The sequence below is a fragment of the Micromonospora sp. CPCC 205554 genome (assembly GCF_036902745.1).
Taxonomy (GTDB): Bacteria; Actinomycetota; Actinomycetes; order Mycobacteriales; family Micromonosporaceae; genus Micromonospora; species Micromonospora tulbaghiae.
Genome location: NZ_JBAKHP010000029.1, coordinates 1 through 56,227, shown reverse-complemented (window position 1 = coordinate 56,227; position 56,227 = coordinate 1). Strand labels below are relative to the sequence as shown.

Sequence of the window (56,227 nt, the reverse complement as noted above, 5' to 3'; positions counted from 1 at the left end):
CACGATCCGGCTGATCCGATGGAACAGGGAGCCACCGGTCAGGGTGTAGGTGAGCTGAAGGTTCGTGCCACGACCTCCGTCGCAGGGAACGAGCCGATACTCGGTCACGCTGTGCCCGCCCGCGAAGCACTCGACAACGTAGCGGAACGGAGGCCGGCACTCGGTCACGCGGAGATCCACGGTGACGGGCCAGCCGTACGGCCTGCGGGTCTCCCGCCAGCTCGTGCCCGGTCCGAACGTCTGGTGGTGGAGCAGCTCGGTCGCGTCGACCTTGGTCAGCAGCGCCGGATACCTCGCGACGTCGGTGAGGCGCCGCCACACCTTCTCCGGCGGTGCGGAGATCGTGCGGCTGAATGTCATCGGCTGCATGCTGGTCCTCTGCTGGGCGGCGATCCGGCAGCCTAACCGAGTCTCACCGCCCGACGACCGACTCCTCATGCCTCGGTCACGGCCTCCAGGTCACGCTGGACCGGATCAGGCTGGTCGGGTGTTCGCGGTCGAGCGTGCCGACCAGCAGGGGTACGGGAGGACGACTCCGCGCCACCTCCCGGAACAGCGCCGCACCGGCGGCGGCGCCGAGCAGGGTGCCGGTGATCGTGGCGGCGCGGAACCCGCCGGGCGCGGACTGCGTGACGCTCAGTCTCGACCCGTACGCCGGATGGGTGAGCGTGACCACCATCCCGTCCCGCTCGGCCCGAATGGGATCACGGTTCTACCACTGCCAGATCTCGGTCAGGGCGTCGCCCTGCAGCAGCGGTGGCCACCACACGGCCATGTCGAGACGTAGGGCGACGACGTTCAGCAGCCAGCCGCCTGCCCACCCGATCAGCAACCCCAGGCTCAGCCGCCGCCGGAAGAAGGCCAGGCTCAGGGAGGCCACCAGAATCGTGAGCCCGAGAGCGGCGTGGGCGAGCACGAACGTGCGTACCGCCTCGAAGTTGACGGCGAACCTGCCCCCGGCTTCCAGGTCCACGTCGCTGTAGCCGCCCATCCACCAGATGACGATGGGGACAGCGGCCGCGACGACCGCATGACCGAGCAGGGCCGCGCCGACGCCGACGGGCATCAGACCCCTCGATCGGGTGCTCCGCTGTGGAACCTCCACCGATGCCTCTGACACGACCATCTCCACCCGTGCTCGCCCCCCGCGGCCGGCGCCAGGGGCCGGGCAGTGAGTGTCGGTATCCGGCGGAACGCTGTCAACCGATCGGTGCCGACGGCCTAGTAGTGGTCCTCGATCGGCCGGCGTGCCTCGTCGAACAGCGCCGGCCCGTCGTACCGCACCGGGCGCGGCGCGGGCGTGGCCGGCTTGACCTGTTCGAACTGCTCGGTGGACAGCGCGTACACGACCCGGCCGAGGCCGGACGCGTTGATCGCAACGGTGCACATCGGGCAGGGCTGGCAACTGGTGTACATGGTGGTGGCGACCGCCGCCTCGGGGGCGAGCTGCCGGGCGGCCCAGCGGGCCAGCTTCAGCTCCGGGTGCGCGGTGACGTCCTTGTCGGAGACCACCGTGTTGTGGTCCTCGACCAGGACGGTGCCGTCCGCGCCGACGAGCAGCGACGCGAACGGTCGCTCGCCGGACGCGCCGGCCCGGTCGGCGAGTTCCACGGCGCGGCGCAGGAACGCCTCGTCGTCGGGTGTCATCAGCCCTCCACGTGTTCAGTCGGCGGCGATCTGCTCGACGGATCGGGCGGCCACGGCGAGCAGGGCCGGGTCGCCGCTGCGGGCGTACGCGTCGCTCAGGGTGTCGATGAATTTGATCGCGTGCGCGTCCCCGGTGTCCAGCGCCCGCGCCATGACCTCGTCGGGTTCCGGCGCGGCGGCCGGCGGGAGGGCACGGGCCTCGGCCGGGGCGTAGGCCGCGGTGACGGCGGCGGTCGCCGCCCAGGCGGCGGCCAGGCCCGGGTGCCACAGCGACGTCGGCAGGGCCGGCAGGGTACGCAGGACGGCGTTCGGCGCGGTGGCGGCGTGCACGAGCATCACGGGGCTGGCGTACCCGTGGGTGCCGTGCCGGATCACCGCGGCGTCGACGACCGCGCCGAGCCGGGTGGCCACGTCGTCTGCGGCGTCGCCGGGCACGGCCGCCGCGGCGGCCGGCCACCGGTCCAGGTCGGCCAGCTGCGCCAGGCGGGACCGGATGCCGAACCGCTGATCGGGTACGCGCGGCACCGCGTCGAGCGCGGACCGGGCGTCGGTTCCGGGGTACGGTCCGGCGCCGGGCGGGGCGAGCGGCTGCCAGCGGGCGGCCCAGTAGGCGAGCCCCTGGCCGAGTTCGGTCACGCGCGGTGCGGTCTCGGCGTCGAGCAGCGCGCGCACGGCGTGCCCGACGCGGATGACGCCGTGGGTGGCCCCGGCGGCGATGCCCGGCAGCAGGCGCGGCCACCAGCGGGCCAGCACGTCGCGCCACGGCTCGCCGGCCAGCTCGCGGTCGAAGAAGTCGAGCCAGTCGCCGGTACGCACCGGGTCGCCGAGCGGGTCACGCCACTCGTCGGCGGCGATGCGCCGGATGCCGCGCGGGCGTTCCTCCAGCCGGTCGGAGTACGCGTCGATCCAGCGGTGCACGGCCCGCCCGTGGCCGTGGCGCACCAGCGCCTCGGCCGCCATCGGCACGTGGTTGGACAGCCACCCGTCGCGCTCGGGACCGGTGTGGCGTACGCGCTCGTACGCCTCGTCGAGTACGGAGTTCAGCACAACGGGAAGCGTCCGACCTGAAGTGCGGTTCAGGTCAAGCGGCGGCGGATCCGCGCCATGTCCTCCTCGGGGAGCGCGTCGGCGACCAGCAGCCGGGGCAGCAGCTCCGTCTCCAGTGTCGTGGCCCGGAACACCAGCGCCACCGTCACGTCGTGGTCCGGCCGGTGCACGACCTCGACCGGGTCTCCGGCGCCGACGCTGCCCGGCGTGACCACCCGCAGGTACGCGCCGGGCCGTACCTCCTCGGTGAACCGCTTGATCCAGCCGCGTTCGCCCAGCCAACCCTGGAACGTGCCGCACGGGATGCGCGGGCAGGAGACCTCCAGCACCAGTTCCGGCCCGATCCGCCACCGCTCGCCGATCAGCGCGCCGTTGACGTCCAGCCCGGTGGTGGTCAGGTTCTCGCCGAAGCTGCCGTCGGCGAGCGGGCGGCCCAGCTCGGCCTCCCAGTGGTCGAGGTCCTCCCGCGCGTACGCGTAGACCGCCTGGTCGGTGCCGCCGTGGTGGGCCACGTCGTAGACCCGGTCACCGGCGAGCCCGACGTCGCCGGTGCCCTTGGGGCCGGGCGCGGTGACGGCGACGCGACCGTCCACGGGCCGCTTGTCGATGCCGGTGGCCCCGATCCCCTTCCACGGGTTCGGTTGCGGTCGGCCCACGTTGACGGAGATCACCTCATGACGGCGACGGTATGCGGCCGGGGGCCGTACCGGCCAGTCCATTCCCGGGCCGGGTGGGCGGCGCGGCGGCGCGGGCTGCGTACGATGCGGGCCGGACATCCTCGTCGGGTGGTGGAGGTAGCCGCGGATGGCAGGCCAGCAGGACGGTTTCGCCCTCGGCGTGGACCTCGGCACCTCGAACACCGTGGCGGTGCTTCGCTGGCCCGACGGGCGGACCCGGCCGGTCCTCGTCGACGGCCACCCGATCCTGCCGTCCGGCGTCCACGCCGACGCGGACGGTCACCTGCACGTCGGGCGGGACGCGCAGCGCCTGGCCCAGGCCGACCCGGCCGGCTACGAGCCGAACCCGAAGCGCCGGGTCGACGAGGAGACGGTGGAGCTGGGCGGGCGGGCGTACCGGCCGGCGGAGCTGCTGGCCGCGACGCTGCGCGCGGTCGCGGACGCGGCGGTGGCGGCGGTCGGGATGCTGCCCCCGGCGGTGGTCACCCACCCGGCGGCATGGACGCCGGCCCGCCGTCAGGTGCTGCACGACGCGCTGGAACTCGCCGGCTGGCCGGCCGCGGCCGAGCACACGATGGCCGGGCCGATCGCGCCCGGCACCCGCCTGCTGCGCGAGCCGGTGGCCGCCGCGCGCTACTTCACGCAGGTGCTGCGCCGGCCGGTGCCGGTGGGCGGTGCGGTGGCGGTGTTCGACTTCGGCGGCGGCACGCTCGACGTGGCGGTGCTGCGCAACGAGGGCGCCGACCCGTGGGGCGACTCCGGCTTCCAGCTGGTCGCCACCGGCGGGATCCCGGACCTCGGCGGGCTCGACCTGGACGCGGCCCTGCTCGGGCGGCTCGGCGAGCTGGTCGGCCCGGCCCATCCGCGCGAGTGGGCGCGGCTGACCGACCCGGCGACCACCGCCGAGCGGCGGGACCGCCAGCAGCTCTGGGACAACGTGCGCGGCGCCAAGGAGATGCTGTCCCGGGCCATGGTGGCGCCGGTGGCCGTGCCGGGGGTGGAGGCGGCGGTCCCGCTGTCCCGGGAGGACTTCGAACGCCTGGCCGCACCGCTGCTGGCCCGGGCGGTGACGGAGACCCGGGAGGTGACCGCCGCCGCCGGGCTGCGCCCCGAGCAGCTCTCCGGCCTGTTCCTGGTCGGCGGGTCGACGCGGGTGCCGCTCGTGGCCCGGCTGCTGCACGCCGAGCTGGGCATCGCGCCGACGGTGCTGGAACAGCCGGAGATGCCGGTCGCCGAGGGCGCGCTCACCGACCTGCCGCTGCCCCGGCGGTCCGGCCGTCCCGCCGTGCCCGCCCACCCGGCGTCGGCACCGCCCGCGCCGACCTGGCCCGAGTCGACCGGACCCGCGCCCACCCGGCCCGCGCCGGCTGCGGACGCCGGCGCGGCAACGGTCCCCGCGGCGATGCCGAACCCGACCGCACCGCTCGGCGGAGCGGACGCGGCGCCCGCCGGTCCGCACGGCACGCTGGTCGCCGACGGGCCCGTCCCACCGACGTCCCCCACGAGGTACGACAGCACGCCGCTCGCCGGAGGCCCGGTTCCGCACCCGAGGTACGACGGCACTCCGGCCGCCCCCGGTTTCGTGCCGCCGGGGGCAGTGCCCGCCGCGCACCACGCCGGACCCGGCGTACCCGGGATGCCGCCGCCCTCGCCCGGCGGCGGCTGGCAGCCCGGCGTACCCGGGGCGCCCTTCTCCCCCGCGCCGGGCGGTGCCCGGCCCGGCGGCGGCGGGCCACGGCGCGGCCGGTGGGTCGCGCTCGGCGCGGGTCTCGTGGTCGTCGCCGTGGCGGCGGCGGTGCTGCTCTGGGTGTTCCGGGACCGGCACCCGGCGCTGGACTTCCACACCGCCGAGCTGGTGACGACGGTGGCCGCCGGTGACACGCGGCCGGATCAGATGTTCACCGCGACGCTCGGGGAACGCGCCTACCTGGTCCGTTCGCTGCCCGACGACCATCTCCACGTGACGGCCGTCGAGGCGGCCACCGGGAAGACGGTCTGGGAGCAGCGGACCGACGCGAGCGCGCAGCGGTGGGCGGGGATCCGGGCGCTGCCCGACGGGCTGCTCGTCCTCGGCGACGCCACCGGCAGCGACACCCCGCGCGTGCTCGCGGTGCTCGACGGCGACTCCGGCGAGCAGCGCTGGCGGACCGACGTCGGCCGCGACGACACCCTGTACCTCGGACCCGACACGGTGGTCCGGCTGGACCGCACCGGCGAGCGCCTGGTCGGGCTGCGGCTGGACGACGGCAGGCAGCGGTGGGAGCAGCGCAATCCGCGCACCGAGTACGGCGACGCGCGCACGAAGGTGGTGCCGGTCGGCACCGGCGCGGCGCTGGACGGGCCCGGGAACGCCGAGGGCTCGCCGCTCGCCCCGTGGGCGGGGAAGGCGGACCGGCTCGTGCAGGTCGGCGCGGACCGGTCGGTCCGGGTCCTGGACATGCGCAGCGGCAAGGTCCTCAAGGAGCGGGGCAACATGGCCGGCCTCGACGATCCGATGGCCGCCCGCGACGACCGGCTGTACGTGGCGGAGAACGATCGTGGCCTGCGGCTGCTCGCGTACGACCTGGGTAGCCTCGGCACGCCGAGCGTGCTGTACGAGGCGCCGGAGCAGGGCGGCCGGGTGAAGGATCTCGTCACCTGCGGGGAACGCCGCGTGTGTCTGCTGGAGACGCCCGGCGGCGGCGCCGACGACACCCGGGTGGTGGCGGCGACCGAGGGTGAGGGCACCCGGCAGTGGGCGGCGCCGCGCGCCGAGTCGCTCGTGCCGGTCGGTGAGCACGTGCTGGCCGGGCGGGACTCGCCGGACGCGGTGACGCTGTTCGCGCCGGACGGCACGGCGGTGCTGCGCGACCGGGACGGAGTGGCGGTCCGGCTGGACGCCGGCAACCTGCTGATCTTCTCCGAGGCGCCGAGCGCGTACGAGGACGACCGCGTCCTCGCCGGGACGGCGGTGGACGGCAAGCCGGTCGAGATGGGGCAGCTCAAGCAGATCCGCAGCGAGTCGTGCTCGTGGAACACCGAGATGCTGGTCTGCGGCGCGGACAAGGAGTTCCGGCTGTACCGGTTCGCCGGCTGACCGGAAGTGAGCTTGACAGCGATCGATGCCTCGGCTGGTGTGAACGGCAGAGAGATCGACGTTCGTCAGGAGGCCCCGTGTTCGTCCGACGACGGTGGACCGCACTCGCCACCACCAGCATCCTGATCGCCGCGGCGCTGGCCCATCCCGGGCCGGGCGCCGCCGCACCGCCCTCCCCCGCGATCACGCTCGCCCCCACCGAGACCGCTCTGGTCCGCGTGCAACTCGCCGACCGGGCGCAGCTCGACCGCCTGGTCGCCGGTGGCGCCGACCTGGCCAACCGTCCCCGCTCCCGCGACGGCGCGTTGATCGCCGACCTGGTCCTCACCGGACGGCAGCTCGCCGACCTCACCCGGCAGGGGGCCACCGCCGTACAGGTGGTGCAGCGCGCCGACGACGGGGCCCGGCACCTGGCCGAGAGCCGCCGCGCCGCACAGGACCGCACCCGCGCCGGGCTGCGTACGAGCGGCGCCGCCGCTGTCGACACGCTCCAGTTCCTCCAGGCGTACTGGTGGACCACCGGCGGCCGGACGTTCCTCCAGGCCCAGGTCGCCACCACCGCCACCGACGACCCGGACGTCGAGATCACTGTCACCTGGCGGACCGCCGACGGCGCCACCGGATCCTTCCCGCTGTACCGCTTCGAGGACTCGGGCGAGTACCAGTACCACTACGCGCTGCCGCAGCCGGTGCCGAGCCGGCCGGTGCAGCTCACCGCCACCTCCACGCTGGGCGGCACGAGCCGTCCGGTGACGCCGTCGCTCTGGCCGAACGCGACCCCGCCGCCGCAGCCGGCCGGCTACCAGAAGGACTTCATCGACGCGTACCTGACGCCCGTGGACATCGAGGCGCGCATCGCCCGGCTCGGCCGCCAGTACCGCGACCTGGTCGACGTGATCGACCTGCCGAACAAGACCCAGGGCTACCGCCGCAACGCCGCCGCCTACCTGGGCGACCCGGCGGCCGCCGCCGTCGTGGTCGAGTCGGTCCGCTTCGGTGACCAGGGCATGAACGGCGTACAGGTGCGCACCGTCGACCCGGGCCGGCCGAACCGGCCGCTGAGCATGCGCTACCGGGACCGGGTGCTCACCGTCTCGCTGGCCACCGACCGCGCGGGCAAGGTCACGAGCACCACCGACGACGTCGCCGCCCTGATCAACGCCCCGCGGGGCGCCCGCTTCCGGGCCACAGTGGAGGACGGCTCGGCCGGCCTGCCGATGCCGGTCACCGGGCCGGTACGCCTCGACGACGGGTTGCAGGGCACCGAGGTGCCGGCCCGGCCGTGGACGGTGCAGGCGCTGCGGATCGGCAAGCACCGCGACGGCTCCCGGATCGGCGTGCTGGCGTACTCGCAGGAGCACGCCCGCGAGTGGGCCACCCCGCTCGTGACGCTGGAGTTCGCCGAGCGGCTGCTGGCGAACGCGCGAACCGACGCGGCGACTCGCAAGCTGCTGGAGCAGGTGGACGTGTTCGTCGTCCCGACCGTCAACCCGGACGGCGCGAACTACTCGTTCCACGACTACAACTTCCAGCGCAAGAACCTGGTCAACCACTGCACCGGGGCCGCCCGCGACCCGAAGTACCGCACCAGCTGGGGCGTCGACGTCAACCGCAACTACACCGTCGGCTCCCTGTTCGACGGGTACGTGGGCGCGAGCACGAACTGTCTGTCCGGCAACTACGCGGGCACTGCGGAACTGTCCGAGCCGGAGAGCCGCAACGTGATCGACCTGGCCAAGGCCCATCCGAACATCAAGTTCGCGATGAACGTGCACTCGTACGGCGGCTACTTCATGTGGCCGCCCGGGGCGTACAAGGCCGACGGGCGGGTGACGCTGCCGCGCCCGTCGATCGACGAGTCGACGCTGTTCCTGGGCAGCGCGCGGCGCATCGTCGGCGCGATCGCGGCCGAGCGCGGCACCGTCACCTGGCCGTCGCAGACCGGCCCGGTCGCCGACGTGCTCTACTCGGCGGCCGGCAACTCGGCCGACCAGCTCTACTACGAGCTGGGCATCTTCGCCTGGGACTTCGAAGTCGGCAACGACAGGTGGAACGAGGCCACCGGCCGGTGGGAGGGCGTCGGCTTCCAGCCGCCGTTCGACGAGGCGCACGCCGAGGCGCAGGAGTACGCCGGCGGCCTGGTGGAACTCGTGCGGGTCGCCCGCGACTACGCCGCCGGCAACCCGGTCCGGCGCTGACCGCAGGCGGTCCCCGGCCGGTGGAGTCCGGCCGGGGACCGCGTCAGCCCGCCCGGCTCGTCCTGCCGGGACCGTTCCGGGTCGCGTCAGTTCGGGGTGCCGAGGTCACGGAAGACGGCGAGCGCGCCCGGGTCGTCGATGGTCGCCGGAACCGGCTCGTCGCGCCCCTCCACCAGGCCCCGCATGGTGCGCCGCAGGATCTTCCCGGAGCGGGTCTTCGGCAGCGCCGGCACCACTGTCACCCGGCGGAACGCGGCCACCGGGCCGATCCGCTGCCGGACCAGCGCGACCAGCTCGGCGGCGAGCGCGTCCGGGTCCACGTCGGCGCCGGCCTTGAGCACCACGTACCCGCTGGGCACCTGCCCCTTCAGCGCGTCGGCCACCCCGATCACCGCGCACTCGGCCACCGCCGGGTGCGTCGCCAGGACCTCCTCCATCGCGCCGGTGGACAGGCGGTGGCCGGCCACGTTGATGACGTCGTCGGTGCGGCCCATCACGTACAGGTAGCCGTCCTCGTCGAACCGGCCGCCGTCACCGGTCAGGTAGTGGCCGGGGAACCTGGACAGGTAGGAGCGGACGAACCGCTCGTCGTCGCCCCAGAGCGTGGGCAGGCAGCCGGGCGGCAGCGGCAGCCGGATCACGATCGAGCCGTCCGCGCCCGGCGGCACGTCCCGGCCCGCGCCGTCGACCACGCGCACGTCGTAGCCGGGCACCGGCACCGACGGCGACCCGGGCTTGATCGGCAGCGGCTCCAGGCCGCGCGGGTTGGCCGCCACCGGCCAGCCGGTCTCCGTCTGCCACCAGTTGTCCACCACGGGTACGCCGAGCCGCGCCCCCGCCCAGGCCCAGGTGTCCGGGTCCAGCCGCTCACCGGCGAGGAAGAGGGTGCGCAGCGCGCCCAGGTCGTACCGGGTGATGTGCGCGCCGTCCGGGTCCTGGCGGCGGATCGCCCGGATCGCGGTGGGCGCGGTGAACAGCGCGGCCACCCGGTGCTCGGCGGCGACCCGCCAGAACGCCCCGGCGTCGGGGGTGCCGACCGGCTTGCCTTCGTAGAGCACAGTGGTCGCGCCGGTGAGCAGCGGCGCGTACACGATGTAGGAGTGGCCGACCACCCAGCCCACGTCGGAGGCGGCCCAGAAGACCTCGCCCGGCTCGATGCCGTAGACGTTGCGCATCGACCAGCGCAGCGCCACCGCGTGCCCGCCGTTGTCCCGCACCACGCCCTTGGGCCGGCCGGTGGTGCCGGAGGTGTAGAGGACGTAGAGCGGGTCCGTGGCGGCCACCGGCTCGCACGGCACCGGTTCCGCGTCCGCCATCACCTCGTCCCAGGTGAGGTCGCGGCCGGGCACGAGCGGGGCCGGCTCCTGCGGGCGCTGCACCACCACGCAGCGCTCCGGCGCGTGCGCGGCCTCGTCGAGCGCGGCGGCGAGGATCGGGTGGTACGGCACCACCCGGTCGGCCTCGATGCCGCAGGAGGTGGCCACCACCACCTTCGGCCGCGCGTCGTCGATCCGGACGGCCAGTTCGTGCGCGGCGAACCCGCCGAACACCACGGAGTGCACCGCGCCGATCCGGGCGCACGCCAGCATGGCGACCACCGCCTCCGGGACCATCGCCAGGTAGAGCAGCACCCGGTCGCCCCGGCCGACGCCGAGACGGCGCAGCGCACCGGCGAACCGAGCGGTCTCGGCGAGCAGTTCGGCGTAGGTGAGGGTGCGGACCGTGCCGGTCACCGGGCTGTCGTGGATCAGCGCGGCCTGGTCACCACGCCCGGCGGCGACGTGCCGGTCCAGCGCGTTGTGGCAGGTGTTCAGCACCCCGTCGGGGAACCAGCGGTACAGCGGCGCCGCCGAGTCGTCGAGGATGCGCTCCGGCGGGACGACCCAGTCGATGTCGGCCGCCGCGTCCCGCCAGAAGCCGGCCGGGTCGGCGATGCTCCGCTCGTACGCTGATCGATACGCGCCCATGCCGTCATGCTGCTCCGCGACGCCGGGCCGGCACGACGGCCGGGCGGGTCCGGTGCGCCGGAAGCACGCCCCGGCTCGCTGAACGGCCGCTCACGGCGGTGGGCGGTCGCCGGCCCGGCCGTTTCCGGCGGCCCGGACGGGGGTAGGGCGGGCACATGGAGACGAACACGAAGGCGTACCTGGTCGGCGGTCCCCGCGACGGCAGCAGCCAGGACACGGACGGCAAGGCCCTGGTGGAGATCGAGATCGACGGCATGATCCACCGCTACATCCGGACCACCAAGCAGCACGGCGACGACGGCGTGGTCTACAACTACGACGGAATGGTGGCGCCCGGTGGCGGCGAGCCGGGCGTCGAGGACCCGGCGGCCCGCGTCGCGTCGCCGAAGGCCGACGAGCAGCGGTGACCGCTCAGCCCAACGGGCGACGGATGAAGCCCGTGGGGCGGGGTAAGGCAGTACGGTCCTGGTGGAGCGACGACCGGTGTCGCGGCGTACCGCGGCCGGGCACGCGGGCGGGCGGCACGGATGCCGCCCGCCCGCGCATCCCGGGGCCGGCCCGGGCAAACCGAGTTTGATCAATGACGGCCGTCGGCTAGCGTGCGCAGGCGTGAAAACCAACCGGATCTTCCCGATCCTCCTGACCTGCGCCGTGCTGGGCCTCGCCGCGTGCGGTGACGAGAAGCCCTCGACCACGGCCGGGCCGGCGGCCACCTCGGCCTCCGCCGTCCCCTCCACGGCGGCTCCCTCGCCGTCGGCCGCCGCCGTGAGTGACAAGGACCTCTGCACCGCCGCAGAGAAGATCAACAAGGACATGCGGACGAAGCTCATGGCCGTCGTGCAGGGGGGCGGCGACCTGACGAAGCAGACCGGCGCGATCCTGACCGAACTCGGCGACCGGGTGACCAAGCTGGCCGGGACCGCCGGCGACGGCAAGGCGGCCACCGCCCTGAAGGAGTTCGGCGCGGAGGCCGGCAAGGCGGGCTCGGCCGCCGACCCGGGCACCGCCGCCGACAACCCCGCCATGGAGAAGGCCAGCAAGGACATCAACGCCGCCTGCCGGACGGCCGGCGCCCCGACGACCTTCTGACGGCGGCGCCCCGGGTCGTCCGTCCGGCGCGTACCGGACGGACGACCGATCGGCTCAGTTGCCGGTCACCCAGTTCCAGGCGGAGACCACCCACTCGGTCTGCTGCAGATACGCCACACCGACGCCGACCAGGAACAACGCGGTGACGAGGTGGGCGCCCTTGGCGCTGCGGCGCACCCGGCCGAACTGCCGCTCCAGGATCAGCCGGCCGAGCAGCCGGGCCAGCGCGAACAGGCCGACCGCGGTGAGCAGGCTGAGCACGAACGTGAGCAGCGGCGCGACCAGGTTGCCCCGGCCGGAGATCGCCCAGATGCCCCAGCACACGAACGCGAACAGCGCCCCGGCGGCGCTCAGCTCGCCGCCCTTGCGCGCCTGGGCCAGGTGCCAGCTCATCGGCCGGCGCGGCGCCGGCTCCGCCGCCCAGTCGCCGTGCTGCTCGACGGTGGGGAACTGCTCGGTGCGCGGCGTACGCGACGGGCGCGGCTGACCGACCGCCGCCACCCCGCGCTGGAACGCGTCCCGCTGCGGGGGCACCACCCCCGGCTGGGGCGGCACCTCCACGGTGCGCTCGGCCCACGGCTGTGTCTGGTCCGCCATCTTCCGTCCTCCCCCTCGACCGGTACCGGCCTCCGTTCCGAGGGTAGCCAGCCCGCAAATAGGGTGCCGACCCCCGTCGCGGTGCGATACACACGTGCCGTGACTGACGTGCTGACATCCCGGGCCGAGGACTTCGACGACATCGCGGCGCTGCTGGCGCTGGCCTTCCACGGCGATCTCGACCCCGAGGTGCAGGCGCTGGAACGCCCGATCTTCGAGCCGGACCGGTCGCTGCTGGTCCGCGACGGCGGCACGGCGGTGGCCCACGCCGCCGCCTTCAGCCGCGAGCTCGCGGTGCCGGGCGCGGACGTGCCGGCCGCGCACGTGACGATGGTCGCGGTCGCGCCGACGCACCGGCGGCGCGGCCTGCTCACCACGCTGATGCGGCGCCAGCTGCGGGACGTCCGCGACGCCGGCCGGGAACCGATCGCGGTGCTCTGGGCCAGCGAGGGACGCATCTACCCCCGCTTCGGCTACGGGTCGGCGGCCCCGCGCTACGTGCTGTCCGTGGACACCACCGGCCTGCGCCTGCCCGCCCCGGCGCCCGCCGAGGGCAGGCTGCGACTGGACCGTCCGGACGCGCACCGGGACGAGCTGGCCCGGCTGTACGAGCAGGTCCGCGCCGAGCGTCCCGGCTGGTCCCGGCGCGACGAACGCTGGTGGTCGTACGTGCTGGCGGACCTCAAGGCGCACCGGGGCGGCGCCACCGAGCGCCGGGTGCTGCTGCACGAGGGCGCCGACGGCCTCGACGGGTACGCGCTCTACCGGACGAAGGACAGCTCGTCGGCCACCGGGCCGCAGGCCGAGGTGCAGGTCGGCGAGGTGGTGGCGGCGTCGCCCGAGGCGTACACGGCGCTGTGGCGATTGCTGCTCTCGGTCGACCTGACCCGCCGGCTGTCGTTCCCGATCGCGGCCCTGGACGAGCCGCTGCTGCGGCTGGTGGACGAACCCCGCCAGCTCTCCCCGCAGCTCGCCGACGCGCTCTGGGTACGGGTGGTGGACGTGCCGGCCGCGCTGGCCGCCCGGCGCTACGCCGCCGACGTGGACGTGGTGATCGAGGTCACCGACGAGCTGTTGAAGGAGAACACCGGCCGCTGGCGGCTGGTCGGCGGGCGCGACGGCGCGCAGTGCACGCCCACCACGGCTGCGGCCGGGCTGGCGTGTGACGTACGCGCGCTCGGCGAGCTGTACCTCGGCGGCGCGAACCCGTACGCGCTGGCCGCCGCCGGCCGCGTCCAGGAGCTGATCCCGCACACGCTGACCGCGTTGACGCCCGCCTTCACCTGGCACCGCACCCCCTCCCCCATGGAGGTCTTCTGACCGTCCCCACCCCGCCCGCCCTCTCCCCGTCGACCCCGGGCGCGGGTGGGTCGGGGGCGGTACGGTCGGGGGATGGGTGAGGCGGAGCGACGGCGACGACGGCTGCGGCATCACGGCGAGGCCGGCACCCCGGCCGACGACCCCGGCGCCGGCGGGACCACTGCCAGCACCGCCCCCGTACACGACGACGTGACGCCCCGGCCCGCGCGCGGTGGCCGGCCGGGCGAGTCGGAGCACCGGGGACGCCGCGCCGCCGCGCCCGCCGAGGAGGGCGAGCGCGGGCTGCGCGGGCTGGTCGGCTCCGGCTCGTCGCAGGTGAGCGTGACGGCTGCGCTGCGGGCACGGGACGCGGCCCGCCCCACCGAGGACGACCTCGCCGAGGCCGAACAGCGGGTGGTGCTCATCCGCCGCAACTGGGTGCCGCGCGAGGAACTGCCCCGCAACGGGCGGTGAGCCCGGACGTGTCCGCTCAGGCGGGCAGCTCGGGCAGGCGGCGGCTCTGCTCGTAGGCGGCCACCTGCTCGATGCGCCGGCTGTGCCGCGGGTTGCCGGAGAACGGCGTGGTGAGGAACGCCTCGACGAGCGCGGTGGCCTCGTCGAGCGTGTGCTGCCGGGCGCCGATCGCGACGATGTTGGCGTCGTTGTGCTCGCGGGCGAGCTGGGCGGTGTCGACGTTCCAGGCGAGCGCCGCCCGGACGCCCGCGACCTTGTTCGAGGCGATCTGCTCGCCGTTGCCGGAGCCGCCGATCACCACGCCGAGGCTGCCCGGGTCACCGACCACCCGGTCACCGGTGTGCAGGCAGAAGGCCGGGTAGTCGTCGTCCGGGTCGAAGACGTGCGGTCCCACGTCGACCACCTCGTAGCCCTGCTTGGCCAGGTGGTTGGCGAGGTGCACCTTCAACTCGAAACCGGCGTGGTCGGATCCCAGGTAGACGCGCATACCGCGCAGTCTGACAGGCCCGCCTCCGGGTCGGCGCGCGGGCGGCGGCCCGGAGGCGGATTCGTCACACGGTCAGTGCGGCAGCTCGGCCACGACCAGGCCGGCCCGCGCCTTCGGGGTGAACCAGGTGCTCTTGCGCGGCATCTTCTCCCGGGCCAGGTTCACCGCGACGAAGTCGTCGACCGTCACCGGCGCGACGAGCACCGCCAGCTCGGCCCGGCCGGCGTCGACCTCACCGACGAGCCAGCTCGCCGGGTAGTCGCCGCCCACGTACGTGATCCGTTTGTCGCCCGGGTCGAGGCCCAGCGCGTCGCGCAGCAGCAGGCGCTCGACGAGCGCGTGGTCGAGGTTCTCCAGCCGGGCGGCGCCGACGTGCGGCAGCGTCACCGCGTACCCCCGGCCGCCGAGATGGAGGTGCACGACGCCGCCGGTGGCCGGGACGTCGACCGGCCCGTCCGCCGGGGTGATCTCCGCGCCCGCCGCGCGCAGCCGGTCGAGCAGCTCGTCCGGCGTGGTGGTCAGCTCGCTGACCAGCCGGTTGTAGGGCTGGATGGCGACCGACGCGGGCGTGGTGACCACCGCGAGGAAGCGCGGGAAACCGCCGGTCTGCGCGGCCAGGCTGCGGTGGTTGCCGTCCGCGACCACCAGTTCCCCACCGCCGGCCAGCGCGGTCAGCTCGTCCTGCGCCGGGCCCGGGCCGAGCAGCCAGATCGCGTGCGTACGACCGGACTGGTCGACGTCCGTCGCGGCGGGCGCGCCGGCCGCGTCGGTCGCCGCCGCGAGCGCGGCGTGCAGCTCGTCACCCTTGCCGGTCTGGAGCAGGAGTACGGGCGAGAGCAGGTGACCGAGCGCCTCGGCCAGGGCGACGCGCTCGCGCACCTTGGCGATGAACACGTCCTCGTTGCGGATCACCAGGCCCGGCTCGTCGGCGCGGGTGGAGATCTGGTCGGTGTCGACCATGGCCCACAGCCCGTACGCGCTCTCCTCGCCCGGCGCGCTGATCCGGTAGAGCACCACCACCTGCTCGGCCGGCGTGTAGCTGCCGTCCGCCTTCGCCTCGGCCAGGCGCGCCACCGCGTCGGGCAGCGCGTCGAGGAAGGACTTCCCGAGGCTGCCGGGCGCCCGGTGGGGCATCTCGATGCCCAGGGCGCTGTGCGGATTCGCCTCGACGATGGAGGTGATCTCCGCGTCGTCGGCGAACTCGTCGTAGTTCTGCGCGCCGGTGCCGCCAGTGGTGATCCAGGCCCGGGTGATCGGATGCACGACCGTCATGTCCGCTGACGCTACCCGGGCCCCGATCGGTGCCGCCGCCGGACTCACCCGCTTACCACCAGGTGATAGCGACGGGCCCCGGACGGCTCAGGCGGTGGAGTTGCGGTGCCGGCCCGGGGCCGGGCGGCGGGCCACCGGGGCGGGGCGGGAGCCGGCGTTGAGGCGTACCGTCGTCGCGCCGGCGGCGGCACCGGACCGCGACGGCGCGCGGCCGGGCCGGACGGTCTCGCCGGGCGGTGTCATCCGCGAGGTGGCCACCACCCGGGCCACGCCGACCACGATCGGCGGGGCCAGCAGGTCGGCCACCTCGGCCGGGCCGGCCGGCCAGTCGCTCTCGGTCACCGACCAGTACGTCGCACCGGAGTCCTCGGTCGCCTGCTGCGGCGCGTCGTCGGACATGCGGCGGTGCTTGGCCATGGGAACGCCTCCAGGAGCTGCCGTGCTGCGGCCCCGCGGGCCGTCGGCTGGGACACCCGGTGAAACGAGCCCCGCACCGGCCCGGTGACGGGCGGCGCGGGGCTCGGGCGCGTCACGTTCCGCGCTCAGTCGAAGGTCGGACCCTGCTCCCGGGTGCGCTTCAGCTCGTAGAAGCCGGGGGTGCCGGCGACGAGCAGCACGCCGTCCCAGAGGCGGCCGGCCGCCTCGCCCTTCGGCGCCGGGGTGATCACCGGGCCGAAGAAGGCGACCTGACCGCCGTCCGGACCCGGGGCGTGGATCACCGGGGTGCCCACGTCGGTGCCGACCGGCCGCATGCCCGCCTCGTGGCTGGCCCGCAGCGCCTCGTCGTACTGGGTGGACCCGGCCGCGTCGGCGAGCGCCGGGTCCAGGCCCACGTCGTTGAGCGCGCCCACCAGCATGTCCCGGCCCAGGCCCTCCTTGCCGAGGTGGATCCGGGTGCCCATCGCGGTGTAGAGCTTCGCCAGCGCCTCGGCGCCGTGCGCCTGCTCGACGGCGATGCACACCCGCACCGGGCCCCAGCCGTCGCGCATCAGATCCCGGTACTCCTCCGGCAGTTCCCGGCCGTCGTTGAGCACGGACAGGCTCATCACGTGGAAGCGGATGTCCACGTCCCGGACCTGCTCGACCTCCAGCAGCCAACGGGAGGTGATCCACGCCCACGGGCACAGCGGGTCGAACCACATGTCCGCGGTGACACGTTCGGTCACGGTGTTTTCCCTTCACGACATCGTCGCGCCGGGGGACCCGGCGCGGTCACCTCCGATCCTCACCCCGCACCCCGGCGCCCGGTACCGGAATGAGAGCGTGACCTCGACCACCGAGAGCGGTCCGTGCATGGAAGACTCGGTTCTCGACGGGCCGTCACGAGCGGCCGGGCAGAACCGGCGCCGCGGGGCGCGGCGAGACGAGTGGGATGGAGACGAACAGTGCCGGGAGTGCGCAACCTGACCCAGGTCGAGGCGACCGAGCGGGCCCGCCTGCTCGAGGTGACCGGGTACGACATCAGCCTTGACCTGTCGACCGCGGTGCAGCCCACCGGTCGCACGTTCCGCTCGGTGACCGAGGTCCGGTTCCGCTGTGTCGAGCCGGGGGCGACCACGTTCATCGAGACAGCCGCCGAATCGGTGCGGTCGGCCACGCTCAACGGCGAGCCGGTGGACCTGTCCGGCTGGTCCGCCGAGAAGGGACTCACGCTCAACGGCCTGGCCGCCGAGAACGTGCTGGTGGTCGACGCCGACTTCGGCTACTCCAACAGCGGGCAGGGCCTGCACCGCACCGTCGACCCGGTGGACGGCGAGACCTACCTCTACAGCCAGTTCGAGACCGCCGACGCGCAGAAGGTCTACGCCTGCTTCGACCAGCCCGACCTGAAGAGCGTCTACACCTGGCACGCCACCGTCCCGGACCACTGGCGGGTCGTGTCGAACATGCCGGTGGAGCGCGAGGAGGCCGCCGGTGAGGGCCTGAAGACGGTGCACTTCACCGTCTCGGAGCGGATGAGCACCTACATCACCGCGCTGTGCGCCGGGCCGTACCACGAGGTGCGCCGTACCCACGACGGCATCGACATGGGCTACTTCTGCCGGGCCAGCATGGCCCCGCACATGGACGCCGACGACCTGCACCTGATCACCACGCAGGGCTTCGACTTCTTCCACGAGAAGTTCGGCGTGCGCTACCCGCTGCCCAAGTACGACCAGCTCTGGGTGCCGGACTTCAACGCCGGCGCGATGGAGAACTTCGGCTGCGTCACGCACGCCGAGTCGCACTACATCTTCCGGTCGCAGGTCACCGACTTCGAGTACGAGCAGCGCGCCAACACGATCCTGCACGAGCTGGCGCACATGTGGTTCGGTGACCTGGTCACCATGCGCTGGTGGAACGACCTGTGGCTGAACGAGTCGTTCGCCGAGTGGGCCAGCCACTGGTGCAACACGCACGCCACCCGCTTCACCGACGCCTGGACCACGTTCCTGTCGATCCGCAAGAACTGGGGCTACCGGCAGGACCAGCTCTCCTCCACCCACCCGGTCTACTGCGAGATGCCGGACCTGGAGGCCGTCGAGGTCAACTTCGACGGCATCACGTACGCCAAGGGCGCGAGCGTGCTCAAGCAGCTCGTCGCGTACGTGGGCGAGGAGCCGTTCCTGGCCGGCCTGCGCGCCTACTTCGGCAAGTACGCCTGGGGCAACGCCACCTTCGACGACCTGCTGTCCGAGCTGGAGTCGGCCTCCGGCCGGGAGCTGCGCAAGTTCGCCGCCCAGTGGCTGGAGACCGCGCAGGTCAACACGTTGCGCCCGGAGGTGACCATCGGCGCCGACGGCACGTACGAGCGGGTCGTGGTCCGGCAGGAGGCGCCGGCCGGCTACCCGACGCTGCGTACCCACCGCATCGGCGTCGGCCTGTACGACCTGACCGACGGTCGGCTGGTGCGCCGCGAGCTGGTCGAGACGGACGTGACCGGCGAGCTGACCGAGCTGTCCGAGTTGCACGGCAAGCCGGCCGCCGACGTGCTGCTGCTCAACGACGAGGACCTCACGTACGCCAAGCTGCGGCTGGACGAGCGGTCGATGGCCACCGTGGTGCAGCACATCGCCGGTTTCGACTCGTCGCTGGCCCGGGCACTGTGCTGGACGGCCGCCTGGGACATGACCCGCGACGCGGAGCTGTCGGCCCGCGACTACGTGGCGCTGGTGCTGGCCGGGCTGACCGCCGAGACCGACATCAACCTGGTCACGGCCACGCTGCGGCAGGCGACCACCGCGCTCACCTTCTACGCCGACCCGGACTGGGCGCCGACGGGCTGGGCCGACCTGGCGCGTACCGCGCGGACCGCGCTCGCGGCGGCCGAGCCGGGCAGCGGCTTCCAGCTCGCCTGGGCCCGGGCGTACGCCTCGTCGGCCCGCTCCGGCGAGGACCTGGCCACGCTGCGCGGCTGGCTCGACGGCAACGGGGTGCCGGAGGGGCTGACCGTCGACACCGAGCTGCGGTGGACGGTGCTCCAGTCGCTCGTCGCCAACGGCGCCGCGGGCGCGGCCGACGTGGACGCCGAGCTGGCCGCCGACCGTACCGCGAGCGGCGAGCGGGAGGCCGCGTACGCGCACGCGCTGGTGCCGACCGCCGAGAACAAGGCCGCGGTGTGGGCGCTGCTCACCGGCCCGGACGCGCTGCCGAACTGGCGCAACCGGGCGCTGCTGCAGGGCTTCACCCACCCGGCGCAGGTCGAGCTGACCGCGCCCTACCGGGAGCGCTACTTCGCCACGGTGGACCAGGTGTGGGCGCAGCGCGACAGCGAGCCGGCGCAGGAGTTCGTCCAGCTCGCCTACCCGTCGTACCTGGTCGAGGAGGACACCGTCGCGGCCACCGACGCGTGGCTGGCCCAGGACGGCCGGCCGGCGTCGCTGCGGCGGCTGGTGGCCGAGGGCCGCGACGGCGTGGTCCGCGCGTTGAAGGCCCGGGAGCGGGACGCGCGCACCGCCTGAGTGAGGCACGCCGGCCGGGGCCGGCGCGGGTGGCAGCCCGCGCCGGCCCCGGCCGCTGTCGTGGGCCCTGCGCCGTCGGGGAACGAGAAAGCCCGGCCCGCGTGTGCGCGGGCCGGGCTTCGTCGTGCGTGCGGGCGGGTCAGCCCTTGCCGGCGTGGCTGGCGAGCTGGTCGAGGCCCTGGATGATGCCGCCGGCCAGGTCGCCGCCGCCGAAGGAGGCCACCATGGAGAGCGCGGCCAGCTTGGCGTACGTGTCCGGGATGCGCTTGCGCGCGTACTTGCCGGTGACGATCTCGAGCTGCCGCTGGTTGGGCGACACCGCGATCAGCACCGAGCGGTCCGGCTCGGCGAGCTGCCGGTGCAGCCGCTCGGCGTGTTCCCGGATCGGCTCGTCGAGGCCGCCGACGTAGACCGAGAAGACCAGGCCGGTGCCCTGGTCGGCGAGGCGCAGCGCCTCGTCGATGCGGAGCAGCTGACGGGTCGAGAACGGCCCGTCCAGCACCTCGGGCGGGGTGCCCGTCCCCGTCGTGGGCCGCGCTTCACCAACGGTCACTTGCGCCTCCGGTTCCACCGGCCGGTGCCTCCCGGCCGGCCTGCTCCTGCTTGCGGCTGGTCAACGCCGGCGCCTGCGCCCCGGCGGCCAGCGCCGTGCCGGCCGAGTCGGCCAGCTGCTCCGGACGGCCCAGGAACCAGACCGGAGTGAAGTCGAAGGGCCGGCCCGGCCGGTAGCGCTTGGCGCCGCCACCGCTGCCGCGGCTGCCGGCTGCCGCCAGGGCGGCGATCAGCAGCACCGCGGCGGCCGGGATGCCGACGAAGACCACCAACGTCTCGGTAACAGACAATCCCAACGCCCCCAGGCGGAAAGAGAGACCAGGAATGGTGCGGAACGGCCGGTCAGGACCGGTCGCGCCCCACGTCACTTGTGATGTTCACGTTAGCGGAGTCGGCGGCCCGCCAGATTGCGGGGTGCTGATCCCATCCGTCACTCCGGTGCTCCAGTTGCGCGGCAGTGGCGAGCAGTGTCGCGTCGTCGCCGTACCGGCCGGTGAGCAGCACCCCCACCGGAAGCCCACCGGCGGTCCGTCCGACCGGCAGCGAAACGGACGGATCGCCCGTGACGTTGAAGACCGCACAGTACGGCGAGAAGCGCCGCTGCCCGTCGAAGTCCGCCGCCGGTTCGAGGGCGGCGAACGCGCCGACCGGCGCCTGCGGGCTCGCGAGCGTCGGGCAGAGCAGCAGGTCACACCCGGCGGTACGGCGTATCCCACGGCGTACCTGCGCCTGGAGTTCGCCGAGCGCGGCCATCAGCCGGGCCGCGCCGAGCGCCTCGCCGCGTTCGCGCAGGAACCGGGTCAGCGGCAGCAGGTCGCCCTCGCGCCCGGCCGGGACCGGGGTGACCGCCAGCGCGTACCAGACGGTCTCGAACAGCGGCCACGCCTCGCGGCCGAGCGGCGCGGGGACGTCGACCACCTCGTGGCCGGCGTCGGTGAGCAGCGCGGAGGCCCGGTCGACGGCGGCGACGCAGTCCGGGTGGACCGGTTCGTCGGCGAGCATCGGCGTGGTGAAGCGGCCGACGCGCAGCCGGCCGGGGCCGGTGGCGCGGGCGGCGCGGGTGACGCCGAGGTACCCGCCGGCGGGCGCGGCCGGCGGCAGGTACGGCTCGCCGGGCACCGGACGGGCGAGCACGTCGAGCAGCGCGGCCACGTCGCCGACGGTACGGCCGATCGGCCCGTTCACCGGCAGCCCGAAGCCGCCGAAGCCGAGCGGCCCGCCGGAGACCAGGCCCCGGCTGGGCTTGTAGCCGACCAGACCGCAGAGCGCGGCCGGGATGCGTAGCGAGCCGCCACCGTCGGAGCCCTGCGCGACCGGCACGAGCCCGGCGGCGACCGCTGCCGCCGCCCCGCCGCTGGACCCGCCCGCGGTGTACGCGAGGTCCCACGGGTTCCGGGCCGGCGGCGCCACCAGCCCTTCCGAGTAGAGCGAGCAGCCGAGTTCGGAGGTGGTGGTCTTGCCGAGGCTGACCAGGCCGGCATCGGCCAGGAGGCGGACCACGTCGGCGTCGACCGGCGGGACGAAGTCGGCGAAGGCGGCCGAGCCGAAGGTGGTGCGCACCCCGGCGGTGAGCGTGAGGTCCTTGATCGCGGTCGGCACCCCGTGCAGCGGGCCGCGTTCCTCCGCCCCGAGCGCGTCGGCGGCACGGGCGGCGGCGAGGGCCCGGTCGGCGGTGACGGTGACGAACGCGCCGACGGTGTCGCCGAGCGCCTCGACCCGGCGCAGGTGGTGCTCGACCAGTTCCAGGCTGGACAGCTCGCCCCGGCGGATCGCGGCGGCCTGTTCCAGCGCGGTCAGGTCGTGCGGCTCGGCCATGCCGTCCATCCTGCCGGTCCGGCGGCCCGGAGGCCGGGCGACACGTCCGGCGGGCTGACGTCAGCGGCCGAGGAACCGCAGCGCGTTGCCGCCGAGCAGCGCGTCCCGCTGCGCGTCGGTGAGGAAGTCCGCGCGGTGCACCACCTGGCCGACCGGCCGCTCCCCCAGCGGGTACGGGTAGTCGCTGCCGAGCAGCACCCGCTCGGTGCCCATGGTGTCCACCAGCAGCCGCAGCGCGGCCGGTTCGAAGACCACGGAGTCGACGTGGAACCGGTCGACGTAGGAGCTGGGCGGTGCGCTGGACGCGCCGCGTACCAGGTCGCCGCGACGGTGCCAGGCGTTGTCGGCGCGGCCCAGCCAGAACGGGAAGCTGCCGCCGCCGTGCGCGAAGCAGATCCGCAGCGTGTCCGGCACCCGGTCGAACACGCCGCCGAGGATCAGCGCGAGCACCGACAGGTGCGTCTCGGCCGGCATCCCGGTCAGCCAGCGCGCCATCCACCGGTCCAGCCGGGGGCCGCCGGGCATGTCCCACGGGTGCACGAACACCGGCGCGCCGACCTCGGCGCAGTGGGTCAGGAACTGCACGATGCCCTCGTCGTCCAGATCCCGGTCACCGACGTGGTTACCGATCTCCACGCCGGCGTGCCCCGCCGACAGGCAGCGGTCCAGCTCGGCGCAGGCCGCGTCCGGGTCCTGCAACGGCACCTGGCAGAACGGCACCAGCCGGCCGCCGTCCGCGGCGGTGACCTCCAGCGTGAGGTCGTTGAAGATCCGGGCCACCTTGACCGCCTGGTCGGCCGGGCGGTCGTAGCTGAAGAACACCGGGGTGGGCGAGACGACCTGCACGTCCACTCCGTCGGCGTCCATGTCGGCCAGCCGCGTCGGCGCGTCCCAGCACGGCGCGCCGATCGGGCGGAACTCCGTCTCCCCCACCATGATCATGGCGGCGCGCTCGGAGTCCACCCGCAGCCAGGGCCAGCCGGACCCGCCGCACGCCGCGGCGAGGTCCGGCCACCCCTTCGGTACGACGTGCGTGTGCACGTCCACGACCGGCACGCGTCAGCCCTTGCCCGGGTGCAGCGCGCCGCAGTTGTCGCAGGTGCGGGCCTTCTCGTCGGCGTAGAACGCGGCGAAGACCGGGGGCAGGTCGGCGGCGATGTCGCGGACCTGCAACTCCACCTCGTGCACCTTGTGGTGGCACTCGCCGCAGTACCACTGGAACTTCTCCAGCGTGCCCTCCTCGCGGACCCGCTCGATCACCATGCCGATCGAGCCGGCCTCGGGGCGCTGCGGCGAGTGCGGCGTGTTGCGCGGCAGCATCCACATCTGACCCTCGCGCACGTGCACCGTACGCGGACCCTCGGGCAGCATCAGGTTGATGTGCATGTTGCCCTTGACCTGGTAGAAGAACTCCTCGTACGGGTCGACGTGGAAGTCCGTGCGCTGGTTCGGGCCGCCCACCACCATGACGATGAAGTCGTCGCTGCCGGGCAGCATCTCCTTGTTGCCCACCGGCGGCTTGAGCAGGTGCTGGTTGTCGCCGATCCAGCCGGAGAAGCTGAACGGCTCGGCGATCTCACTCATGGGAACCTCCCGACGGAAGTAGGGCGACTGCCTGCATCTCGATCAGCAGATGCGGGTGCGGAAGCTGGTGCACGGCGACTGTGGTCCGGGTCGGCCCGGTGACGTCGAAGAACTCCGCCCACACCTCGTTGTAGCCACCGAAGTCGTTCATGTTGACCAGGTAGCTGGTGACCTGCACCAGATCGCTCAGGTCGGCGCCGACCGAGCGGAGCAGGTCGCGGATGTTCTCGACCACGGCCCGGGTCTGCTCCCGGATGTCCAGGTCGGTGGTGCCGAACTCGTCCACCGACACCCCGGCGAACGTGTTGTCCGGCCGGCGCGACGACGTACCGGAGACGTAGACGAACCCGCCGGCCACCTTGACGTGCGGGAACGCGCCCCGCGGCACGGCCTTACCGGCCACCACGCGGGCCGTCATGGCAGGGCCTTGAGCGTGGCGGAACCGAGCTTCTCCACAGTGGCGCGCACGTGTGCGCCGGGGCGCAACGGCACCGCTGCGGTGGCCGCGCCGGCCAGGAACACCCAGCCCTTGCGCAGCCGTACGCCGTGCCGGCCGGCCAGCCGCAGGCCCTCGTCCAGCGCGCGGCGCGGGTCGCCGAGGATGGCGGCGGTCGAGCCGACCTGCGCCACCCGCCCGTCGATCTCCAGGAGCACGCCGAGGTTGTCCAGCCCGTCCGGCACCGGCGACCACGGCCCGACCACGAACGCGGCGGCCGAGGTGTTGTCGGCGATCACGTCCGGCAGCGAGAAGGTGAAGTTCGCGTACCGGGAGTCGATCAGCTCGATCGCCGGGGCGACCGCGCGCACGGCCCGGGTGAACGAGCCGACCGGTTCGCCCGGGTCGGGCAGCCGGTCCAGCAGGAACGCCACCTCCGGCTCGACCCGGGGATGGATGAAGTCGCCGACGTCGACGCCGCCGCCGTCCGGCACCCGCATCACGTCGGTCAGCCGGCCCCAGATCACCTCGTCCACGCCCACCTGCGCCATCTTGGCCTTGCTGGTCAGCCCCATCTTGAGGCCGACCAGCCGCTCACCCCGGTCGAGGCGGCGCTGCACCAGCGCGGTCTGCACCGCGTACGCGGCGTCGACGTCGAGGCCGGTCTCGGCGGCGAGCTGCGGGATCGCGGTGGCGTCGTCGGCCGCCGCACCCAGCTTCTCCGCGATGCCGGCGATGTCCGGCCCGATCATGCTGCGCCACCTTTCGTTCGCGACTGCGGGGCTCGCAGGCCCGGCTCACTCCTCGCGCTCACGTTCTCCTTGCCCGCCAGGTCCAATGCCACGTCCACGATCATGTCCTCCTGGCCGCCGACCATCCGGCGACGGCCCAGCTCGACCAGGATCGAGCGGACGTCCACGCCGTACTTGGCCGAGGCCCGCTCGGCGTGGCGCAGGAAGCTGGAGTAGACGCCCGCGTACCCCAGGGAGAGCGTCTCCCGGTCCACCTGGACCGGCCGGTCCTGCAACGGGCGGACCAGGTCGTCGGCGGCGTCCATCAGCGCGAACACGTCGCAGCCGTGCTTCCAGCCGTGCAGCTCGGCGACCGCGACGAAGACCTCCAGCGGCGCGTTGCCCGCACCGGCGCCCATGCCGGCCAGCGACGCGTCCACCCGGACGGTCCGGCCGGACGGCGAGCCGAGCGGGCCGTCGCCGAGGATTCGGCCGTGCTCGACCGCGAGCACGCTGTTCGCCACACCCAGCGACAGGTTGTGGTGCGCGTGGATGCCGATCTGCGTCTCCGGTTCCAACACCTGCCGGTACGCGTCGACGCGCTGCGCCACGTCCGACATCAGCAGCCGCCCGCCGGAGTCGGTGACGTAGACGCAGTGCGCGCCGTACGACTCCATCAGCTTGGCCTGCGCGGCCAGCCCGGCCGGGTCGTTGAGGTGCGACATCATCAGGAACCCGGAGACGTCCATGTCGTTCTCCCGGGCCCACGCGATGTGCTGGGCGGAGATGTCCGCCTCGGTGCAGTGCGTGGCGATCCGGACGCTGGTCACGCCGAGCGCCTTGGCCGCCTTCAGGTCGGCGATGGTGCCGATGCCCGGCAGCAGCAGCGTGGTGAGCCGCGCGGTGGTGAGCACCTCGGCGGCGGCGGCGATCCAGTCCGCGTCGGCGGCGGCGCCGTGCCCGTAGTTGACGCTGGAACCGGCCAGGCCGTCGCCGTGCGCCACCTCGACCGCCGCCACACCGGCCGCGTCGAGCGCGGCGGCGATGGTACGCACCTGGTCGACCGTGTAGCGGTGGGCGATGGCGTGCATGCCGTCGCGCAGCGTCACGTCCTGGATGTAGAGGTCGGTCATCACGCACTCACCTCGCTCGCACGCAGCGCCACGAGCCGCTCCGCGGTACGCAGCGCGGCCGACGTCATGATGTCCAGGTTCCCGGCGTACGCGGGCAGGTAGTGCCCGGCGCCGGAGACCTCCAGGAACACCGACACCTGAAGGCCGGTGAAGTGCCGGCCGAGCACCGGCGCGTACGTGTCCACGGCGTCGAACTGCACGTCCTGCTTGAGCCGGTAGCCGGGCACGTACTCCTGCACGGTCTTCACCATGTCGGCGACCGAGGCGGCGATCGCGCCCCGGTCGACGTCGGCGTCCGGGCACAGGCAGTAGACCGTGTCGCGCATGAGCAGCGGCGGGTCGGCCGGGTTCAGCACGATGATGGCCTTGCCGCGCTCGGCGCCGCCGACCACCTCGATGGCGCGGGCTGTGGTCTCGGTGAACTCGTCGATGTTGGCCCGGGTGCCCGGCCCGGCGGACTTCGAGGCGATCGAGGCGACGATCTCGCCGTACGCGACGGGGGTGACCCGGCCGACCGCGTGCACGATCGGCACCGTGGCCTGCCCGCCGCAGGTCACCATGTTGACGTTCGGCTCGCCCAGGTGCTCGTCGAGGTTCACCGGCGGCACCACGTACGGGCCGATCGCGGCCGGGGTCAGGTCGACCACGGTGCGGCCGTGCGCCCGCAGCACCTCGTCGTGACGCTTGTGCGCACCGGCCGAGGTGGCGTCGAAGACGAGCTGGACGTCTGCGAACTCGGGCAGCGCCACGAGGCCGTCGACGCCCCCGGCGGTGGTGGTCACGCCGAGCCGGCGGGCCCGGGCCAGACCGTCCGAGGCCGGGTCGATGCCGGCCATCGCCACCATGCGCAGGCTCTCACTGAGCCGCAGCACCTTGATCATCAGGTCGGTGCCGATGTTGCCCGACCCGAGCACCGCCACTCCGACAGTCATGAGGTGGCCTCCTTCGAGAAACAGGTACGCACCGAACCGAGCCCGGAGATGCGCGCCTCGTACGCGGCACCGGGCGTGACCGGCACCATCGGTCCGAGCGCGCCGGAGAGCACCACGTCGCCGGCCTTGAGCGGGTCGCCCGCCCGGGCCATGGTCGTGGCCAGCCACTGCAACGCGTGCAGCGGATTGCCGAGGCAGGCCGCGCCCGCGCCGACCGAGACCGGCTCACCGGCGTGCTCCAGCACCATGCCGCACAGGCGCAGGTCGACGTCGGCGAGCCGCCGGGGCGCGGTGCCGAGCACGAACAGCCCGCTGGAGGCGTTGTCCGCCACCGTGTCCACTATGGAGATGTCCCAGTCGGCGATCCGCGAGTCGACGATCTCGATGGCCGGCAGCACGTGGTCCACCGCCCGGATCAGGTCGACAGTGGTGACCCGCTCGTCCGGCAGGTCCGCGCCGAGCACGAAGGCGATCTCCGCCTCCACCCGCGGCTGGAGCAGCCGGTCGATCGGCACCTCGACGCCGTCGCCGACGGCCATGTCGTCGAAGAGCACCCCGAAGTCGGGCTGGAAGACACCGAAGCTCTCCTGCACTGTCCGCGACGTCAGGCCGATCTTCGCGCCGACGCGGCGGTGCCCCTTGCCCAGCCGTTGCCGGGTGTAGACCTGCTGCACCTGGTACGCGGCCTCGATGTCGCCCTCGGGCAGCAGCCGGCCGCGCAGCGGCGGGCAGGGCTTCCCGTCCTGCCGGGCCACTGCCAGTTCCCGGTTGGCGGCCTCGATGTCCACGGTCATGGCGGCTCCTCGCTCACGTCGCTGGGGATTCCGGCCATTCTGCCCACCACGCGCGCTCATGAGAGATCCACGCAGACGTTGGTCAGCTCGGAGTAGAAGTCGAGCGAGTGCACGCCGCCCTCGCGGCCCACTCCCGACGCCTTCACCCCGCCGAACGGGGTGCGCAGGTCGCGCAGGAACCACGTGTTCACCCAGACGATGCCCGCGTCGAGCCGGACGCCGGCCCGGTGCGCCCGGCCCACGTCCCGCGTCCACACCGTCGCGGCCAGGCCGTAGGCGGTGCCGTTGGCCAGCGCGAACGCCTCGTCCTCGTCGTCGAACGGCGCGACGTGCACCACCGGTCCGAAGATCTCCTCCTGGTTGGTGCGGGCGTCCGCCCCCAGGCCGGTGAGCACCGTCGGCTGCACGTACGCCCCGCCGTCGCGGGCGTCGCCGAAGCGCGGCGCACCGCCGCCCGCGCGGACCTCGGCGCCCTCGGTGCGGGCCAGCGCGTAGTGGCCGAGCACCTTGTCCCGGTGCCCGTGCGAGATGAGCGGCATGTTCGCCGTCGCCTCGTCGTCCGGCCAGCCGTACGCCAGCTCGCCGGCGCGCTCGGCCAGCCGCGCGGTGAACTCCTCGAACACCGGCCGCTGCACGTAGATGCGCTCGGTGCACAGGCACACCTGGCCGCCGTTGGTGAAGCTGGACCGCACCGAACCGGCGACCGCCGCGTCCAGGTCGGCGTCGGCGAACACCAGGCCGGCGTTCTTGCCGCCCAGCTCGAAGCTGACCGCCTTCACCCCGTCGGCGGCGGCGCGCATGATCGCGCTGCCGGTCGCCGACTCGCCGGTGAACGTGATGGCGTCCACGCCGGGGTGCCGGGTCAGGTGCTCACCGGCCGAGCCGGGGCCGAAGCCGTGCACCAGGTTGAACACGCCGTCGGGCACGCCCGCCGCGGCCATCACCTCGGCCAGCAGCGTGGCCGACGCGGGTGTCTCCTCGCTGGGCTTGACCACGACGGCGTTGCCGCAGGCCAGGGCCGGGGCGACCTTCCAGGTGAGCAGCAGCAGCGGCAGGTTCCACGGCACGATGACAGCGACCACGCCGACCGGCTTGCGGACCGCGTAGTTCAGCGCCCGGCCCCCGGCCGGGGTGACTGTGGTGAACGACTCGGTGGGCGCGGTCGCCACGATCTCGGCGAACGCCCGGAAGTTCGCCGCGCCGCGCGGGATGTCGAGCGTCCGGGCCTGCGAGATGGCCTTGCCGGTGTCCGCCACCTCGGCGGCGACCAGGTCGTCGAAGCGCCGTTCCAGCTCGTCGGCGACCCGGCGCAGCACCTCGGCGCGTTCCCGCTCCCCCATCCGGCCCCACGGGCCGCGCAGCGCCGCCCGGGCCGCCGCGACCGCGTCGTCCACTGTCGACTGCGACGCCTCGGCCACCTCGAACACCGGCTCGCCGGTGACCGGGCTGCGCTTGGTGAACCGGGAACCGGCGTCGACGAACTCGCCGCCGACGAAGTTGCGGAGCAGGCCGGGGCCGTCCGGCGCGTGCCCGGTCATCAGCCGGGGATCCCAGAGCGTCATCGCCGCCGCCCCAGCGCCGCGCGGACCCCACCGGCCAGCAGCGCGACCGCGCCGGCCGCGACCGCGCCGACCACCGCGTACTGCGCGCGCACCCGGCGGCGCACCTGCGCGTACGGGGTGGTGGAGAAGGACACCAGCTCGTACTGGGAGACGTAGCGGCCCGGCAACGCCCGTTCCAGCGCGTGCTCGACCTGCTTGCGGGTGCGGAACACCGGCGAGGCGACCTTGTCCCGCATCTCCACGAAGTTCGCCAGCGCCATCCGGGCGATCGCCTCGGCGTTGTCCTGGCGGCGGTGCTGGAACAGCGGCAGCGCGGCGGCCCACTCGTCGTCGCACTCGTCGAGGCAGCGGTCCAGTTCGACCACGTCCTCGAACGCGCAGTTCGCGCCCTGGCCGTAGAACGGCACGATGGCGTGCGCGGCGTCGCCGATCAGGCCGACCTTGCCGGCCACCTGCCACGGCGTGCAGCGCACCGTGCCGAGCACACCGACCGGGTTGTGCTGGTAGTCGTCGACGAGGTTCGGCGCGAGCGGGACCAGGTCCGGGTAGTGGGTGGCGAAGAACTGCTCGATCGCCGCCGGGCTGCTCAGCGACGCGAAGCTGCGCGTGCCGTGGGTGGGCCAGAACAGCGTGCAGGTGAAGGAGCGGTCCGGGTTCGGCAGCGCGATCATCATCGAGGTGCCGCGCGGCCAGATGTGCAGCGCGCCCGGGTCGAGCGCGAACTCCCCGCCCAGCGGCGGGATGGTCAGCTCCTTGTAGCCGTAGTCGAGGAAGTCCAGGCTCTCGGTCAGGCCGCCGTACGCGAGCAGTTGCCCGCGCACCGCGGAGCCGGCGCCGTCGGCGCCGAGGACGACCGAGGCGGTGGCGGTGACCTTGCCCTGCGGGGTCTCGAACGTCATCTCGCCGCCGAGCGGGTCGAGCCCGACCAGCCGGTGGTCGAACGCGACGCGCACGTTCGGCAGCGCGGCGGCGGCGTCGAGCAGCGCGTTGTTCAGCGCGCCCCGGCTGATCGAGTTGATCGCCCGGTCCCCGGAGCCGCTGTACGACTGGAACTCCGGCTCGCCCTCGACCGGGTGGATCATGCGGCCGCGCATCGGCAGCGCGTCCGCCATCACCTCGTCCTCCAGGCCGATGCGGCGCAGCGCGTCCAGGCCGCGCTCGGACAGCGCCAGGTTGATCGACCGGCCCCGCTCGACGGTGCCGGTACGCGGGTCGGGCCGCCGCTCGTAGAGGGCCACCGGGTAGCCGCGGCGAGCCAGGTAGCAGGCCAGCAGGCAGCCGGCCAGCCCGGCGCCGACCACAGCGATCTCGTCGCGCTCGCTCCTCGCGCTCACGGCCCCTCCTTCCGTTCGCGACTGCGGGGCTCGCAGAACCGGCTCACTCCTCGCGCTCACGAGCCCTCCTTCTCGACAGTCGCCGCCAGCGCCTCGGCGACCCGCCAGCAGTCGTGGTACGTGGAGTAGAGCGGCACCGGCGCGAACCGGACGATGTCCGGCTCCCGGGCGTCGGCGATCACGCCGTGCTCGTGCCGCAGCCGCTTGGTCAGCTCGTTCGCGCTACCGACTCCGATCCGCACGGAGAGCTGGCAACCGCGGCGGGCCGGGTCGCGCGGGGTGACCACGGTGAGCGGACGGCCGGGCGTCACCTCGTCGAGGAGCTGCTCCAGCCAAGCGGTGAGCCGCAGGCTGCGTTCGCGCAGCGCCGGCATGCCGACGGAGTCGAACAGCTCCAGCGACGTACGCACCGGGCCCATCGCGAAGATCGGCGGGTTGGAGATCTGCCACGCCTCGACGGTGGCCGGCGGCCGGGACACCGGCGTCATCTCGAACCGGGTTGCCGCCTCGGTGCTCCACCAGCCCTCGAAGCGCTGGATCGACGGGTCGCCGAGGTGCCGCTCGTGGACGAAGACGCCGCCCAGCGCACCCGGGCCGGAGTTGAGGTACTTGTACGAGCACCAGGCGGCGAAGTCGACGTCCCAGTCGTGCAGCGCCAGCGGCACGTTGCCGGCGGCGTGCGCCAGGTCCCAGCCGACCACCGCGCCCGCGGCCCGGCCGGCGGCGGTGATGGCGGGGATGTCCATCAGCTCGCCGGTCAGGTAGTTCACGCCGCCGAGCATCAGCAGCGCCACCGTGTGACCCTCGCGGGCCAGGAAGTCCAGCACGTCCTCGGTGCCGAGCGTGTCGGAGCCGGGACGCGGCTTGAGGCGGACCACAGTGGTGTCCGGGTCCAGGCCGTGGAAGCGGGCCTGGCTGCGCACGGCGTAGCTGTCCGAGGGGAACGCGCTGTCCTCGATGACGATGCGGGTGCGCTCGCCGGCCGGACGGTAGAAGCTGACCATCAGCAGGTGCAGGTTCACCGTGAGGGAGTTCATCACCACGGTCTCCGCGGGCAGCGCGCCGACCAGGCGGGCGGCCGGTGCGGTCAGCAGCTCGTGGTACGGCAGCCAGGGCCGCTCCGACTCCAGGTGCCCCTCGACGCCCAGGCGGCTCCAGGCGTCCAGGTCGGCCAGGAGTTCGTCCCGGGTGGCCCGCGGCTGGAGGCCGAGCGAGTTGCCGGCCAGGTACGCCGTGTCGGGGTAGCGCCCGCCGTCCGCGGGTGGGATGTGGAACAGGTGCCGGTGGCCGGGGTCGGCGGCGTCGCGGCGGAGGGCTTCGTTCTCGGGGGTGTGCATGCTGTTCTCTCTCGTCACATCGCGGTGCGGGCCGACCACAGCTCCGGGAAGACCACCCGGGCCATGCTGCGCTGCAACCATGCCAGTCCGGCGGAACCGCCGCTGCCGACCTTGGCGCCCATGGTGCGCTGGACGGCCTTGACGTGGTTCCAGCGCCAGTCGCCGAACTCCTCGGCGATCTCGGTCAGCGCGTCACCGAGCAGGCGCAGGTGGTTGTCCGGCCCGTTGTCGCCGTAGATCCGGACCCAGGCCGCCTCGATCGCCGGGTGCGCCTCGTGCTCGGCGTTCACGTCCCGGGACAGCAGCTCGTCCGGCACGTCGAAGCCCTGACGGGCCAGCAGCGCCACCACCTCGTCCCAGAGGCTCGGCGTGGCGAGCGCGGCGGTCAGCTCGTCGTACACCTCGCTGTGCCGGCGGAACGGGCGGATCAGCGCCCGGTCGCGCAGGCCGAGCAGGAACTCCAGCTGACGGTACATGGCGGACTGGAAGCCGGAGCCCTCGCCGAGCCGGTCGCGGAAGCGGTTGAAGTCGGCCGGGCTCATCCAGCGCAGGCCGTGCCACGCGGCGTTGAGGCCCTCCAGGTGCAGGGCGGCCCGGCGCAGCGGGGGCAGCGCCTCCCAGATCCGGTCCTCGCGCAGCTCGCGCTTGGCGTGCCGCAGCTCGTGGCAGGTCAGGCCGAAGTACAGCTCCATGATCTGGCTGACCATCAGGAAGGACATCTCGCCCGGGTCGTCGCTGAGCGGCTCCTGGAGCCGGTGCAGCGTGCTGGCCCGCACGTACGCGTCGTACGGCACGCGGTCGGCGAACTCCAGCGTCGGCTCGCCGCCGTTGCGCGCCGCCCGTGCCGCCCGTTCCTGGGGGGTTACCGGGCGCACCGCCGTCGTCTGTTCCACAGTCATTCTCCGTCCGTGCGCGGGGTAGACGTCATGATCCCGCTGGTGGGCGGCCGAATGGAATGCCTGTTCAACGGCGGTATGGTGGTCTCACTTCGCGAACCGAAACCATCTCGCGTCGCCGTCTTTACGGAAGGAAGGTCCGCGCGTGGACGACATGGACTGGGCGCTGCTGCGCGAGCTCCAGGCCGACGCCCGGCTCTCGTACAGCGAGTTGTCCCGCCGGGTCCACCTGTCGCCGCCCGCTGTCGCCGAGCGGGTGCGGCGGCTGGAGGAATCCGGTGTGATCACCGGCTACCACGCCCACGTCGACCTCACCCGGGCCGGGCGCACAGTGCTCGCGCTGATCCGGATGTCCTGCTACGGCGCGCGCTGCATCCTCAACGACCCCGACGTCGCGGGCTGGCCAGAAATCATGGAGATCCACCGGATCACCGGGGACGCGTGCAGCATGCTCAAGGTCGCCGCCACCAACATGGGCGAGTTCGAGGAGGTCATCGACCGTCTCGCGCCGTACGGGCAGCCGTCCAGCACGATGGTGCTCTCCACCCCGCTGGCCTGGCACCCCGTGGTCAAGGCACCTCGTTAGCTTCCCCCGCCCTCCGGGAAAGCAGGCGCCGCTGCCCGTCAGTGGTCCGGCGCACCGTCGCGCCGGGAGGGGGGAACCATGCGAGGGCTCCTGTCACATCGTGCGCTGTCGTCCGTGTTGGGCCTGCTCGGCCTGGTCGCGGCGTTCGTCCTGACCACCGCGCCGCCGGCCCGGGCCGGGGAGAGCGTGTTCATCGAGGTGACGCCGAACAGCGTCCAGGCCGGTTCCCGGGTCAGCCTGCGGGCCGGTTGCGACAACAGCAACAACCGCCAGGCCCAGGTCACCTCCGACGCCTTCGGGCGGGTGACGCTGCGGCCGGACAACGGCTTCCTCACCGGGTCGGTCACCGTGCCCGGCAACAAGGCACCGGGCGACTACCCGGTGAACCTGGACTGCTCCAACGGCAACACCGCCTCGACCATGCTCACCGTGCTCAACATGGCGCAGCCGAGCAAGGGGCCGGCGACCGGCGGCGGTGGCACCGCGGGTAGCCGGGGCACCGGTTCGCTGCTGCTGGTCGGTGGTCTGGTCGCGGTGGCAGTGGTGGCCGGTGTGAGCGCCCGCCGCAAGACCGGCGGCCGCGCCTGACGAGAGGTGCCGCGATGGCCCGCTCATCGCGCCGCCGGGACCGTACCGGCCCGGCGGCGGACCGCAGACGCCGCGACGCCGCCCGTCCCGGCCGCCCGTCGCGGCAGCGCGCCGGCCGGCTCCGGGCCGCGCTGCGGCTGACCGCCGGAGCCGCGCGCCGGTTCGCCCACGTCGCCGGGCACGCGTTCTCGGCCAGCGTCGCCACCGCCGACCCGCAGTCCCGGCCGGTCCCGGCCCGCGCCGCCCGGACCACCACCCGCCGGTACGCCCCGAGCCGCAACCCGGGTGTCCCGGTACTCGTGGTGGCGAGCGTGATGGCGCTGATCGTGGCGATGCTCGGCGTGGAACGGGTGACCGGTGTCAGCGTGCTGCCGGACCGGATCGTCGCCGGCCTGCGCCCGCCGCCGAAGAAGTTCCCGGTGCTGCCGGCCAGTCCGCCGACGGACCTGAGCATCGGCAAACTGAACCTGCGTGCGCCGGTGCACCGGGTGGGCATCGCGCCGGACGGCAGCATCGGCGTGCCGGACGTGGAGCGGGCCGGCGAGGTCGGCTGGTACGACCAGGGGCCCACCCCCGGCCAGTACGGACCGGCCGTGCTCGTCGGGCACGTCGACACCACCACCGGTCCGGCCGTCTTCCACGGGCTGAAGGAGCTGGACGACGGCGACCGGATCGAGGTGACCCGCGAGGACCGCTCGGTGGCGGTGTTCGAGGTGACCTCGATCGAGCGGTACGGCAAGGAGAAGCTGCCGGTGGAGGACGTCTACGGCGATTTCAGCCGGCCCAACCTGCGGCTGATCACCTGCGGCGGGCGCTGGGTCGGCGGCGAGACCGGGTACGCGGACAACCTGGTCGTCTACGCCTCACTGGTCAAGGCGCGCTGAGCGGGCCGGTCAGGCCGCCTCGGGCTCGGGCTCGCGCAGGTCGAGCCAGTCCGCCCAGCGCGGGTCGGGGGCGCGGTGCCCGAGCACCCGCCAGGCGGCTCCTTTGGGCGCGGCCGGCAGGTGGTGCAGCCGCCAGCCCAGCTCGGCCGGCGTCTTGTCGCCTTTGGTGTGGTTGCACCGCGCGCATGCGGCGACCACGTTCTCCCAGGCGTGCCGGCCGCCCCGGCTGCGCGGGAAGACGTGGTCGATGGTCTCCGCCGGCCCCCGGCAGTAGGCGCAACGCCACCCGTCGCGGGCGAACACGGCCCGCCGGGACAACCCGACGTGGGTGCGGTACGGCACCCGGACGTAGCGGGTCAGGCGCACCACCGAGGGCACCGGTAACGCGTTGCGCGCGCTGTGCAGGATGCCCTCGCCGTCGGCGACGCAGACCGCCTTGGCGCTGAGGACGAGGATCGCGGCACGACGCACCGACACGACGCACAGGGGCTCGTAGGTGGCGTTGAGAACGAGTGCACCGGAGCCCGCCGTGGGTCGTATGTCAGGCATCGTGCTCACCCTCCCGGTCCAGCCGCTCCCGCCTCGTCTGCGCCGGAACCGCCCCGCGGACAGCGCGGAACGGCTCCGACGCCGGCCGGATCACCGACGTCCGTTGCGCCAATAGTCCCTGATCGCGCCCCGGATTGCACGTACTAATCCGGGCTACCCCCTCCGGTAGCGACACTTCGCCGAGGTGGCGGTGTCCGCCCTCGGTCACCGGTGCGGTACGAAAGCAGGGTGAACGTCTCCGACCTGATCTCCGCCCTGCTGTCGGCCTTCTCCGACCGGCGCCCGGACTGCCAGGGCAGCAGTTCCTGCGAGTTCCTGTACCGGCTCACCGGCTCCGCCTGGTTCGCCGAGAGCAGCTACTGGATCCTGCTGAAGCCGCTGCGGGTCGCGTTGATCCTGTTGATCGCGGTGGCCGCCCGCTGGGCGCTGCACCGGACCATCAACCGGCTGGTGCGGACCACCACCGACGGCGCGGTGCCGACCATGCTCCGCCCGCTGCGCGAACGGATCCCCAGTGCCGCGCCCGACCCGGAGCAGTTCGTGCCGGAGCGACGGCGGCAGCGGGCCGAGGCGATCGGGTCGGTGCTGCGCAGCATGGTCACCGCGTTCGTCTTCGGCATCGCGCTGCTGATGGTGCTCAAGGAGTTCAGCTTCGACCTGGCCCCGCTGCTGGCCAGCGCGGGCATCGCCGGCGTGGCGCTCGGCTTCGGCGCGCAGAGCCTGGTCAAGGACCTGATCGCCGGCCTGTTCATGCTCATCGAGGACCAGTACGGCGTCGGCGACACCGTCGACCTGGGCGAGGCGACAGGCGTGGTCGAGGCGGTGGGGCTGCGGGTCACCACGGTCCGGGACGGCCGCGGCGTGCTCTGGTACATCCGCAACGGCGAGATCGTCCGCGTCGGGAACAAGAGCCAGGGCTGGGCGCTGGTCGTGGTCGACCTGCCGATCGGGTTCGCCGGCACCGAGGAGGCCACCGCCGTGCTGCGTACCGCGGCGGCGTCGGTGGCGCTGGACCCGGAGCTGGCGCCGAGCATCGTGGAGCAGCCGGAGGTCCTGGGCGTCGAACAGATGACCGTCGACGGCGCGGTGATCCGTACCGTCGTCAAGACCACCGCGGACGGGCAGTTCGCGGTCGGCCGCGAGCTGCGCCGGCGCCTCGCGGAGGCGCTGGAGAACTCGGGGATCGTCGCGCAGATCGCGGCCGCCCGGCTGTTCCCCGGCCTGCCGGTCCAGCCACCGGCGCCGCCCGCCGCCGAGGGCACGGGTACCGGCGGACCCACCTGAGCCGCCGGACGATCCGGACTATTTCCGGGGGTCGCGCGCCGCGCGGCCCCTCGGGTATCGTCCGTTCGTTCAGTCGGAGATGCGACGATCAATCCGTTCGCCCTAGCCAGTTGTCAGACGATCGGGCAGAATCCGGTGCACACGCTCCGCCGGGGGGCGTGCTCGTGTCCTCGCTGATCGGTTGATCTGACGACGGTTCCCGGTCGGGCCATCACAAGTGGTCGACCAGGAACGATGGAGGCGACGGTGTCCGACGCGCGACCCGCCCGGGAGGACCCGGCCACCTTCCGGGACGTCTTCGGTCAGTCGGAGTTCCGCGCGATCTTCGCCGCCAACACCCTCTCCTGGGTGGGTGACTACCTGGCCCGCGCCGCGGTCACCGTGCTCGTCCTGCGCGAGACCGATTCGGTCGCGCTCTCCGCCGCCGCGTTCGCCGCCAGCTACCTTCCCTGGCTGGTCGGCGGCCCCCTGCTCTCCGCGCTCGCCGAGCGGCACCGCTACCGGCGCGTCATGGTGGTCTGCGACCTCCTCCGGATGGCGCTGATGGCGCTGGTCGCGATGCCCTGGATGCCGACCTGGTCGGTCTTCGCGCTGATCTTCCTGGCCACGCTCGCGAACCCGCCGAGCCAGGCGGCGCGGTCGGCGCTGATGCCGCACATCCTGACCGGGGACCGGTTGGTCGTGGGCCTGTCCGCGTTCACCAGCGCCGGCCAGGCCGCCCAGGTCGTCGGCTACCTGATCGGCGCCACAGTGGCGGCGCTCAACCCGAACACGGCGCTGCTCGTCAACGCCGTGACCTTCGCCGTGTCGGCCGCGCTGGTCCGCTTCGGCGTACGCGAGCGGCCACCGGCGATGACCGAGATGCACCGCAGCCACCTGCTGCGGGAGACCGTCCAGGGCTTCCAGATCGTCTTCGAGCGGCCGGTGCTGCGCGCCATCGCGGTGCTGGTGTTCAGCGCGATGCTCTTCTCGATCGTCCCCGAGGGCCTGGCCGCGGGCTGGGCCGCCGACCGGACCGACGGCCGGATGGACGCCGGCACCGCCCAGGGGCTGATCATGGCCGCCGTCCCGGTCGGATACATCCTCGGCGGGCTGACCATCAGCCGGCTCGTCGGCCCGGAGCGGCGGCTGACGCTGATGCGACCGTTGATGATCATCGCGCCGGCGACGCTCGTACCCGCGCTGTTCAATCCGCCGCCGACTGTGGTGGCGCTGCTGGCCGCCGGGTGCGGCTTCGCCGTCGCCGGGCTCGTCCCGGTCGCCAACGGCCTGTTCGTGCAGGCGCTGCCGGACGGATTCCGCGCTCGGGCGTTCGGCGTCATGGCCAGCGGCACACAGATCATCCAGGGCGCCGCGGTGCTGGTCACGGGCGCGCTCGCCGAGCGGTTCTCGGTCCCGTCGGTGGTCGGCGTGTGGAGCGCCGCCGGGGTGCTGATCATGACCGTGGCCGCGCTCGCCTGGCCCCGGCCGCAGGTGATCCACGAAGCCATCGAGACCGCCCGCGCCGAGTCGGCGACCGGCGCCGGAAGCGCGCACGCGCACTCGCACGGCCCCGCGGCGGGTGACCGGAACCGCGAGCACGGCCGACGCCGGCACGCGGTGACGTGATCCGCGACGCCCGGCGGGCGGGCGCGGGCGCCGGGGCGCACCTGGCAGGATGGAAGCGTGACTTCCCCAGGCGAGTCGATGACCCTCTTCGAGGCGATCGGCGGTGAACCGGCCTTCCGCAAGCTGGTGGACGAGTTCTACGCCGGTGTCGCCGACGACCCGCTGCTGCGGCCGATGTACCCGGAGGAGGACCTGGGCCCGGCGGCGGACCGGCTGACCCTGTTCCTCATCCAGTACTGGGGTGGCCCGCACACCTACTCGGAGCAGCGCGGCCACCCGCGGCTGCGGATGCGGCACGCCCCGTTCCGGATCGGCGCGGCCGAGCGGGACGCCTGGCTGCTGCACATGCGCCGGGCGGTGGACACGCTCGACCTGCCGCCGCAGCTCGCCGCCGCGCTCTGGGACTACCTGGAGCGGGCCGCCTACTTCATGGTGAACGTGATGGAGGACCCGGCCGCCGGCTGAGCCCGGCTCAGAGCAGGGCGCCCTCGTCGTGCAGCCAGTCGACGAACGTGACGGCGACCGCGGCACCGCAGTCGAGCATCTCGACCAGCAGCGCGTCGTGGGCGCCGGCGCCGAGCGGGACCTGCAACTCGGCGTAGATCGGGAGCTGACCGCGCTCGGTCGGGTCACCGATGTACGCCTTGCAGAAGCGCCGGGTGTGGTTCCACTCGTTCACCACGCGGTAGGCCCGGTCGGCCCAGTCCGGCGGGACCGTCGCGTGCGGACGGGCCCGCATCACCAGGATCTCGTCCTCCGGGCCCTCCAGCGCGACCAGCACGGCGTGCCGCTCCCACATGGCCAGCAGGTTGCCGTCGCCGTCGGCCAGATAGCGGACGTCGAGCAGGTCGAGCGCGTCGCAGACCCGGCTCAGTGTGACCGGCGCGACGGTGGCCGGCATGTCCGCGAGGACCGGCCGCTCGGGTGGCGCCACGTCGTCCCCCGGCTGGCGAGGGGTCGGTGGGCCGACCCGGATGGTGTCATCCACTGTGGTCCCGCTTCGAGTCTCCGGCTCCCCGCCAGCGGCGGGACCAGGGCGCCATGACCACCACGGCATCGCTCGCGCACCTCACTCCCCAGCGGATCCGGACGCCTACGGTGCGTTGGATCCGAGGATGGACGGTACCCGGACAGACGGCGTGAGGCATCCCCCCAACGACCGCCCCAAACCGGAAGGACGAAGCGGGGTCATCCGTTCGGATGACCCGGCGTCGGCCTGAGTGCAAGATCGGCGACGGTACGCGACCAGGCCGCCCCGAACGGTCCGACGAGCCCGACCCATCGGCCCGCCGTGCGCACCTGAACGTCGTCCCCGCCGGCGCCGAGGAAACCCATCCGGACCAGGGCCTGCACCAGCCGCTGCGACACCTCCACGGGTGTGCGCGGCGCCTCGTCCGGGGTCACCACCACCGCGACGTGGTCCAGCAGGGCGTCCCGCAGCACCCGCTGCCCGACCGCGCGGCCCGCCACGCCGTGCGTGGCCGCCTCGCGCAGCGTCCCGGCCGCCGCCTCCGCGATCCGGCGCAGCTCGGCGCCGGGCAGCGCCTCCACCGCCCGGCTCGCCGCCGGTGGGAGCTGCCACCGCCAGCCGTCGTCCCGGCGTACCGGAAGCGCCGCGCCGCCGGCGGAGAGTTCGGCCAGCAGCTCCCCCGCGGCGACCGTGACGTCCCCGGGGGCGGTGCCCGGCACGGTACGCACCACGAGCACACCCCACGGCAGCCGCGCCCAGAGGGCGGTACGGCCCGCGCCCGGCACCGGCCGCAGCCGGACCACTGTGGCCGGGTCGAACCGGACCAGCCGGGCCAGGAAGGCCCCGGCGTCGGCCGTCCCGGTCAACCCGTGCCCGGTCACGCGCTCAGCCCCGGTGCGTAACGGAGCAGGAACGCCCGCTCCTCCGGCGAGATCCGGCGCGGTCGCTGCGCCGCCAGGTCGAACGGCACCAGCAGCGACCGGGCGGTGCCGGCCAGCGTGTCGCCGTCGTACAGCTCGTACGCGACCGAGAAGGAGGCGGCCTTGATCTGGTCCACCCACAGCTCGATCCGTACCGTCGGGGCGGCCTCCGCGCTGGCCCGGCCGAGCGCGTAGTCGACCGGGCGCAGGTAGTCGACCTCGTGCCGGCGGATGACCACACCGTCGGCGAACGAGCCCACTCCCCACGCCCGGCCGCCGGCGAACATCATCGCCACCCGGGCCTCCTCGTAGAGCGTGAGGAAGCGGGCGTTGTTGACGTGGCCGTACGCGTCCAGGTCGGACCAGCGCAGCGCGCAGTGGTAGACGAAGCGGTCAGTCACGGGTTAGCTTGCGGTAGGTCACCCGGTGCGGCCGGGCCGCCTCGGCGCCGAGGCGGTCGACCTTGTTCTTCTCGTACGCCTCGAAGTTGCCCTCGAACCAGAACCACTTGGCCGGGTTCTGGTCGTCGCCCTCCCAGGCCAGGATGTGCGTGGCGACCCGGTCCAGGAACATCCGGTCGTGGGAGATGACCACGGCGCAGCCGGGGAACTCCAGCAGCGCGTTCTCCAGGCTGGACAGCGTCTCCACGTCCAGGTCGTTGGTCGGCTCGTCGAGCAGGATGACGTTGCCGCCGATCTTGAGCGTCAGCGCCAGGTTGAGCCGGTTGCGCTCGCCGCCGGAGAGCACCTTGGTCGGCTTCTGCTGGTCCGGCCCCTTGAAGCCGAACGCGGCGATGTACGCCCGGGACGGCATCTCGACCTTGCCCACCATGAGGTGGTCCAGCCCGTCGGAGACGACCTCCCAGACGGTCTTGTCGCCGTCGAGGCCCTGCCGGTTCTGGTCGACGTACGACAGCGAGACGGTCTCGCCGACCCGGACCGAGCCGCTGGTCGGCTGCTCCAGCCCGACGATGGTCTTGAACAGCGTGGTCTTGCCGACGCCGTTCGGGCCGATGATGCCGACGATGCCGTTGCGGGGCAGCGAGAACGACAGGTTGTCGATCAGCACCCGGTCACCGAACGCCTTGGTGAGGTTCTGCGCCTCGATGACCGTGTTGCCCAGGCGCGGGCCCGGCGGGATCTGGATCTCCTCGAAGTCCAGCTTCCGGGTCTTCTCCGCCTCGGCGGCCATCTCGTCGTAGCGGTCGAGCCGGGCCTTGGACTTGGTCTGCCGCGCCTTGGCGTTCGAGCGGACCCACTCCAGCTCCTCGGAGAGGCGCTTGCGCATCTTGGCGTCGCGGCGTCCCTCGACGGAGAGCCGGGCGGCCTTCTTCTCCAGGTAGGTGGAGTAGTTGCCCTCATACGGGTAGGCCCGGCCGCGGTCCAGCTCCAGGATCCAGTTGGCCACGTTGTCCAGGAAGTACCGGTCGTGGGTGATCGCCAGGACGGTGCCGGCGTACTTGGCCAGGTGCTGCTCCAGCCACTGCACGCTCTCCGCGTCCAGGTGGTTGGTGGGCTCGTCGAGCAGCAGCAGGTCCGGCGCCTCCAGCAGCAGCTTGCACAGCGCCACCCGGCGACGCTCACCACCGGAGAGCGTGGTGACGTCGGCGTCCGGCGGCGGGCAGCGCAGCGCGTCCATCGCCAGTTCGAGCTTGGAGTCGATGTCCCACGCGTCGGCGGCGTCCAGATCCTCCTGGAGCTTGCCCATCTCCTCCATCAGCTCGTCGGAGTAGTCGGTGGCCATCTGCTCGGCGATCTTGTTGAACCGCTCCAGCTTGGCCTTCGTCTCGGCGACCGCCTCCTCGACGTTGCCGAGGACCGTCTTCTCCTCGTTGAGCGGCGGCTCCTGCGCGAGCATGCCGACGGAGTAGCCGGGCATGAGCCGGGCCTCGCCGTTGCTCGGCCGGTCCAGCCCTGCCATGATCTTGAGGAGGCTGGACTTACCGGCGCCGTTCGGACCGACCACCCCGATCTTGACACCCGGCAGGAAGTTCAGCGTCACGTTGTCGAGCACGACCTTGTCGCCGTGCGCCTTGCGCGCCTTGTCCAGGACGTAGATGAACTGGGCCACGGTGCGGGCTACCTCCGTCGGTTGCGATCGCGGGCTTGTCGGGTGCGGGGCGCGGGCGTCGATCTCCGCCTGCCGCCGCCGGCCGGGAGCCGGCCGCGCGCACGCCGCCGTCAATCCTGACAGGTACGGACCGCCACGCCCACATCACCCCACCCCAGGGGTACGGCGTCGAGCCTCGTTGCCGGCGCAGGTATGACTGAATAGCCTTGACGTATGACCAAGAAGATCGCCGTGAGCCTTCCGGACGATGTCGCGGAGCGGCTGGCCAAGGAGCCGAACGTGTCCGCCTTCGTGGCACGCGCCGTGCGCCGCCAGATGGCCGGCGAGCAGACGCGGGTGGTGCTCGCTCGCGCCGGTGTCACGATCGAGGACGAGGACGTGGACCGTGCCCACGCGGAGATGCAGCAACTCGCCGCGAGCATCACACCCGAGCTGCGCGAGCAGGCCACCAAGCTCCAGTCGGAGGTGCTTGCGGCCAGGGCGAAGGCACGCCGGTGACCCAGTTCGGGCTGGCGCTCGACACGGCCGCACTGCTGGCCTACGCCTCGGGCGCCAAGGACGTCGGCGCGAGGATCGCCGAGGCTGCCGACTACGCGCGTGACGTGCTGGTGCCCGCCCTCTGCCTGGCGCACGCGCATCAGCAGGCCACGGCTGCGCAGTGGGAGCTTCTCGAATTGCTGGCCGCGCTGCCGCACGTACAGATCACCCCGGTGGAACCGGACATGTGTGCATATCTCGGCGGCTGGTCGCGCCGGATGACCGGCCGCATGGACCTCGCGCAGCTGGCCATGGAGGCCGCCGCCAACCCGCTCGTGCCGATCGTGACGGACCGGCGGGAACTGCTCGGTGAGGTGCTGCCCAAGGAGTGGCCGGTCATCGACCTCTGAGCCACCGGTGTCGACAAGATCACGTGGTGGGTTCGGCGGTTCTGGGACGGGTAGGTAACTCCGGCACGGGGGATCAGACGCCGCAGCTACGCTCAGTACGCTCATCGCGGTGGACCCGTCAGTACCCGGAGGTGGCCGATCGTGACCGTCCGTAGCTCCTTTGTCGTAGTGGCCAACCGCCTGCCGGTCGACGAGGTGAGCACACCCGAAGGGCGGCAGTGGCGGCGCAGCCCCGGCGGGCTGGTGACCGCTCTGCACCCGGTGCTGGCCGAGCACCAGGGCACCTGGGTGGGGTGGGCCGGCGGCACCGGCGCCGCGCCCGAGCCGTTCGACCTGGAGGGCATCCGCCTGCACCCGGTGCCGCTGAGCGCCGAGGAGCTGGAGCGCTACTACGAGGGCCAGTCGAACGCGACGATCTGGCCGCTCTACCACGACGCGGTGGAGACGCCCGCCTACAAGCGGCGCTGGCGCGAGGCGTACCGGCTCGTCAACGCCCGGTTCGCGGAGGCCGCCGCCGACGTGGCCGCCGAGGGCGCCACGGTCTGGGTCCAGGACTACCAGCTCCAGCTCGTACCGGCGATGCTCCGCGAGCTGCGGCCGGACCTGCGGATCGGCTTCTTCCTGCACATCCCGTTCCCGCCGATCGAGCTGTTCATGCAGATGCCGTTCCGCACCGAGATCCTGCGAGGACTGCTCGGCGCGGACCTGGTCGGTTTCCAGCAGCGGCTGGCGGCGCAGAACTTCGTCCGCCTGGCCCGGCACCTGCTCGGCCTGCGCTACGAGGGCCAGATGATCCAGGTCGACGGCCGGCAGGTGAAGGCAGGCGCGTTCCCCATCTCGATCGACACCAAGGAGATGGAGCGGCTGGCCGAGGACCCGGCGATCCAGGCCCGGGCCAAGCAGATCCGGGAGGAACTGGGCAACCCGAAGACGATCATCCTGGGGGTCGACCGGCTCGACTACACCAAGGGCATCGAACTCCGGCTGAAGGCCTTCCGCGAACTCCTGGCTGACGGAAAGTTGACAGTTCCCGACGCGGTTATGGTGCAGGTCGCCACGCCCAGCCGCGAGCGCGTGGAGCACTACCAGGCACTTCGGGTGAAGGTGGAACGCGAGGTTGGCCGGATCAATGGTGAATTCGGCCGGGTCGGCGTGCCTGCCGTGCATTATCTGCATCAGTCGTACAGTCGCTCCGAACTGGCCGCGATGTACGTCGCGGCCGACGTGATGATGGTGACCCCGCTGCGAGACGGAATGAATCTGGTGGCCAAGGAGTACGTCGCATCGCGCGCCGACCAGGGCGGCGCGCTCGTGCTCAGTGAGTTCGCCGGCGCCGCGACAGAGCTGCGCCAGGCGTTCCTGTGTAATCCGCACGACCCGGACGCGGTGAAGGACGCGTTGCTGCGGGCCGTGCATGTCGAAAAGCCCGAAGCCCGCCGCCGGATGCGCGTCATGCAGCGCCATCTGCGCAGCCACGACGTGGGCCACTGGGCCAAGTCGTTCCTCAGCGAGCTCGGCGTCCCCGATACGGAGGCTGCGTGACCTCGCCCGCCCCCGCCGCCGCCCACGGCGGCGTGCTGGATCCCGAACTTCGTGCCGCCATCGGCCGGATCGCCCGGGTTCCGCAACTCCTGGTCGCCTGCGACTACGACGGCACACTGGCGCCGATCGTCGAGGATCCCAGCAAGGCCGTACCGCTGCCCGAGTCGGTGGCGGCCGTACGCGCGCTCGCCGCGCTGCCGCAGACGAGCGTCGCCGTCGTCTCCGGCCGGGCGTTGCGCGACCTGGCCACGCTCTCCCGGCTGCCCAGCGAGGTGCACCTCGTCGGCAGCCACGGCTCGGAGTTCGACATCGGCTTCGTCGAGCGGCTCACCCCCGAGCTGATCGCGGTCCGGCACCGGCTCCGGGAGGCGCTGCGCGAGATCGCCGCCGAGCACCCGGGCATCCGCCTGGAACGCAAGCCGGCCAGCGTGGCCGTGCACACCCGAGGCGTCGACCCGCACGTCGCCGCCCGGGCCGTCGAGGCGGTCCGCAACGGCCCCGCGACCTGGGAGGGCGTGACCGTCACCCAGGGCAAGGAGGTCATCGAGCTGTCGGTGGTCGTGACCAACAAGGGCACCGCCGTCGACCAGCTCCGCACGCAGCTCGCCGCGAGCGCGGTGCTGTTCATCGGCGACGACGTCACCGACGAGAACGCGTTCGGCAACCTGACCGGGCCGGACGTGGGCATCAAGATCGGCCCCGGGGAGACCCGGGCCGACTACCGGGTGGCCGAGCCGATCGAGGCGGCCCGCGCGCTGGGGCTGCTGCTGGAGACGCGGCGGCACTGGCTGTTCGGCGAGCGGGCGGTGCCGATCGAGCGGCACTCGATGCTCGCCAACGGCCGTACGGTCGCGCTCGTCACGCCGGAAGCCAAGATCACCTGGCTGTGCCACCCGAAGCCGGACTCGGCGGCGATCTTCGCCGACCTGGTCGGCGGCAGCCCGGCCGGGCACTTCACGGTCGGCCCGGAGCGGGGCGGCATCCCGCTGGGCCAGCGCTACCGCAGCAACACGATGACCGTCGAGACCCGCTGGTCCGGCCTGACCGTGACCGACTGGCTCGACCTGCCGGTACGGGAGACCACGCCGGACGACCCGGCCGTGGTCAGCGGCGACTCGACACTGGTCCGGGTGCTCAGCGGCACCGGGCGGGCCCGCGTCGAGTTCGCGCCGCGCCCCGAGTTCGGCCAGGTGGCGGTGCAGCTCCAGCCGCTCGACGACGGCCTGCTGGTGCTCGGCTCCAACGAGCCGGTCGCGCTGCACTCCCCCGGCGTCGAGTGGGAGGTCACCAACGACGCCGGGTACGAGACCGCGAAGGCGGTTGTCGACCTGTCGGCGGCCGGCGGCCAGGTGGTGCTGGAGCTGCGCTTCGGCACGCAGAGCCTGGAGCCGCACCGGCTGCCGTTGCACGAGCGGCAGGCCGCCGCCGAACAGCCGTGGAAGGACTGGGTGGCCTCGCTGCGGCTGCCCGCCACCGCCCGGGACCTGGTCGCCCGCAGCGCGCTGACGCTGCGCGGCCTCTGCCACGAGCCGACCGGCTCGATCCTCGCCGCGGCCACCACGTCGCTGCCGGAGGAGCTGGGCGGTGTCCGCAACTGGGACTACCGCTACTGCTGGCTGCGGGACGCGGCGATGACCGCCCGCGCGCTTGTCGACCTCGGCTCGACCGAGGAGGCCGAAGGGCTGCTGCGCTGGATCGACGGCGTGGTCGAGCGCACCGGCGGGCACCCGGAGCGGCTGCACCCGCTCTACACGGTGGACGGCTTCGAACTGGGCGCCGAGGCGGTCATCGACACGCTGCCCGGCTACGCCGGCTCCCGGCCGGTACGGGTCGGCAACCTCGCCAACCACCAGCTCCAGCTCGACGTCTTCGGCCCGGTCGCGGACCTGATCGCGGCGGTGGCCGACGCCCGGGGCTCGATCCGCGACGACGAGTGGCGGGTGCTGGAGAACATGGTCGAGGCGGTACGCCGCCGCTGGCACGAGCCCGACCACGGCATCTGGGAGGCCCGCCTCCCCCCGCGGCACCACGTCTTCTCCAAGGTCATGCTCTGGATGACAGTGGACCGGGCGCTGCACGTGGTCCGCCGGCACGGCGGCGAGGACCGGCCCGAGTGGGTCGAGCTGCGCGACCGGATCGCCGCCAACGTGCTGGAGCACGGCTGGCACCCGGAGGCCGAGGCGTACAGCGTCGCCTACGGCTACGAGGAGATGGACGCCTCGTCGCTGTGGATCGGCATCTCCGGGCTGCTCGCCGGCGACGACCCGCGCTTCCTCTCCACCGTGCTCAAGATCGAGGCGGAGTTGCGCAGCGGTCCGGTCGTCTACCGGTACCACTGGGACGACGGCCTGCCCGGCCGGGAGGGCGGCTTCCACATCTGCACGTCGTGGCTGATCGAGGCGTACCTGCGCACCGGCCGCCGCAGCGACGCGGAGGAGCTGTTCACCCAGATGGTCGACACGGCCGGGCCGACCGGGTTGCTGCCGGAGCAGTACGACCCGCTGGCCGAGCGCGGGCTGGGCAACCACCCGCAGGCGTACAGCCACCTCGGCCTGGTCCGCTGCGCCCTGCTGCTGGACAACATGCTCAAGCAGTGACCGCACCGGGGCGGGGGACCTCACTCCCCCGCCCCGAGTCAGGGCGTCAGGGCGTGGACCACGTCGCCTACGACCACGATCGCGGGTGGGCGTAGGGCGGCGGCCTCCACGTCTGCCGCGACCGTGGCGAGCGTGCAGCGCAGCGTCCGCTGGGCGGCCGTCGTGCCTTCCTGGATCACCGCGGCCGGAGTGTCCGCCGGCTTGCCGTGCGCGATCAGGGTCGCGGCGATCGCGGCGAGGTTCTTCAGGCCCATCAGGATCACAAGCGTGCCGCGCAGCCCGGCCAGGGCGTCCCAGCGCACCAGCGACGCGGGCGCGTCGGGCGCGACGTGCCCGGACACCACTGTGAACTCGTGCGCCACGCCCCGGTGGGTCACCGGCACCCCGGCCACCTCCGGCACCGCGACAGCGCTGGTCACACCGGGTACCACAGTGACCGGCACGCCCGCCTCGGCACAGGCCAGCAGCTCCTCGCCACCACGGCCGAAGACGTACGGGTCGCCGCCCTTGAGCCGTACCACCACCTTGCCGGCCCGGGCCCGGTCCACCAGGATCCGGTTGATCTCCTCCTGGGCGCGCGACGGCCCGTACGGGATCTTGGAAGCGTCGACCAGCTCGACGTCCGGGCGCAGCTCGTCCAGGAGCAGGCCGGGCACGAGCCGGTCGGCGACGACCACCTCCGCCTCGGTGAGCAGCCGCCACCCCTTCACGGTGATCAGCTCCGGGTCGCCCGGTCCGGCGCCGACGAGCGCGACGCGTCCCCCGGCGGTGCCTGCCGCCTCGGGCGACGGCGCGAAGCCGGGGCCCGTCCGCGCACCCAGCAGCTCGCGGACGGCGTCGCGGACGCCCATCGCGCGGCGCGGGTCGCCGCCGCCGAGGACCGCCACGGTGACCGGGCCGTGCCGGGTCACCGCCGGGGTCCACGCGCTGGCCGCCGTCCGGTCGTCGGCGCGGACGCAGAAGATCCGCCGTTCGGCGGCCGCGGCGCTGACCGCAGCAGCGGCGGCCCGGTCGTCGACAGCCACCTGCACCAGCCACGCGCCGTCCAGGTCGCCGGGGACGAACCGGCGCGGCTCCCAGTGCAGCCGCCCGGCGTCGACGTGCGCGCGCAGCGCCGGGGTCAGTTCGGGCGACACCAGCAGCACGTCCGCGCCGGCGTCGAGCAGCGCGGGCACCCGCCGGGTGGCGACCGCTCCCCCGCCCACGACGACCACGCGCCGCCCGCCCAGCCGCAACCCCAGGGGGTACGGGCTCGGCGGCGTCGGTCCGGTCACTTCTCCGCCACCCCGGCGGAGTCGAACGTGGCCACCTCGTGCAGCACCCGGACCGCGCCGGTGACCACGGGCAGGGCGAGCAGCGCCCCGGTGCCCTCGCCGAGCCGCAGTCCCAGGTCGATCAGCGGCTCCAGGCCGAGGTGCCGCAGCGCCGCCGTGGCGCCCGGCTCGGCGCTGCGGTGCCCGGCGACCATCGCGCCCACCGCGTCGGGCGCGAACGCGGCGGCGGCGAGTGCGGCGCTCACCGCGATCACGCCGTCGAGCAGCACCGGCACCCGCCGGGCGGCGGCGCCGAGGATCAGGCCGGCCAGCGCGGCGTGCTCCAGCCCGCCGACCGTCGCCAGCACGCCCAGCGGGTCGGCCGGGTCGGGCTCGTGCCGGACCAGCGCGGCCCGCACCACAGCCACCTTGCGGGCGTACGTCTCGTCGTCGACCCCGGTGCCCCGGCCGGTGGCCGACTCCGCGTCCACACCGGAGAACGCGGCGATGAGGGTGGCGGACGGGGTGGTGTTGCCGATGCCCATGTCGCCGGTGAGCAGGATGCCCGCCCCGGCGTCGATCAGCTCACCGGCGACCCGGATGCCGGTCTCGACGGCCGTGCGGGCCTCGTCCCGGGTCAGCGCGGCGGTGACCGTCATGTCCCGGGTGCCGGGGCGGACGTTCGCGGCCACCAGACGCGGCCCGGCCGGGTCGGCGGACTCGGCACCCGGGATCGGCGTGGCCACGCCGACGTCCACCACCGTGACCGAGGCGCCGGCCTGACGGGCGAACGCGTTGACCACCGCGCCGCCGGCCAGGAAGTTGGCGATCATCTGGGCGGTGACCTCCTGCGGCCACGGGGTCACGCCCTGGGCGTGCACGCCGTGGTCGCCGGCGAAGATCGCCACCGCGGCCGGCTCGGGCAGCGGCGGCGGGCAGGCGCCGGCCAGCCCGGCGAGGCGTACCGAGAGCGGCTCCAGGGCGCCGAGCGATCCGGCGGGCTTGGTCAGCCGGCCCTGCAATTCGCGGGCCGCCGCCATGGCGGCCTCGTCGAGCGGCCGGATCGCCGCGACTGTGGACTCCAGCATCATGCCTCCAGGATCCGTGCCAGCGTCTCGATGAACGCGTCGGTGGTGCCCCGGTCGCGTACGGCGATCCGGAGCCAGTCCGGGCCGAGCCCGGGGAACGTGTCGCCCCGGCGTACCGCCCAGCCGTGCGCGCGCAGCCGCTCGCGTACGTCGGCGGCGCCGGCCACGTGGATCAGGACGAAGGCAGCTGCCGGGCGGCCCGCCACGCGTACCCCCGGCAGGCCGGACAGGCGGGCCACCAGGTGGTCGCGGTCGGCGGCGAGTTCGGCGGCGATGGCGCGTTCGGCCGCGACGGCGGCCGGCGCGGCGCAGGCGGTGGCGGCGGCGAGCGCCGGGGTGGAGACCGCCCAGAGCGGCTGCGCGGCGGCGAACCGGGCCAGCAGCGCGGCTTCGCCGAGCAGGTAGCCGATCCGCAGCCCGGCCAGGCCCCAGGTCTTGGTGAGGCTGCGCACCACCACGAGGCCGGGCAGGTCGCGGCGGGCGGCGAGCGACTCGGGCTCGCCGTCGGCGCCGGGCGCGGCGGTGGTGTCGGCGAACGCCTCGTCGACCACGAGCACCCGGCCAGGACGGGCCAGCGCGGCGATCGTGTCCGCCGGGTGCAGCACCGAGGTCGGGTTCGTGGGGTTGCCGATCATGACCAGGTCGGCGTCGCCGGGGACGCGGGCCGGGTCCAGGCGGAAGCCGTCGGCCGGGTCGAGCAGCACCCGGTCCACCCGGTGCCCGGCGGCCCGCAGCGCGGCCTCCGGCTCGGTGAACTGCGGGTGCACCACCACGGGGCGGCGGACGCCGGACAGCGCGCGGGCGATCAGGACGAAACCCTCGGCGGCGCCGGCGGTCAGGAGTACCTCCTCCGGGGGTCGCCCGTGCCGGTGAGCGACGGCGGCGCGGGCCGGCGCCGGGTCCGGGTACGCGGCCAGGTCGCCGAGCGCGGCGATGATCGGGTCGGCCAGCCAGTCCGGCATCGGGGCACGGCGCACGTTCACCGCCAGGTCCACCAGGCCGGGCGTGGCCTCGGCGTCCCCGTGGTGGCCCAGGTCGGGCTCGTCGAGCGCGGCGGCGCTCCCGGTCGGTGCTGCGGGCATGTCCGCGATCCTGCCGGGTAGCCGCCGCCCGGGACAGCGCATCCCGGCGTGGGTCGCGTCACGGTCCGCCAGTTTATGAGTTCTTCTCATTTCCGAATCGGAAATGTCATAGCTTGACCCCGTGAGCAGTCGTCCCCTTGCTTCCGCTGGCCGTCTCGTTCCCCTTCTCCGCGCCGGGCTGATCGCCGGCATCGTGGTCGCGGCCGCCCTGTACCCGCTGGTCGCCGTCACCGGCATCGGGGCCAAGGCCACCGCGCACGCGATCGAACAGAAGACGAACATCCTCAAGACCGCGCTGCCGGCCGAGACCTCGTACGTCTACGCGCCGGACGGCAAGACCGTGCTGACGATGTTCTACGAGGAGTACCGGCAGTACACCAAGATCGAGAACATGTCGCCGAACATCCAGCAGGCGATCGTCGCCGCCGAGGACAACCGCTTCTACCAGCACCACGGCGTCGACCCGAAGGGCGTGGCGCGTGCTTTCGTCTCCAACGCCCGGTCCGGCGGCGTCTCCCAGGGCGCCTCGACGATCACCATGCAGTACGTGCGGATGGCGCTGCGGGACAGCGCGACCACGCCCAGGGAGGTCCAGGAGGCCACCCAGCAGACCAGCCTGCGCAAGGTCAAGGAGATGCGCATGGCGCTGGACATCGAGAAGCACCTGAGCAAGGACCAGATCCTGGAGCGCTACCTCAACTCGGCCTACTTCGGTCACCGCGCGTACGGGATCTACGCGGCCTCGCAGATCTTCTTCTCCAAGACCCCGGCCACGCTCACCCCGGTCGAGGCGGCCACGCTGGCCGGGCTGGTGAAGTCACCGTCGGAGTACGACCCGATCACCTCGGACCAGAAGGACGCCACCGGACGGCGCAACTACGTGCTGGACAACATGGCCCGCCTCGGCTACCTGTCGCCGGATGCCGCCGCCGCTGCGAAGGGTCAGCCGATCAAGCTGAAGCTGACCACACCGCCCAACGACTGCGCCGCGATCGACGGCGGGCACCGCAGCTGGGGCTTCTACTGCGACTACCTGAAGAACTGGTGGAGCTCCCAGCCCGCGTTCGGCGAGAACCGGCTGGAACGGATGGACAAGCTGCGCCGCGGCGGCTACCGGATCGTGCTCGCGCTCGACCCGAAGACCCAGGCGGCGGCGGAGAAGAACGTCGGGGCCAAGGACAACACCGGCAGCCCGTTCGCCAACGGGATCGTGGTCGCCGAACCCGGCACCGGGCGGATCAAGGCGATGGCGGTGAACCGGAACTACTCGCTCGACCTGGCCGAGAACCCGAACAGCTCGAACCCGGAGGCCGGTCCGAAGGTCAAGGCGAACTATCCGAACACGGTGGCGCCGCTGCTCGGCGGCGGGACGCTCCCGGGCTACCAGGCCGGTTCGACGTTCAAGATGTTCCCGATGCTCGCCGCGCTCAACGCCGGGATGCCGTTGTCCACCGCGTACGACTCGCCGCACACGTACAAGTCGGCCGTCTACGACGGGTGGGCGCCGTCGAACGCCAGCGGCGCGATGACCGGCCGGCAGACCATGTGGTCCGGGTTCGGCAAGTCGGTGAACACCTACTTCGTCCAGCTGGAGGAGAAGATCGGCGCGGACGCCGGGGTGCGTCTGGCCGAGCAGCTGGGGCTGCGCTGGCGTACCGACGTGGACAAGGAGCAGGCGTCGCCGGGGAAGGCGAAGAAGTGGGGCGCGTTCACGCTCGGCGTCTCCGACGCCACCCCGCTGGAGATGGCGAACGCGTACGCCGCCATCGCCGCCGACGGGCGCTACTGCGAGGCCATCCCGGTCAACGCGATCATGAACCGGGACGGCACGCCCGCCACGTACACGACGGCCGGCGGGGTGCAGCGGGAGGTGGCCAAGCCGCGGTGCCGGCAGGTGGTGAACGCCGACGCGGCCCGCGCCGCCACCGACGCGGCGCGCTGCCCCACCGGCGACACCCCGGCCAAGGGGAGCTGCGGCGGCTGGTCGACCGCCGACAGCGTGCGCGGTACGGTCGGCCGCCCGGTCGCCGGCAAGACGGGTACGACCGACAGCACCCGGTCGGCGTGGTTCGTCGGCTACACGCCGGAGCTGGCGGCGGCGAGCTTCATCGCCGACCCGGACAATCCGTTCAACGCGGTGGGCGACGGGCAGTCGCAGATCCCGGTGAACGCGGTGGCGCAGACCTTGCGGGATTCGCTGAAGGGCCAGCCCACCCGCCAGTTCACCCCACCCTCGGACCAGATAGTCGGCTGACCCTGCCCGCCCAACCCCACCACCCTGTTCCGCCCGGGGGTGCGCCCGGGTAGTTGATCAAGGAGTTTGCGTCAGGGATCGCCCGATCCACCGACGCGAACTCCTTGATCGACGTCGGGGGTCAGCGGAGGTCGGCGGCCACGAAGGACCACAGCTCCAGGTCGACCCGGGCGCCCCTGACGAAACCGGCGTTGCGCAGCAGGCCCTCGTAGCTGAAGCCGGCCTTCTCGGCGACCCGCCGCGACGCCACGTTCCCGGCCGCCACCCGCAGCTCCACCCGTTGGAACCCGTGCTCCAGGATCAGCGCGATGGCCACCGCGTCCACCGCCTCGACTGCCAGGCCGAAGCCCCGGGCGTGCGGCGCGATCGCGTACGACAGCTCGGTGAGCCGGGCACCCCAGTCCGTGCGGCGGGCCCAGAGCGAACCGACCACCCGCTGGTCCTCCCGGCGGACCACCGCCCAGTGGTCGCCGTCGCCGCTGTCGCGCCGCTGCCGGGCCAGCTCGGTGCACCACGCCCGCCCGTCGATCTGCCCGGACGCCTCGGCCAGCGGCAGCCAGCGCTGCGTCTGCCGGTCCGCGAACACCTCGTCCACCGCCTCCGCGTCGGCGGCGACGAGATGCCGGACCTCGATGCGCGGGGTGGAGACGGTCAGTGCCGGGAACCGGCGTACCGCCACCTGCTCGATCACGCCGACGCCCCCACCGGCGCCAGCGCGGCGGCCACCAGCCGGGCCGCGATGTCCGGGTGGGCGGCCCAGTGCGGCACGAGCTGCGACGCGTGCACCGCTTGCCGGACGAAGCCCTCCGGGTTGCCACCCTCCCAGCGCCAGGCCGGCCGGTCACCGGCGCGCGGCGTGAGCACGGCGGCGTGCTGCTTGTGCCCGGTCACCGTGGCGCCGGCCGCCGCCACCACGCTGTCGGTGACCGCCGTGGCCGTGCGGTAGCCGACCACCAGGCCGTCCCGGATCGTGCCGACCGCGTCGAGCACGCCGCACATCGGCAGGCCGTCCAGCTCCCGGGCCAGCCAGAGCAGGCCGGCCCCCTCGGCGATCACCGGGCGGCCGGAGCGGGCCAGCTCGGCCACCGCGATGCAGAGGCGGCGGTTGGCGGAGAGCTGCTCCGCGTACGTCTCGGGCAGCCCGCCGCCGACGACCAGCGCGCGTGCCCCGGCGGGCAGCGCCTCGTCGCGCAGCGGATCGAGCGTGACCACCTCGGCGCCGGCGGCGCGCAGCAGCTCGGCGGTCTCGGGGTGGCTGTAGACGCCGGCCGGTCCGCCGGCGAGCGCCACCACCGGCCGCTCCCCCGACGCCTGCGGGGCGTCGGCCGGCTCCGGCGACCACGGCTCGACGGTGAGCGCGGGGGCGGAGCGGGCCAGCGCCAGCAGCCGGTCGAGGTCGACGGTGGCGGCCACCGCCTCACCGAGCCGGCGCACGCCGCGTTCGGCGTCCGCGTCGGCGCGCACCACGGGCCCGGTGCCGAACCGGCGGGCGGGCAGCACCGGGGGCAGCTCGTGCCGACGTAGCGCCCCGTAGACCGGCACGCCCACGTCGTCGAGCGCCTCGCGCAGCAGCGCCTCGTGCCGGGGCGAGGCCACCCGGTTGAGGATCACGCCGCCCAGCCACAGCTCGTCGTCGTACGCCCGGAAGCCGTGCACCAGCGCGGCCACCGACTGGCCCATCGCGGCCACGTCCACCACGAGCACCACCGGACTGCGCAGCGCCGTGGCGACGGCCGCGGTGGACTCGCTCTCCGGTCGCCCGGCGACCGAGTCGTAGAGGCCCATCGTGCCCTGCACCAGCGCGAACCCGGCGCCGGCCGAGCCGTACGCGAAAAGGGGGGCGATGCGCTCCGGGCCGACCAGTCTCGGGTCCAGCGTGCGCCCGGCGCGCCCGGCGGCGAGCCCCAGATACGCCGCGTCCACCTGGTCCGGCCCGACCTTGAACCCGGCCACCGGGATCCCCTGGTCGGTGAGCGCCGCGAGCAGGCCGAGGGAGACGGCGCCGGTGCCGTGCCCCGAGGAGGGCGCACTCAGCACGACGCGCGGCACGTCGGTCATCATCGACTCCTGATGTGGGTGGTTTCCGCCCGCGTGACCATACCCGTCCGGCCCGGCGCGCGAGGGCCGCGCACCCCGCCGTTTCTCCCTGGCAGCGGCGAGTGGCATCGCTCATACGGGTAGCCTTGGCCAACGTGTACCGGTTCCTGCTGACCCCCCGCTGGCTCGGCTACCTCGCGCTCACGCTCGTCGCCGCCACGGTGATGGTGTTCCTGGGCAACTGGCAGCTGGACCGCTACCGGGGCCGGACGGCCGTCAACGAGCGGATCGACGCCGGGGCCACCATGACGCCCGCGCCGCTGCGCGACGCGCTCCCCGCGCCCGGCGGCGGCGACGTCGGCCCCGCGCCGTCCGAGGAGCTCACGTGGAGCCGGGTCACCGCCACCGGCCGGTACGACAGCGCGAACACCGTCCTGATCCGCGGCCGGACCGTCGACCGGACGGTCGGCTTCGAGGTACTCACCCCGCTGGTGCTGGCCGACGGCACCGCGGTGCTCGTCGACCGGGGCTGGATCCCGCCCGTGCCCGGCGCCGGCGCGACAGTCCAGCCGCAGGTGCCGGCGGCGCCGGCCGGCGAGGTGACCGTCACCGGCCGGGTGGTCGGCAGCGAGAGCGGTGGCGGCGCGGTCAGCCGGCGCGACGGCAAGCTGGAGGCCCGGCGCATCGACATCCCCCGCCTGGCCCAGCAGCTCCCCTACCCGGTGACCGGCGGCTACGTGCTGCTCGACGGGCAGACGCCGGCCGCCGACCCGGCCTTCCAGGCGGTCCAGATCGGGCACACCAACAACTGGCAGAACTTCGGCTACGTCTGGCAGTGGTGGATCTTCGCGGTGATGAGCCTGTTCGGCTTCGGCTGGGTGGCGCGCCGGGAGGCCCGTCGCCGGGCCGGGCTGGACGCCCCGGGTGAGCCGGTGGACCGCGCCGCCGAGCCGGCCGCCCCGACCTCCGCCTGAGCCTCACCGGGCACGGCCCGCCTCGTCGATCCTCGGCACGGGCGCCCGTTACTCGCCGTAGCCGCCGTCGACGAAGGACTCCTCCCGACGGATATGCCTGAGAGGCATAAATATGGGTCTTGTGACGGATGTGTGGGTCGGGTGTTCATGGGCGGGGTAGTTCGGGTCGGTGGCCGC

General features: G+C 73.5%; 55 protein-coding genes (1 of these 55 cut by a window edge). 19 read left to right on the top strand and 36 right to left on the bottom strand.

Annotated elements, in window-relative coordinates:
• The 6 genes from V6U82_RS26415 to V6U82_RS26390 form a co-directional block, all read right to left on the bottom strand.
• Positions 1-360, bottom strand: partial view of an SRPBCC family protein gene (locus V6U82_RS26415; RefSeq protein WP_334465632.1) — the 5' portion only. 84 nt of this gene lie to the left of the window's left edge; only the first 360 of its 444 coding nucleotides appear in the window; its start codon is at positions 358-360; its stop codon lies beyond the left edge, outside the window.
• A gap of 85 nt (positions 361-445) precedes the next feature.
• Entirely contained in the window at positions 446-679 is a 234-nt protein-coding gene (locus tag V6U82_RS26410) for a hypothetical protein (RefSeq protein WP_334465629.1), read from the bottom strand.
• A gap of 33 nt (positions 680-712) precedes the next feature.
• Positions 713-1,066, bottom strand: a complete 354-nt coding sequence (locus V6U82_RS26405; protein ID WP_334465626.1) for a hypothetical protein — start codon at positions 1,064-1,066, stop codon at positions 713-715.
• A 155-nt stretch (positions 1,067-1,221) separates the two neighbouring features.
• Positions 1,222-1,647 (bottom strand): nucleoside deaminase, encoded by a 426-nt coding sequence (locus V6U82_RS26400; protein WP_334465623.1) that lies wholly within the window; start codon positions 1,645-1,647, stop codon positions 1,222-1,224.
• Positions 1,648-1,662: 15 nt separating this feature from the next.
• Entirely contained in the window at positions 1,663-2,694 is a 1,032-nt protein-coding gene (locus tag V6U82_RS26395; RefSeq protein WP_334465620.1) for a questin oxidase family protein, read from the bottom strand.
• Positions 2,695-2,723: 29 nt separating this feature from the next.
• Positions 2,724-3,413: an MOSC domain-containing protein gene (locus V6U82_RS26390; protein ID WP_334465697.1), complete on the bottom strand. Its 690-nt coding sequence runs from the start codon at positions 3,411-3,413 to the stop codon at positions 2,724-2,726.
• An 85-nt stretch (positions 3,414-3,498) separates the two neighbouring features.
• Here V6U82_RS26390 and V6U82_RS26385 point away from each other — a divergent pair, with 85 nt between their 5' ends.
• Together V6U82_RS26385 and V6U82_RS26380 are read left to right on the top strand one after the other, a co-directional pair.
• Positions 3,499-6,447, top strand: a complete 2,949-nt coding sequence (locus tag V6U82_RS26385; RefSeq protein ID WP_334465617.1) for an Hsp70 family protein — start codon at positions 3,499-3,501, stop codon at positions 6,445-6,447.
• A gap of 77 nt (positions 6,448-6,524) precedes the next feature.
• Complete coding sequence (locus V6U82_RS26380; RefSeq protein ID WP_334465614.1) at positions 6,525-8,645, top strand: M14 family zinc carboxypeptidase; 2,121 nt, start codon at positions 6,525-6,527, stop codon at positions 8,643-8,645.
• An 86-nt stretch (positions 8,646-8,731) separates the two neighbouring features.
• Here the strand turns inward: V6U82_RS26380 and V6U82_RS26375 are convergent, their stop codons facing one another.
• The gene (locus V6U82_RS26375) at positions 8,732-10,612 is read right to left on the bottom strand and encodes a propionyl-CoA synthetase (RefSeq protein ID WP_334465612.1); all 1,881 of its coding nucleotides are present in this window, start codon (positions 10,610-10,612) and stop codon (positions 8,732-8,734) included.
• Between the two features lie 155 nt (positions 10,613-10,767).
• Here V6U82_RS26375 and V6U82_RS26370 point away from each other — a divergent pair, with 155 nt between their 5' ends.
• Complete coding sequence (locus tag V6U82_RS26370; protein WP_128137872.1) at positions 10,768-11,019, top strand: hypothetical protein; 252 nt, start codon at positions 10,768-10,770, stop codon at positions 11,017-11,019.
• 202 nt (positions 11,020-11,221) lie between these two features.
• Positions 11,222-11,701: a hypothetical protein gene (locus V6U82_RS26365; RefSeq protein WP_334465609.1), complete on the top strand. Its 480-nt coding sequence runs from the start codon at positions 11,222-11,224 to the stop codon at positions 11,699-11,701.
• A gap of 54 nt (positions 11,702-11,755) precedes the next feature.
• On the opposite strand, the gene V6U82_RS26360 is transcribed toward V6U82_RS26365, so the two are convergent.
• Positions 11,756-12,298: a hypothetical protein gene (locus V6U82_RS26360; RefSeq protein ID WP_121683221.1), complete on the bottom strand. Its 543-nt coding sequence runs from the start codon at positions 12,296-12,298 to the stop codon at positions 11,756-11,758.
• A gap of 99 nt (positions 12,299-12,397) precedes the next feature.
• Here V6U82_RS26360 and V6U82_RS26355 point away from each other — a divergent pair, with 99 nt between their 5' ends.
• The gene (locus V6U82_RS26355; protein ID WP_334465605.1) at positions 12,398-13,618 is read left to right on the top strand and encodes a GNAT family N-acetyltransferase; all 1,221 of its coding nucleotides are present in this window, start codon (positions 12,398-12,400) and stop codon (positions 13,616-13,618) included.
• 72 nt (positions 13,619-13,690) lie between these two features.
• Complete coding sequence (locus tag V6U82_RS26350; protein ID WP_334465603.1) at positions 13,691-14,071, top strand: hypothetical protein; 381 nt, start codon at positions 13,691-13,693, stop codon at positions 14,069-14,071.
• A gap of 16 nt (positions 14,072-14,087) precedes the next feature.
• Here the strand turns inward: V6U82_RS26350 and V6U82_RS26345 are convergent, their stop codons facing one another.
• The 4 genes from V6U82_RS26345 to V6U82_RS26330 all read right to left on the bottom strand — a co-directional run bounded on the left by V6U82_RS26345 (position 14,088) and on the right by V6U82_RS26330 (position 16,996).
• Complete coding sequence (locus V6U82_RS26345) at positions 14,088-14,558, bottom strand: ribose-5-phosphate isomerase (protein WP_120573590.1); 471 nt, start codon at positions 14,556-14,558, stop codon at positions 14,088-14,090.
• A gap of 72 nt (positions 14,559-14,630) precedes the next feature.
• Positions 14,631-15,830, bottom strand: coding sequence for a DUF1015 family protein (locus V6U82_RS26340; RefSeq protein WP_128138270.1), 1,200 nt, complete (start codon positions 15,828-15,830; stop codon positions 14,631-14,633).
• An 87-nt stretch (positions 15,831-15,917) separates the two neighbouring features.
• Positions 15,918-16,247, bottom strand: coding sequence for a hypothetical protein (locus V6U82_RS26335; protein WP_128138271.1), 330 nt, complete (start codon positions 16,245-16,247; stop codon positions 15,918-15,920).
• Positions 16,248-16,372: 125 nt separating this feature from the next.
• Positions 16,373-16,996 (bottom strand): mycothiol-dependent nitroreductase Rv2466c family protein, encoded by a 624-nt coding sequence (locus tag V6U82_RS26330; protein ID WP_128138272.1) that lies wholly within the window; start codon positions 16,994-16,996, stop codon positions 16,373-16,375.
• A gap of 228 nt (positions 16,997-17,224) precedes the next feature.
• On the opposite strand from V6U82_RS26330, the gene pepN reads away from it, so the two are divergent.
• Entirely contained in the window at positions 17,225-19,771 is a 2,547-nt protein-coding gene (gene pepN, locus V6U82_RS26325) for an aminopeptidase N (RefSeq protein ID WP_334465595.1), read from the top strand.
• Positions 19,772-19,910: 139 nt separating this feature from the next.
• Here the strand turns inward: pepN and V6U82_RS26320 are convergent, their stop codons facing one another.
• The 14 genes from V6U82_RS26320 to V6U82_RS26255 are packed head-to-tail and all read right to left on the bottom strand — an operon-like array spanning position 19,911 to position 32,880.
• Positions 19,911-20,324 (bottom strand): DUF5130 family protein, encoded by a 414-nt coding sequence (locus V6U82_RS26320; RefSeq protein WP_334465593.1) that lies wholly within the window; start codon positions 20,322-20,324, stop codon positions 19,911-19,913.
• Entirely contained in the window at positions 20,311-20,613 is a 303-nt protein-coding gene (gene ctaJ / locus V6U82_RS26315) for an aa3-type cytochrome oxidase subunit CtaJ (RefSeq protein WP_442933469.1), read from the bottom strand. Before ctaJ ends, V6U82_RS26320 begins: the two co-directional genes overlap by 14 nt.
• Positions 20,614-20,665: 52 nt before the next feature.
• The gene (locus tag V6U82_RS26310) at positions 20,666-22,138 is read right to left on the bottom strand and encodes an amidase (protein WP_334465590.1); all 1,473 of its coding nucleotides are present in this window, start codon (positions 22,136-22,138) and stop codon (positions 20,666-20,668) included.
• 60 nt (positions 22,139-22,198) lie between these two features.
• Positions 22,199-23,194: an amidohydrolase family protein gene (locus V6U82_RS26305; RefSeq protein WP_128138066.1), complete on the bottom strand. Its 996-nt coding sequence runs from the start codon at positions 23,192-23,194 to the stop codon at positions 22,199-22,201.
• Positions 23,195-23,197: 3 nt separating this feature from the next.
• A complete protein-coding gene (locus tag V6U82_RS26300) occupies positions 23,198-23,722 on the bottom strand; it encodes a 3-hydroxyanthranilate 3,4-dioxygenase (RefSeq protein ID WP_121683149.1) in 525 nt (174 codons plus the stop codon).
• Positions 23,715-24,140, bottom strand: a complete 426-nt coding sequence (locus V6U82_RS26295) for a RidA family protein (protein WP_128138065.1) — start codon at positions 24,138-24,140, stop codon at positions 23,715-23,717. Before V6U82_RS26295 ends, V6U82_RS26300 begins: the two co-directional genes overlap by 8 nt.
• Positions 24,137-24,910, bottom strand: a complete 774-nt coding sequence (locus V6U82_RS26290; protein WP_120573583.1) for a 2-keto-4-pentenoate hydratase — start codon at positions 24,908-24,910, stop codon at positions 24,137-24,139. The genes V6U82_RS26295 and V6U82_RS26290 overlap by 4 nt, the downstream gene beginning before the upstream one ends.
• A complete protein-coding gene (dmpG, locus tag V6U82_RS26285; RefSeq protein WP_334465586.1) occupies positions 24,907-26,022 on the bottom strand; it encodes a 4-hydroxy-2-oxovalerate aldolase in 1,116 nt (371 codons plus the stop codon). The genes V6U82_RS26290 and dmpG overlap by 4 nt, the downstream gene beginning before the upstream one ends.
• On the bottom strand, positions 26,022-26,954 hold the full coding sequence (locus V6U82_RS26280) for an acetaldehyde dehydrogenase (acetylating) (protein WP_334465584.1): 933 nt from the start codon (positions 26,952-26,954) through the stop codon (positions 26,022-26,024). The genes dmpG and V6U82_RS26280 overlap by 1 nt, the downstream gene beginning before the upstream one ends.
• Entirely contained in the window at positions 26,951-27,748 is a 798-nt protein-coding gene (locus tag V6U82_RS26275; protein ID WP_334465581.1) for a 2-keto-4-pentenoate hydratase, read from the bottom strand. Before V6U82_RS26275 ends, V6U82_RS26280 begins: the two co-directional genes overlap by 4 nt.
• 56 nt (positions 27,749-27,804) lie before the next feature.
• Positions 27,805-29,286, bottom strand: coding sequence for a 2-hydroxymuconic semialdehyde dehydrogenase (locus tag V6U82_RS26270; RefSeq protein WP_334465689.1), 1,482 nt, complete (start codon positions 29,284-29,286; stop codon positions 27,805-27,807).
• 20 nt (positions 29,287-29,306) lie between these two features.
• Complete coding sequence (locus tag V6U82_RS26265; protein WP_334465578.1) at positions 29,307-30,644, bottom strand: FAD-dependent oxidoreductase; 1,338 nt, start codon at positions 30,642-30,644, stop codon at positions 29,307-29,309.
• 56 nt (positions 30,645-30,700) lie between these two features.
• Entirely contained in the window at positions 30,701-31,981 is a 1,281-nt protein-coding gene (gene kynU, locus V6U82_RS26260) for a kynureninase (RefSeq protein WP_334465575.1), read from the bottom strand.
• Between the two features lie 14 nt (positions 31,982-31,995).
• Complete coding sequence (locus V6U82_RS26255) at positions 31,996-32,880, bottom strand: tryptophan 2,3-dioxygenase (protein WP_334465572.1); 885 nt, start codon at positions 32,878-32,880, stop codon at positions 31,996-31,998.
• Positions 32,881-33,022: 142 nt separating this feature from the next.
• Between V6U82_RS26255 and V6U82_RS26250 the strand changes: the two genes are divergently transcribed.
• The 3 genes from V6U82_RS26250 (at position 33,023) to V6U82_RS26240 (ending at position 34,935) form a co-directional block, all read left to right on the top strand.
• Entirely contained in the window at positions 33,023-33,463 is a 441-nt protein-coding gene (locus V6U82_RS26250; protein ID WP_091423095.1) for an Lrp/AsnC family transcriptional regulator, read from the top strand.
• Positions 33,464-33,541: 78 nt separating this feature from the next.
• The gene (locus tag V6U82_RS26245) at positions 33,542-34,051 is read left to right on the top strand and encodes a hypothetical protein (RefSeq protein ID WP_334465564.1); all 510 of its coding nucleotides are present in this window, start codon (positions 33,542-33,544) and stop codon (positions 34,049-34,051) included.
• A 14-nt stretch (positions 34,052-34,065) separates the two neighbouring features.
• Entirely contained in the window at positions 34,066-34,935 is an 870-nt protein-coding gene (locus tag V6U82_RS26240; RefSeq protein ID WP_334465561.1) for a class F sortase, read from the top strand.
• 9 nt (positions 34,936-34,944) lie between these two features.
• On the opposite strand, the gene V6U82_RS26235 is transcribed toward V6U82_RS26240, so the two are convergent.
• Positions 34,945-35,484 carry an HNH endonuclease gene (locus V6U82_RS26235; RefSeq protein WP_013288071.1) on the bottom strand — a complete coding sequence of 180 codons (540 nt, stop codon included), beginning with the start codon at positions 35,482-35,484 and terminating at the stop codon, positions 34,945-34,947.
• 255 nt (positions 35,485-35,739) lie between these two features.
• On the opposite strand from V6U82_RS26235, the gene V6U82_RS26230 reads away from it, so the two are divergent.
• From V6U82_RS26230 to V6U82_RS26220, 3 genes are all read left to right on the top strand, one after another.
• Complete coding sequence (locus V6U82_RS26230; RefSeq protein WP_258545211.1) at positions 35,740-36,768, top strand: mechanosensitive ion channel family protein; 1,029 nt, start codon at positions 35,740-35,742, stop codon at positions 36,766-36,768.
• Positions 36,769-37,002: 234 nt separating this feature from the next.
• Positions 37,003-38,376 (top strand): MFS transporter, encoded by a 1,374-nt coding sequence (locus V6U82_RS26225; RefSeq protein WP_181726691.1) that lies wholly within the window; start codon positions 37,003-37,005, stop codon positions 38,374-38,376.
• A gap of 78 nt (positions 38,377-38,454) precedes the next feature.
• Positions 38,455-38,841, top strand: coding sequence for a globin (locus V6U82_RS26220; protein ID WP_128138338.1), 387 nt, complete (start codon positions 38,455-38,457; stop codon positions 38,839-38,841).
• A 7-nt stretch (positions 38,842-38,848) separates the two neighbouring features.
• Here the strand turns inward: V6U82_RS26220 and V6U82_RS26215 are convergent, their stop codons facing one another.
• From V6U82_RS26215 to ettA, 4 genes are all read right to left on the bottom strand, one after another.
• Positions 38,849-39,433: a YbjN domain-containing protein gene (locus V6U82_RS26215; protein ID WP_120573571.1), complete on the bottom strand. Its 585-nt coding sequence runs from the start codon at positions 39,431-39,433 to the stop codon at positions 38,849-38,851.
• Between the two features lie 131 nt (positions 39,434-39,564).
• Complete coding sequence (locus tag V6U82_RS26210) at positions 39,565-40,227, bottom strand: hypothetical protein (RefSeq protein ID WP_334465557.1); 663 nt, start codon at positions 40,225-40,227, stop codon at positions 39,565-39,567.
• Complete coding sequence (locus V6U82_RS26205) at positions 40,224-40,667, bottom strand: acyl-CoA thioesterase (protein WP_128137868.1); 444 nt, start codon at positions 40,665-40,667, stop codon at positions 40,224-40,226. The genes V6U82_RS26210 and V6U82_RS26205 overlap by 4 nt, the downstream gene beginning before the upstream one ends.
• Positions 40,660-42,336 (bottom strand): energy-dependent translational throttle protein EttA, encoded by a 1,677-nt coding sequence (ettA, locus tag V6U82_RS26200; RefSeq protein ID WP_128137867.1) that lies wholly within the window; start codon positions 42,334-42,336, stop codon positions 40,660-40,662. The genes V6U82_RS26205 and ettA overlap by 8 nt, the downstream gene beginning before the upstream one ends.
• 213 nt (positions 42,337-42,549) lie before the next feature.
• Here ettA and V6U82_RS26195 point away from each other — a divergent pair, with 213 nt between their 5' ends.
• The 4 genes from V6U82_RS26195 (at position 42,550) to otsB (ending at position 47,362) form a co-directional block, all read left to right on the top strand.
• Complete coding sequence (locus V6U82_RS26195) at positions 42,550-42,834, top strand: hypothetical protein (protein ID WP_128137866.1); 285 nt, start codon at positions 42,550-42,552, stop codon at positions 42,832-42,834.
• Complete coding sequence (locus tag V6U82_RS26190) at positions 42,831-43,223, top strand: hypothetical protein (RefSeq protein WP_128137865.1); 393 nt, start codon at positions 42,831-42,833, stop codon at positions 43,221-43,223. The genes V6U82_RS26195 and V6U82_RS26190 overlap by 4 nt, the downstream gene beginning before the upstream one ends.
• A 141-nt stretch (positions 43,224-43,364) precedes the next feature.
• Positions 43,365-44,765 carry an alpha,alpha-trehalose-phosphate synthase (UDP-forming) gene (locus tag V6U82_RS26185; protein ID WP_013288079.1) on the top strand — a complete coding sequence of 467 codons (1,401 nt, stop codon included), beginning with the start codon at positions 43,365-43,367 and terminating at the stop codon, positions 44,763-44,765.
• Positions 44,762-47,362: a trehalose-phosphatase gene (otsB, locus tag V6U82_RS26180; RefSeq protein ID WP_334465552.1), complete on the top strand. Its 2,601-nt coding sequence runs from the start codon at positions 44,762-44,764 to the stop codon at positions 47,360-47,362. The genes V6U82_RS26185 and otsB overlap by 4 nt, the downstream gene beginning before the upstream one ends.
• A 38-nt stretch (positions 47,363-47,400) precedes the next feature.
• Here the strand turns inward: otsB and cobA are convergent, their stop codons facing one another.
• From cobA to cobC, 3 genes are read right to left on the bottom strand one after another with little or no spacing between them, the layout of a single operon-like run.
• On the bottom strand, positions 47,401-48,636 hold the full coding sequence (cobA, locus tag V6U82_RS26175; RefSeq protein ID WP_334465549.1) for a uroporphyrinogen-III C-methyltransferase: 1,236 nt from the start codon (positions 48,634-48,636) through the stop codon (positions 47,401-47,403).
• On the bottom strand, positions 48,633-49,703 hold the full coding sequence (gene cobT / locus V6U82_RS26170) for a nicotinate-nucleotide--dimethylbenzimidazole phosphoribosyltransferase (protein WP_334465684.1): 1,071 nt from the start codon (positions 49,701-49,703) through the stop codon (positions 48,633-48,635). The genes cobA and cobT overlap by 4 nt, the downstream gene beginning before the upstream one ends.
• Complete coding sequence (gene cobC, locus V6U82_RS26165; protein ID WP_334465546.1) at positions 49,703-50,785, bottom strand: Rv2231c family pyridoxal phosphate-dependent protein CobC; 1,083 nt, start codon at positions 50,783-50,785, stop codon at positions 49,703-49,705. Before cobC ends, cobT begins: the two co-directional genes overlap by 1 nt.
• A 121-nt stretch (positions 50,786-50,906) precedes the next feature.
• Here cobC and V6U82_RS26160 point away from each other — a divergent pair, with 121 nt between their 5' ends.
• The gene (locus V6U82_RS26160; RefSeq protein ID WP_128138756.1) at positions 50,907-53,039 is read left to right on the top strand and encodes a transglycosylase domain-containing protein; all 2,133 of its coding nucleotides are present in this window, start codon (positions 50,907-50,909) and stop codon (positions 53,037-53,039) included.
• A 121-nt stretch (positions 53,040-53,160) separates the two neighbouring features.
• Here the strand turns inward: V6U82_RS26160 and V6U82_RS26155 are convergent, their stop codons facing one another.
• Both V6U82_RS26155 and V6U82_RS26150 read right to left on the bottom strand, forming a co-directional pair.
• Entirely contained in the window at positions 53,161-53,730 is a 570-nt protein-coding gene (locus tag V6U82_RS26155) for a GNAT family N-acetyltransferase (protein WP_334465541.1), read from the bottom strand.
• Positions 53,727-55,097 carry a cobyrinate a,c-diamide synthase gene (locus V6U82_RS26150; RefSeq protein ID WP_334465538.1) on the bottom strand — a complete coding sequence of 457 codons (1,371 nt, stop codon included), beginning with the start codon at positions 55,095-55,097 and terminating at the stop codon, positions 53,727-53,729. The genes V6U82_RS26155 and V6U82_RS26150 overlap by 4 nt, the downstream gene beginning before the upstream one ends.
• A 134-nt stretch (positions 55,098-55,231) precedes the next feature.
• Here V6U82_RS26150 and V6U82_RS26145 point away from each other — a divergent pair, with 134 nt between their 5' ends.
• Positions 55,232-56,050, top strand: a complete 819-nt coding sequence (locus tag V6U82_RS26145; protein ID WP_334465536.1) for an SURF1 family cytochrome oxidase biogenesis protein — start codon at positions 55,232-55,234, stop codon at positions 56,048-56,050.
• Positions 56,051-56,227 lie beyond the last annotated feature (177 nt).

What these genes read in the sequence shown, in the direction of transcription:
- V6U82_RS26290 (WP_120573583.1), bottom strand. Translation starts at nt 24,910, where the DNA reads ATGATCGGGCCGGACATCGCCGGCATCGCGGAGAAGCTGGGTGCGGCG.
- V6U82_RS26340 (WP_128138270.1), bottom strand. Translation starts at nt 15,830, where the DNA reads ATGACGGTCGTGCATCCGATCACCCGGGCCTGGATCACCACTGGCGGC.
- V6U82_RS26195 (WP_128137866.1), top strand. Translation starts at nt 42,550, where the DNA reads ATGACCAAGAAGATCGCCGTGAGCCTTCCGGACGATGTCGCGGAGCGG.
- V6U82_RS26295 (WP_128138065.1), bottom strand. Translation starts at nt 24,140, where the DNA reads ATGACGGCCCGCGTGGTGGCCGGTAAGGCCGTGCCGCGGGGCGCGTTC.
- V6U82_RS26280 (WP_334465584.1), bottom strand. Translation starts at nt 26,954, where the DNA reads ATGACTGTCGGAGTGGCGGTGCTCGGGTCGGGCAACATCGGCACCGAC.
- dmpG (WP_334465586.1), bottom strand. Translation starts at nt 26,022, where the DNA reads ATGACCGACCTCTACATCCAGGACGTGACGCTGCGCGACGGCATGCAC.
- V6U82_RS26345 (WP_120573590.1), bottom strand. Translation starts at nt 14,558, where the DNA reads ATGCGCGTCTACCTGGGATCCGACCACGCCGGTTTCGAGTTGAAGGTG.
- V6U82_RS26350 (WP_334465603.1), top strand. Translation starts at nt 13,691, where the DNA reads ATGGGTGAGGCGGAGCGACGGCGACGACGGCTGCGGCATCACGGCGAG.
- V6U82_RS26385 (WP_334465617.1), top strand. Translation starts at nt 3,499, where the DNA reads ATGGCAGGCCAGCAGGACGGTTTCGCCCTCGGCGTGGACCTCGGCACC.
- V6U82_RS26410 (WP_334465629.1), bottom strand. Translation starts at nt 679, where the DNA reads ATGGTGGTCACGCTCACCCATCCGGCGTACGGGTCGAGACTGAGCGTC.
- V6U82_RS26220 (WP_128138338.1), top strand. Translation starts at nt 38,455, where the DNA reads ATGACCCTCTTCGAGGCGATCGGCGGTGAACCGGCCTTCCGCAAGCTG.
- V6U82_RS26275 (WP_334465581.1), bottom strand. Translation starts at nt 27,748, where the DNA reads ATGACCGTGGACATCGAGGCCGCCAACCGGGAACTGGCAGTGGCCCGG.
- V6U82_RS26270 (WP_334465689.1), bottom strand. Translation starts at nt 29,286, where the DNA reads ATGACCGGGCACGCGCCGGACGGCCCCGGCCTGCTCCGCAACTTCGTC.
- V6U82_RS26360 (WP_121683221.1), bottom strand. Translation starts at nt 12,298, where the DNA reads ATGGCGGACCAGACACAGCCGTGGGCCGAGCGCACCGTGGAGGTGCCG.
- V6U82_RS26310 (WP_334465590.1), bottom strand. Translation starts at nt 22,138, where the DNA reads ATGGCCGAGCCGCACGACCTGACCGCGCTGGAACAGGCCGCCGCGATC.
- V6U82_RS26300 (WP_121683149.1), bottom strand. Translation starts at nt 23,722, where the DNA reads ATGAGTGAGATCGCCGAGCCGTTCAGCTTCTCCGGCTGGATCGGCGAC.
- V6U82_RS26235 (WP_013288071.1), bottom strand. Translation starts at nt 35,484, where the DNA reads ATGCCTGACATACGACCCACGGCGGGCTCCGGTGCACTCGTTCTCAAC.
- V6U82_RS26240 (WP_334465561.1), top strand. Translation starts at nt 34,066, where the DNA reads ATGGCCCGCTCATCGCGCCGCCGGGACCGTACCGGCCCGGCGGCGGAC.
- V6U82_RS26150 (WP_334465538.1), bottom strand. Translation starts at nt 55,097, where the DNA reads ATGACCGACGTGCCGCGCGTCGTGCTGAGTGCGCCCTCCTCGGGGCAC.
- cobC (WP_334465546.1), bottom strand. Translation starts at nt 50,785, where the DNA reads ATGCCCGCAGCACCGACCGGGAGCGCCGCCGCGCTCGACGAGCCCGAC.
- V6U82_RS26400 (WP_334465623.1), bottom strand. Translation starts at nt 1,647, where the DNA reads ATGACACCCGACGACGAGGCGTTCCTGCGCCGCGCCGTGGAACTCGCC.
- kynU (WP_334465575.1), bottom strand. Translation starts at nt 31,981, where the DNA reads ATGCACACCCCCGAGAACGAAGCCCTCCGCCGCGACGCCGCCGACCCC.
- V6U82_RS26390 (WP_334465697.1), bottom strand. Translation starts at nt 3,413, where the DNA reads ATGGACTGGCCGGTACGGCCCCCGGCCGCATACCGTCGCCGTCATGAG.
- V6U82_RS26215 (WP_120573571.1), bottom strand. Translation starts at nt 39,433, where the DNA reads ATGCCGTGGTGGTCATGGCGCCCTGGTCCCGCCGCTGGCGGGGAGCCG.
- V6U82_RS26245 (WP_334465564.1), top strand. Translation starts at nt 33,542, where the DNA reads ATGCGAGGGCTCCTGTCACATCGTGCGCTGTCGTCCGTGTTGGGCCTG.
- V6U82_RS26375 (WP_334465612.1), bottom strand. Translation starts at nt 10,612, where the DNA reads ATGGGCGCGTATCGATCAGCGTACGAGCGGAGCATCGCCGACCCGGCC.
- cobT (WP_334465684.1), bottom strand. Translation starts at nt 49,703, where the DNA reads ATGCTGGAGTCCACAGTCGCGGCGATCCGGCCGCTCGACGAGGCCGCC.
- V6U82_RS26370 (WP_128137872.1), top strand. Translation starts at nt 10,768, where the DNA reads ATGGAGACGAACACGAAGGCGTACCTGGTCGGCGGTCCCCGCGACGGC.
- V6U82_RS26225 (WP_181726691.1), top strand. Translation starts at nt 37,003, where the DNA reads ATGGAGGCGACGGTGTCCGACGCGCGACCCGCCCGGGAGGACCCGGCC.
- V6U82_RS26335 (WP_128138271.1), bottom strand. Translation starts at nt 16,247, where the DNA reads ATGGCCAAGCACCGCCGCATGTCCGACGACGCGCCGCAGCAGGCGACC.
- V6U82_RS26405 (WP_334465626.1), bottom strand. Translation starts at nt 1,066, where the DNA reads ATGCCCGTCGGCGTCGGCGCGGCCCTGCTCGGTCATGCGGTCGTCGCG.
- V6U82_RS26255 (WP_334465572.1), bottom strand. Translation starts at nt 32,880, where the DNA reads ATGACTGTGGAACAGACGACGGCGGTGCGCCCGGTAACCCCCCAGGAA.